This is a genomic window from Streptomyces sp. NPDC052910, from assembly GCF_055585605.1.
In genome coordinates, this window is the sequence record NZ_JBVJJR010000006.1 from 523,333 (window position 1) to 581,003 (window position 57,671).

Consider the following 57,671-nt stretch of genomic DNA (forward strand, 5'->3'; position numbering starts at 1 on the left):
GACGAACTGGCCACCCTGACCGACCGGACGAGCGCGTCTCCGTTCGGCGTGTTGGAACCGGTCCTGGAAGGGGACTTCGGGCCGCACTGGCGGACGCGGTTCAACTGGATCCGCACCGAGGAGCCGCTGGGCTCGGCCTCGCTCGCCCAGGTGTACCGGGCCGAGCTCGCGGACGGCAGACCGTGCGTCGTGAAGATCCAGCGTCCGGGCTCCACCCGGCTGGTGACCTCGGACATGGTGGTCCTCCGGCGGGTCGGCAAGGCCATCGCGCGCGTCGCCCCGCACTTCAACGAGGTCGTGGACGTCGGAGCGATGCTGGAGACCCTCTTCCGCTCGATGGAGGACGAACTCGACTTCACCAAGGAAGCCGACAACTGCCAACAGGGCCGCCGGCTCACCCGTGGTCTGAAGACGGTGCGCGTCCCCAAAGTCGTCGACGCCACGGAACGCGTGATGATCCAGGCCTTGGTCGAGGGGGAAGCGGCACACCGGATCAAACCGGACCAGTTCTCCAAGAAGAAGCGCAAGACCATGGCTCGTGAGCTCATGGCCTTCATGTTCCGCGGCTACTTCAGCGAACGCTTCTTCCACGCGGACCCCCACCCCGGCAACATCCTCCTCACCCCGGACGGCAAGGCCTACGTCATCGACTGGGGCATGGTGGGACGCGTCGACCGCAGTACCAGCACGGCCTTGCTCGCGGCCTTCGTCGCCATGGCCCACAACGACGGCCCCGGCCTGGCCCAGGCGTGGATCCGCCTCGGCACCACCACTCCATGGAGCGACGTGAGCGGCTTCACCGGCGACCTGGCCCGCTTCGTCCCCACCGTGGCCGACGCGGCGCTCGACCGCCTCGACTTCGGCGTCTCCCTCACCTCGGTCCTGCGCTATTCCACCAAGCGGGGAATCCAGACCACACCGATGGTCTCAGTGATCGGCAAATCGGTCGCCAACATCGAAGGGTCCGTACGCAACATCGATCCGAAGCTCAAACTGAGTGACGCGGTGCGGGACAGCCTCACCGATATGCTGGTCGATCTCTTCCGGGACCTGTTCTCCTCGGAGCAACTGGGGCAGTACGCACTCCACTTCCTGTCCGCCGTCGAGCAGAGCCCCGGGCAGGCGCAACGCGCCCTCGCCGACCTCACGGCACGGCAGATCACCGTCCAGACCCACACCAACCTCGGCCACCGGGTCAGACCCGAACCGGTCCAGGACGGCGGCCTCCCCCGGTTCATCGGCGCGATCACCCTCGCGGCCCTGATCCGTCGCCATGGGATGGGCCGTTGAACGCCTCGGGACGAGCCGCCTGGCGCCCGCGGCGGATGGTGGAACGGCGGCCGTCGCGCCGCCCTCTTCACACGGCGGCGCGGCGGTCGCCGCTCCAGAAGCGCACCAGCGCCCGGGCGACCTCCCGCGGCTGATGGAGTGGGACGAGGTGCCCGGCGTTCCGTACGGTCACGTGGGCGGCGTCCAGGCGGGCGGCGGTGCGGGCGAAGGCGTCGGCCGGGTAGCAGGCGTCCTTGGCTCCGTGCAGGACGAGTACGGGCGGGTGCGTCCCGGTCCGCCGTGTCCGCTGGAGGTGGCGCTCTCCGGCCCAGGACCGGGCCAGTCCCAGGAGGTGGGCGGACGCGGTGGTGTCGAGCCGCGTCCGGGCGGCGTGCGCCACCGCCGGGTGGACGGGCCGCTCGGGGTGGCGGCGCTCCCACAGCCGCAGTACGGTGCGCGCGATGGTGACGGGGTCGGCGATCCGTCCGGCCGCGGAGAACAGACGGAACTTGAGGCCCTCGGTCCGGCTGACCCACAGGGGGCTGCCGATCAGGCCGAGGCTCGCGGCACCGGGTGCGTCGGCCGTGGCGAGGTGGCCGATGATGCCTCCCATGCACAGCCCGACGACGTGCACGGCGGTGCCGGAACCCACGTGCGCCAGCACGCGACGGAGATCGTCGGCGAGCGACCCGAAGGTGTAGGCGTCGGGATCCGCCGGACCGTCCGACTCGTACTGGCCGCGGTGGTCGTAGGCGTAGGCGTGGTACCCGGCCTGCGCGAGGAGGGGCATCACGGGCAGGAAGTCCTCCTTGGAGCCCAGGTAACCGCTCACCATGACGACGCTTTCCGCGGTGTCCGCACCGGGAGCCGGCGGGCAGTGGAGGGCGGCCAGCGTACCCGCGCCGCCCGCGAAGTCGAGGCGTCCGACGGGCGGAAAGGAGGGCGCCGGGGTCGCTCGGGTGGGCTGGTTCACGGACCGTCCTGGTGCTCGCGGTGCGGGGAGGGAGAGAGGAGAGATGAGGCCGTCGGGTGACTTCAGGCGGTCGGGACGACCTTGTCGATCAGGTACTTCTCGATCGCGTCGGCCGCCGCGACCGCTCCCCCGGCGTCGCGCACGACGTCCCGCATCGCCCGCACCCGGTCCCGGACGGCGGCCGAGGTGCCGACGCGGAGTACGGCTTCGCGCAGGGCGTCGGCGTCGGCCCGTTCGCGGGGCAGGTGTTCGCCGAGGCCGAGGCGTGCGATCTGTTCGGCGTTGACCCGCTGCTCCGCCATCTGCGGGACGGCCACCATGGGAACGCCGTGGGCCAGCGCCTCCATGACGCCTCCCATGCCGCCGTGGGTGACGAAGGCCCGGGCGTGCGCGAGGATGTTCAACTGCGGTACGACGGCGTGCGTTTCGATGTTGTCAGGCAGCGGACCGAGCTCGTCGGGTGTGACGTCGCCGAGCGACATGACCACGTGCCAGGGCAGCTCGGAGAAGGCCGCCGCGCAGGCCCGGTAGAAATCGGGGCGGCGGTTGAACTGGGAGCCGAGCGAGACCAGGAGCACCGGCCGGCCGTCCGCCGGAGGCTGCCAGGTGCCCTGGAAGGAGCGGTCCGCCAGGGCGGGACCGACGAACGTGCGGTCCGGGGCGAGGACGGTCTCGGGCCGGCGCTGGAAGGCCTCGGGGAAGAACGCGACGGCCTTGGGCGGGGCCAGGAGGAGGGCCGCCGGATCCGTCACGCCGTGGGAGACCAGCGCGGCGGCGAGTTGCGGGAAGCCGGGGATCCGGGAGATGTCCTCCAGTCCGAAGAACTCCCGGGCCATGCCCCGGAACGGCAGGTGCGTGGGGCTGAGCAGGACGGACGGCACGCGCCAGGCGGCCGCCAGCATGACTCCCGCCCAGGCGTAGACGTCGTAGAGCACGGCGTCCGGCCGGTCCGCCGCGAAGGCCGCGGCCAGCTCGGCCACGGCGCCGACGGCCTGCTCGGCCGACTGCCTGGCGCCCTCGGCCATGTCCTCCGGCGCGTCGACGCCCTGGTGGATGTCACGGTGGAGGACGGGCGTCGCGCCCGCGGCGCGCACCTGGGGTGCGAACTCCTCGGTCGTGGCGTAACTGACCCGGTGGCCGCGGCGGACGAGATCGGAGACGACGGCGAGGGTGGGGTTGACGTGTCCGTGCTGAGGGACGTTGAACACCGCGATGTGGTGCCCGGGCTGTGCGGGGCGGGAAGTCATGGCGGCCATACAAGCGCCCCGGCGGCCGGCGACCGGCACAACCGCCCTCATCATCACGCATATGAGCACACCGGCGGCGCGTACTTGACGCCGGCGTCCAGTGGAACGCCTTCAAACGACCTGTACGCATGACGGAAAGGGCCGGTCTTCGGGATCGCCGCCGTCCGCCTGCTTCACTTCCGCCATGTCCGCACCCCCCTGCCCTCCCGAGCCCCCGCGCCGCCGCCCCGGCCGCGAGGCCCCGCTGACCGTACTGGGCCGCCTGGTCCTGTGGCATCCGGTCCGTACGCTCGCCGTGGCGGGCGGGGCCCTGCTCCTGGTGCTGACGCTGGGGGCCGGGCTGGGCGGGCGTTTCACGCACGGCGGCATGAGCCGGCCGGACTTCGAGTCCGCGCGGGCCGACGCCGTCCTGTCCGCGGTGTTCCACAGCGGCAGCCCGACGCTGACCCTGGTGACGGAGGCGGAGGACACGGTCGACGCTCCTTCGGCGGTCCACGACGGACGACTCCTGACCCGGCGGGCGGCGCGCTACCCGAAGGTGGTGGCCGTCCGCTCGTACTGGACCGGCCACGCCCGCTCCCTGCGGGGGCGCGACGGCCGGGCGGCCCTGGTCCAACTGCGCCTGCTCACCACGGAGTCCACGGCAAGGGCCGACGTCGGCCCGATCGTCCGTGAGCTGACGGGACGTCAGGGGACGTTGCGGGTCAGGGCGACCGGCCCGCTGGCGGTCGGGCTGGCCACCGAGGAACAGAGCCGGCGGGATCTGCGCATGACCGAGCTGGTGGCCGGTCCGTTGACGGCCGTCGTGCTCGTCCTCGTGCTCGGCGGCCTCGTGCCCGCCGCCCTCGCCGTGCTGCTCGGCGCCTTGGCCGTGGGCGGCAGCGTCGCCGTCCTGGCGGCCCTGTCCCACCTCACCCCGGTGTCCGTCTTCGCCCTGAACCTCACCTTCGCGCTCGGCTTCGCGGTCGCCGTCGACTTCAGCCTCTTCGTCCTCGCCCGCTACCGCGAGGAACTGGGGCGCGCCGCCGACCGTCGGCGCGCCCTGCTCCGGACGGTCACCACCGCCGGCCGCACCGTGGTGTGTTCGGCCGCCACGGTGATCGCCACGCTGGCGGCCCTTCTGCTGTTCCCCTTGGACATGCTCACCTCGATCGCCTACGGCGGCATGTTCGTCGTGGCGATCGGCGGGGCGCTCGCGGTGACCGCCCTGCCCGCCGGACTGCTCGTGCTCGGCGCCCGGTGGGACCGCCCGGCCCTGCCCCCGCGCAAGCGGGGCGGCCCGGCGGCCGGGGCGGGACGCTGGTACCGGGTCGCCCAGTGGGTGATGCGCCGCCCCGCCCTGGTGGCACTGGGGACGTCCGCCGTGCTCCTGGCCCTGGTGGCACCGTGCCTGCATGCCCGGATGGGCGTGCTGGACGACCGCGCGCTGCCCCGGAGCACCGCCGTCCGGCAGGCCATGGACACCGTGCGCCGCGACTTCGACCCCCAAAGTCTCAGCCCCGTGCAGGTGGCACTCCCCGGGCTCGACGCCCGGCGGCACGGGAGCGCCGTCGACAGGTACGCGCGCGGGCTGAGCCGGCTCGCGCACGTCGCGCGGGTCGAGACGGTGAGCGGTGTCTACCGGGACGGCCGCCGGATCTCCGGCGCCGAGGCACCGTCCGGCTACGCGCCGGCCGCCGGCGTGTGGGCCGCCGTGGTCACCGACGTGGAGGCGCAGAGCCCGGAGGGGGCCGCCGTCGCCCGCGCCGTCCGTGCCGTTCCGTCCCCGGTGCCCGCGCTGGTCGGCGGGACGCAGGCGTGGCTGGCCGACCTCGTGGACGCCATCCGGGCCCGGGTGGCGTGGGCGCTCGTCCTCATCACGGTGGCGATGCTGGTGCTGATCGCCTGGTGCACGCGCAGCGTGGTGCTCTCGCTCAAGGCCCTCGTGCTCAACGTCCTGAGCCTGTGCGCCTCCTTCGGCGTGATGGTGCTGATCTTCCAGATGGGGTTCGCGAGCCGGTGGCTGGGCGACGTCACCGTCACCGGTGTGACCGACACCCTCGTCCCGGTCCTCGTCCTGTGCTTCGCCTCCGGGCTGTCCATGGACTACGAGATCCTGCTGCTCACCCGGACCGTCGAGGAACACGACGCCGGGGCGCCGACCCGCCAGGCCGTCGCCCGGGCACTCCAGCGCTCGGCGGGCCTCTTCACCGCGTCGGCGCTCGTCATCGTCGTCGCCATGGCGGCCCTGTCCGCCTCCGGCCTGCTCGTCCTCAAGATCCTGGGCGTCAGCGTCGCCGTCGCCGTACTCGTCGACGCCACCCTGATCCGCCTGCTCCTGGCGCCGGCACTGATGGTGCTGATGGGCCGCGCCAACTGGTGGCGGCCCCGGCCGCTCCGCGGAAGCGCTCCGGACGCCGGGAAAAGGGCGGACGAAGTGCCCGTCGCGCACTGAGAGCTGAAAGCCCCTCCGCGGCGGCCGGCGGTGGGGCGCGGCCGGCGGCCGGGGAGACCGTGCGGGGAGCGGTACGGCATCAGCGGCGGAGGCACGATGCCGGTGCGGGTGCCGCGGCGCGAACGGGCGACGCGGCGACCGTCATCGGGGCTCCGCCTCCCGACACGGCGTGCCGGCCTCCCGGGCGTCGTCCTCCAGCGACCGCAGCAGCGACTGGAAGCGCCCATGGCGCATCAGGGTGCGGTCGACGAGGGGGTTGACGAGGCCGCGCAGCATCCCGACCGGTTGCCAGCGGCGGGGGACGGTGATGCCGGCGGCGCGCCGTTCGATCCCCTTCACGACGCGGCCCGCCACCTGTTCGGGGCCGATCGCGTCGGCGAACAGCCGGGGGAACGCGGCCTCGCGCATCCGGGTCACCAGCGGATCCCCGCCGAAGGCCACCCGGGACATCCCGGTCTCCACCCAGCCGGGGTACAGCACTCCGGCCGTGGCCCCGCGGGCGCCCAGTTCCACCCGCAGCGCGCGGACGAGTTGCTCCACCGCGGCCTTCGACGCGGCGTAGGGGGCGTTGGCGGCACCGTTGACGTAGGCGAAGACGGACGCGTTGACGAGGACGTGGCCACGGCGGGCGACGACGTGCGGCAGGGCCGCCCGCACCGTGCGCCAGGTGCCCAGCACGTTCACCTCGATGACGCGCTCGAACGTCACGGAGTCGGTTCTCGCCAGGGTGGTCGGACGCACGGGGGCGACGCCCGCGTTGGCGAAGACGACGTCGAGTCCCCCGAAACGCCGCACAGCGCGAACCACCGCCTCGTCCAGCGCCGCTTGGTCGGTCACGTCCGCTCGCAGTGGCAGGGCTCGTTCCGCTCCGAGCCGCCGTGCCAGGGCCGACAGGGCGGAGGTGTCGCGGCCCACCAGGACGACGTTGGCCCTCCGGGCGTGCAGCGCGTGGGCACAGGCGGTCCCGATGCCGCCGGTGGCGCCGGTGATGAGGACCGTCTTGCCGGTGAGGGGGTACCGTGCCATGTCCTGCCTTCCTGTGGTGAGCGGGAGCAGCGGTGGGTGGGGGCAGCGGTGGGTGGGGCACGGCATGACGACGCCGTGCGGGTGCGGCGGGCGGACGAGGACCGGCGCCGGTCCCTCCGCTCAGGTGCCGGCGGTGCCGTCGCCTCCGGTTCCGGTCACGGCGGGACGCCCGGCGGCCGCCGGGCGTCGACGCGGCGTCGGGGTCCACCAGTTCGCCCGGCCCGCCAGCCGCATCACCGCCGGGACGAGCACGCCTCGTACCACGGTGGCGTCGAGGAGGACGATCGCGGCGATCGTCGCGCCCAGGACGACCAGGAGGCTGATCCGGGCCAGCATCAGTCCCCCCATGCTCACGGCGACCACCAGGGCGGCGGCGGTGAACAGCCGTCCGGTGTGCTCGATGCCGAACACGATGGCGTCGGTGTTCCGCCGGGTACGCCGCCATTCCTCCGCCATGCGCGCGACGAGGAAGACCTCGTAGTCCACGCAGAGGCCGAAGGCCAGGGCGGCCGCCAGCAGCGGCATCGTGATCTCCAGCGTGCCCGGGGCCCCGCCGGCCGGGGGGCCGAGGACGTGGGCCCGCTGGAAGAGCAGCACCATCAGTCCGATGGCCGCCCCGATGCTGAGGCCGCCCAGGGCGGCGGCCTTCACGGCGACCAGCGGGCTCCGGGTGAGGAGCAGGAGCATGACGAACACGCCGCCGAGCATCAGCGCCGCCCACCGGCCGAGGGCTCCCGTCACGGCCTGCCGGGTGTCGGCGAGGTGCACGGCGGCGCCGGCGACCTGTGCCGGTCCGGGCGCGGCGGTGTCGCGTACCGCCCGGACCAGGGCGACGGTGCGCGGCGCCTGGGCGGCGTCGGCGGCGAACACCACGACCAGTGTTCCGCGCCGCCCGCCCGCGTCGATGTGCCGTGGGGCGGTGAGCCGCCCGCCGGCGTAGTCCCCGGCCTCGGTGCTCACCCGGGCCGCGCCGGGCAGCGCCGCCAGACGCCGGGCATAGGCGTCCAGCCGGGCGGCCCCGGCCACCGGGTCCGTCCGCGGCAGGACGACCGTCAACTGCCGGTCGGGAGAGTGTGCGAAGTCCGTCCGGATCGCTTCCGCGGCGGTCCGGGCCTCGGCGTGGCGCGGCAGGATGGACTCGTCCATCAACGCGGGGCGCAGTCCGCCGACGGGCGCCGCCAGCGCGAGGAGCACGGCGGATCCGGCCAGTGCCCACAGCAGGGGCCGTTTGGTCACCGTGACGGCGACCCGCCGCCAAGTGGGGCTACTGCCGCAAGGGTTGGCGGTGCGGGGGCGCCAGGGCAGGCGGAAGGAAAGTCTCGCGTCGTCGAGCCGGCTCCCCAGGGCCGCCACCAATGCGGGAATCAGGAACAGGGTGCCCGCCACGCAGAACCCCACGACGACGATCGAGGCGATCGCGAGCGAACGGATCAGCCCCAGGGGGAAGACGAGGAGCGACGCCATGCACCATGCCATCGTCAGGGCGCAGAAGGTCACGGCGCGGCCGGTGGTGGACATCGTCCGCCCGACGGCCGCCTCCGCGTCCAGGCCGCGGGCGCGTTCCTCCCGGTACCGCGAGAGCGTGAACAGGGCGTAGTCGACGGCCAGTCCGAAGCCGAGGGCGCAGCTCAGGTTGACGGCGAAGACGGAGACCGGCGTCAGCCGGGTCACCGCCGCCAGCAGGGCCAGGGCCCCCGACGCCGCGACCAGGCCGATCCCCAGGGGGACGAGCGTCGCGCTCAGGGACCCGAAGGCCAGCGCCAGGACGGCGAACGCCGCCGGCAGGGCGAACACCTCCGAACGCAGCAGGTCCCGCTCCGCCTGGTCGGTGGCGGACACGTCGATCCAGGTGGACCCGCTCACCGACAGGTCGAATCCGGACGCGGCGGCCCGCAGGGCCGGTACCAGGGTCCGCGCGGTACGGGCGGTCTCGGACTCGTTCCCCTTCAGGTCGATGCGCAGCAACGCGCCCCGGCCGTCGGCGGAACGCAGCGGGTCCAGCCCGGTGTTCCAGTACGACAGCGCGGTGGCGACGCCCGGGGACCGGGCGGCCAGTTCGGTCAGCCGCCGGCCCCGCTCCGCCACCTCGGGCGTGTCGACCGGGCGGCCGGAGCGGGCGTACAGGACCAGGTCCGGCGTGCCCGCCCCGAGCCGTTGGGCGGCTTCCTCGGCCCGGCGCGCGGCCGTGTTCTCGGCGATGACGCCGCCGTTGGACCACTGGCCGCCCGCGCTCAGTCCCACGGCGGCGCAGAGCAGGAACAGGCAGGCCGCCGAGCCGAGTACCAGCCGGCTGTGCCGGTACGCCCACCGCGCCACCGCGCCCAGCACGTCCCTTCCCTTGCCGTCGGCGTCCGGGGACGGCACCAGGCGGTGCCGGCCGGAGGGCACGGCGGGGCGGAGGAGGATGCGCCGGCGCCGCACCGGGCGCACGGTGGGGCGCCGCGCCGCGGACGTCTCGTCCGCCGTGAGCGTGGCGCTTTCGGTCGTCTTGTCGGGCATCGACTGCACCATTCCTTTGACGGGCCAGGGGTCTCGCGGCTTTCCGGGGTGACGGACAGGGGTGGGTGGGGGGGCGGTCGCCGGGGTTCATGACGGGGCCGGCTCGCTCGGCCGTGCGGAGCGGCGGCGGCTGCCCGGCATGGGGGGCGGCGGGGTGATGGTGACGACGTGGGTCGCGGTCGGCAGCGCGTGGGGGCGGTGGGTGGCCATGAGGACCGGTCGCGTGGCGGCCAGGCGGGTCAGGGTGCCGAAGATGTGCCGTTCGCCGGCGGTGTCCACCTGTGAGGTCGGCTCGTCCAGCACGAGGAGGTCGGCGTCGGTGAGCAGGGCGCGGGCCAGCGACAGCCGTTGGCACTGTCCGCCGGACAGCGCACGGTCGCCGCCCAGCGCAGTGCCGAGCCCCTGCGGGAGCCGTTCGACGGCTTCGGCCAGCCCGACCGCGTCCAGCGCGTTCCACAGCGCGTCGTCGCCCGTGTGCGGGCCGCATCCCATCCGGAGGTTCTCGCTGACGGTGCCTTCCCACACCGTGGCGTGCTGCTCGGCGTAGGCGACGCGGCGGCGCAGCAGCGAGAGCCGCCAGGAGCCGACCTCCTGTCCCAGGACGTCGATCCGCCCCTGCCCGGTGCGCAACAGGCCGGTGATCAGCGCGAGTGCCGTGGTCTTCCCCGCGCCCGACGGGCCGACGAGGAGGGTCAGGCCGGTGGCGGGGACGGTGAAGGAGAGGTTCCTGAGTGCCGGGGCGGAGCCGGGGTGGGCGAAGGTGACGTCGTGGAAGGCGACGGCGGCGGCGGCGCCGGCCGGGGCGGGAGCGCGGTGGGCGGGCCGGGGCGGTGCCGGTGTCTCCGCCTCGGCCGGGGAGGCGAGCAGGGCCGCGAGCCGGACGCGGGCGGCCTGTCCGGTCCGCACCTGTCCCGCGCCCGCCGCGATGACGGTCACGGGAGCGGAGAGGCAGAGCAGGAAGAAGAAGAACGTGCTGGAGGTCTCCAGGGACAGGGTGCCCGCACCGACGCGGTGCGCCGCGGTCACCGTGACCGCCGTCATCGCCAGTTGCTGGGCCAGCCCGACGAGCGGGCCCACGACCGCCTGTGACCGGGTGGCCGCGGCCGAGAGGGTGCCGTAGTCCGCCGCGGCGTCCCGCAGGGCGGCCGCGGCCGCCGTCTCGTAGCGGTAGGTCTTGACGACCGCCAGCGTCTGCCAGCAGTTGAGGAGGCGGTGGTTCAGCCGGCCGAGGGCCCGGAGCTGGGCGGCGGCCACGCGCCGGGTGCGGGCCAGCACCAGCGCCAGCGGTCCCCCGACCAGGGCGAACGAGCCGACGGTGACGAGCGTGAGCTGGGGGTCGAGGCGCGTCATGGCCGTGAGGATGGCGAGCACCCCGAACACCGCCGCGGGCAGGTGGACGAGCCCGGACTCCAACGCCACCCGAACCTGCGCCGTGTCGAAGATGACCTGTGCGCTGAGGTCGCCCGCTCCCCGCGCGCGGACGTCGGGGAGCGGCAGGCGCAGCAGGTGGTGGACGAGGCGCGCGCGCAGGTCCAGTACGACGCGTTCGCCGGCACGGGCCAGCAGCCGTCCGCAGTGGGCCTGGGAGGCGTACGCGGTCAGGGTCAGGGCGGTCAGCGCGGCGACCGGGCCGGCCACGGGTTCACCGCGGACGAGCGCGGCCCCCATGCCGCCGAGCGCCCGGGGCAGGGCCAGGAAGGCCCCGGCCGAGCACCAGGCGAGGGCGGCGGCGAGGGCCAGCGGGGCGCGGCTGCCCCGCAGGAGACCGGCCGGGCTCAGGATCCTCACGGCCGCGGGGGCGCCGGCCGGCCGGTGGCCGCCCGGCGCGCTGCGAGGGCTCACCGGCGGGGGCGGGCGGCGCTTCCCCGCCCCGGCCGGTGGTCGTCCCGGTGGCGTCCCCCGGCGCGCGGCGCCGCCGGCCGGGCGGGCCCGAGGCCGTACGTCCGGCGGCGGGCGGGCGCGGGGCGGGCCGGACGGGTACCGCCTCCGGGTCCGCTCCCCTCCGGGTCTACAGCGGCTGGTCGACGTGTTCCGGGGTGTACCCGACGGACTGGGCGTAGGCGTCCAGCAGTCCTTGGAGCGGTTCCTGGGGAAGGCCGGGTTTCCATAGTTCGACCGCCATTTCACCGTGGTAGAGCATCGGCCAGCGGACGTACCGCCGGGGGTCCTCGGGATCGTGGAGCGCGCGTGACCGGGCGACGGTGTCCGCGGCCACCTCGGCCATCAGGTCCGTTCCGCAGCCGAAGCCGTACGGGTAGAGCTCACGGTTGGGGGGCACCGACTCGATCACCGTGGCGTCGGCCCGGGCGACCCCCACGTGGGCGTGGACTCCGCCGCGGATGAGCGGGGCGATGCGTTCGCCGTGCGGATCGGGTACCCAGTGCCCGTCCGCCGTCCGGCTCAGCCGGACGGTGGGGGCGGCCGCGAGCAGGGCGCACACCTCCCACGCCTCCACCGACGGCCCCTTCGGGTCGACGCCTTCGGGAGCCAGCACGCGCAGCCGGTCGCCGTGGGGCCGCGGATGGAGGACGGTGACCTCGTCCTCCCGCAGGTCCCGCTTGTCGACGTCCCAGCTTCCGGACGCGGTGACCACGACGGCGTCCAGGCCCGGGTCGTAGAGGAAGAGCATGCCTTCGCTGAGGCGCTTCCAGCCGAGGTACTCGCGGTAGAGCGAGGCGAGGCCGTCGGAGACGTAGCGGTCGATCCTGACCGGTTCCGGCAGCAGTCCGAGTTCGCCCATCCGCCGCCCGGCGGCCGCCAGTTGGCCCGGCGCCGGGGAATCCGCCCAGGCGGTTGCGGACAGGGCGTCGGGGACGACGTCGTAGCGGTCGCCGACGTCCCGCGCGCAGGCGGCGGTCACCAGCCGGTCGCGGATCCGGTCGGCCGGTTCCTCCGTCTCGGTGGGGTGGCCGCCTTCGAGGGTGAACAGGGCGGCCTCCCGTCCGTCGTCGCCGAGCAGGACGACGCGCGGGGTCGCGGTCCGTCCCATGACGGTCCGTCCGATCTCGACCGAGTCGGTGTGCCGCAGGCCGGTCAGCCGCTCGGGGACCTGGGCGAGCACCACCGTCCGGCGCGAGCCCACGTGCAGCCCCAGTTCGCCACAGGTCCGGGCGCTCAGCGGAGGGCTCTCCTCGGGAACGCGGTCGCACAGCGGTTCGGGCCCGCGCGGGATGTGGGTCACGATCAGCAGCAGGTCGACGTCACCGTGCGAGGACTCCACGACGGTGTGTCCCTGCTCCTCGAACGCCGCCGTGAGATGCCGGACGAAGACCCTCAGCGCGCCGTCGTCCGGGTGCGCCCGCCCGGCGACCTGCACCACCAGCGGCCGCCACCAGGGCAGTTCGTCGAGTTTCACCGCCGGGCGGGCCGGCACGCCGGTCATCGGGTGCCTCCGGTCACCAGCGGCAGGACGCGGCGCGCGAGGTCGTCGAGGCAGCTCGCCGCGACGAGTTCCATGACGGGGACGGAGCACCCCAGCATGCGGTCCACGGCGACGGAGAGCTCGACGACCATCAGCGAGTCGAGCCCCAGCCGGTCCAGCTTGCAGGTGCGGTCGACGCGTTCGGGGGTGGTCTGCAGCACCTCGGCCACCAGGGCCGCCAGTTCACCGCAGACGATGTCCGCCGCCTCCTCGTCGGGAAGCCCGGCGAGCCTGGACCGCAGTGCCTCGGCGCGGCTCACCCCGGAGCTGTTCTTGCCGTCCAGGTAGGCGGCGAACGCGGGCCGGTTGAGGCCGGCGAAAAGCTGCCCCACCCGTTCCCAGTCCATCCGGCCGAAGACCCCGACGTCCGGTCCGTGGGCGAGCTGCCGCTCGAACGCCTGCCAGATCCCCGCCGGTGTGACCGAGCCCAGGCCCATGCGGCGCAGCGTCGGCGCCAGACCGCTGCGGACCACGAAGCCGGTCTCGGCGACGGCTCCGAGTACCTGGGCGGTCCCGGGCCGGCCCGCGGCGCGCCGCCGGCGGACCAGGGCCTCGAGGTAGGCGTTGGCGGCGACGTAGCCGCTCTGGAGCTTGTTGCCGCCCAGGGTGGTCACGGAGGAGCACACCTGGAAGAAGTCCAGGTCCCGGTCGGCGGTCAGCTCGTCCAGCACGACGGCTCCCCGCACCTTCGGGTGCAGGACGGCGTCGAGGCGCTCGGCCGTCAGCTCCGCGAGCGGTGCGTCGTCGAGGACCATGGCGGCGTGCAGGACGCCCCGCACCGGGTGTCCCGCGTCGTCCGCGTCGGCGAACACCCGCCGCATCGCCTCGCGGTCGCCCACGTCCGCGGCGACCACGGTCACCCGCGCCCCGGCGTCCGCCAGGCGCGTCAGCAGCGCCGGCGCCTCGGGCGCGTCCGCGCCGCGCCGGCCGACCAGGACGAGGTGCCGGGCCCCGCGCCGCGCCAGGTGCTCCGCCAGGGACGCGCCGAGTCCGCTCAGTCCCCCGGTGACCAGGTAGCTGCCGGTGGGACACGGTTCCAGTGGCGGCACCGGCTGTTCGACCGGCACCGGCTCGACCGGTTCGACGACGATCTTGCCCAGGTGCTTGGAGTGCCGCAGGGAGCGGAACGCGTCGGCGATCGCACCGGCGGGGTACACCTGGTGGGGCAGCGGCCGGTAGCGGCCGTCCGTGACGCGCCGGCACAGCTCGGCGAACTCCTCCGCCGCGACCTCCGGCAGGTGCTCGGGCAGGGTCGCCACGTCGACCCCGAAGTAGGCGATGTTGCGCCGGAACGGGCCGAGGAGCAGCGGCGTGTTGGCGTACAGATCGCGCTTGCCGAGCTCGATAAACCGGCCGCCGGGGCGCAGGCACTCCAGCCCGCGGGCGATGGCCTCGCCGGCGAGGGAGTTGAGCACCACGTCGACGCCCTGGCCGCCGGTCAGCTCGCGGACGTCCTCGGCGAAGCGGAGGTCCCGTGAGTTCAGGACGTGGGGGACGCCGAGCATCCGCAGCAGGTCCCGTTTGCCGGGCGTGCCTGCGGTGGCGACGACCTCGGCGCCGGCCGACCACGCGTACTGCAGGGCCGCCAGCCCCACGCCGCCGGCCGCTCCGTGGACCAGGACCCGTTCCCCCGCGCGCAGGCGGGCCAGGCGCTCCAGCCCGTACTGGACGGTGAGGAAGACCGCGGGCAGGGTGGCCGCCTCGGCGAAGGACATCCGCTCCGGGATCCGGCCCAGTTGGCCCGGCCGGAGGACGACGTGGGAGGCGAACCAGCCCACGCCGGTGCCGAAGACCCGGTCTCCGGGGGCGAAACCGGTCACCCCCGGTCCGACGGCGACCACCACGCCGGCGCCCTCCAGGCCCAGGGAGGGCCCTCGCAGGCCGGGCACCGGCCGGTCGTCCGGGATGAGCCCGGTGGCCAGCATCACGTCGCGGTAGTTCAGGGCGGCGGCGCGGACGGCGACCAGCACCTCACCGGCCGCGGGCTCGGGGGTCTCCCGCGGTTCCCAGACCAGTCGGTGGGACATGCCGGGGTCGCGCAGGCCCAGTTGGTACCCGTCGGTCCGCCGGCGCACCGGCGGGGCGGCCGTGGTGAACCGGGGGACGAACCGGCCGCCGCCGGTCAGCACGATCTCGCGCTCGGGCCCCGGGTCGCGCAGTTCGGCGAGCAGCCGGGCCGCGTCCCGGGCGGCGTCCCCGGACCGCTCCAGGGAGACCATCCGCACGGTGACCGCGGGGTACTCGCTGGCGACGGTACGGCCGAGCGCCCACACGGCGGCCGCCTCGGGTGTCCCCGGACGTTCGGGGGCCGGGAAGAGGCCGGTCGGCGGCAGCACCAGCCAGAGCGCGACGTCCTTGCGGGCGCCCAGGCCGGCCATCACGTCACGGAGCCGGCAGGCCGCCGCGGTGACGGCAGCGGCCGGGTCGGCCTCCCGCCCGGCCGGGCCGGTCACGTCCGGGAGCAGGACCAGACGCACGGCGGCGTCCGGGTCGGCGGGTACGGCCGTCGCCCAGTCGGTCGTCGGCGGCAGCGGCCGGGTGCCGAGCGCCGCGGCGAGGCGGTCGGACAGGTCGCCGGGTGCCGCCGCCACCAGCCACCGGCCGTCCGGGGCCGGTGGGGCGGCGGGCGGCTCGCCGGAGCGGGCGGCCCGCGGGGTGCGCCGGGCCAGGATCACCGAGTCGCTCGCGCGGGGGGCGTCCGGTGCCTCGCCGGTGCAGGCCACGGCGTCGAATCCCCGCGTGGCCAGCAGGTTCTTCCACTGCTCGCGTCGCAGGAGAGGAGAGTCCTCGCGGAGGTCGGTGTCCGTGTAGTCCCAGTAGTCGTCCAGCACGCCGAAGACCGTGGACACCCAGTCGCTGTCGTGGCTCTCCAGCGCGAGCAGCATGCCCCCGTCGGCGAGCAGCGTCCCGAGCCGGTCCACGGCCGCACCCACGTCCCGGGCGGTGTGCAGGGCGTTGGCGGCCACCACCAGGTCGAAGTGGCCGGGTGCGCAGTCCTGTTCACCGGGGTCCCCGTCGAGGTCGAGCGTGCCGTACTCGACGAAGTCGTAGCCGGCGAACCGGGCTTTCGCCTTGGCCAGGAAGCCCGCCGAACGGTCGGTGAACAGGTAGCGGGTCCGCTCGGGGGGCAGCACGGGCAGCAGCGCGGCGGTCGTGCCGCCGGTCCCGGCGCCCACTTCGAGGATGCGAAGTGGCCGGTCGGCGGGCCAGTGGTCGACCACCGCGCCGAGCAGTCGCGCGGCGTAGGCGTTGTGCAGCCGCAGGTTGGACGCGTTGCCGTAGAGCTGGGTGAGGAAGTGCTGGTCGGCCTCGCCGAAGAGGACCTCGCGCGTGTCCTCCTCCCCCCGCAGCAGTCGGGGCAGCCGCAGCCCGCAGCGCAGGCCCGGCAGGGTCAGGGTCAGCGCCTCGGGCAGGTCGGTGACCAGAGCGCGGATCGCCTGCCGGGGGTCCGCGCCGGCGGATGTCCCGGTGAGGCGCCAGCGGTCCTCGGACACGCGCTCGGCCACGCCGGCGTCGCTCATGAGGCGCGCCAGCCGGCGCAGGTAGGGACGGAACTTCGGCAGGGCGCCGGCCTCGCACAGGTCGTCCACGGAGAACTCGGCCCGCCCCGGCAGCAGTTCCTCCACCGCCTGCCGGGCGAAGACCGCCGCGATCTCCCCGGAGCGGGCCGTCACCTGCTCGTAGCGGTCCTCGGTACGGCCGCGCAGGCGCGCCCGGGCGGCGGCGGTCCGGGCCAGGAGTTCGGCCGGAGCGGGCAGCGGTACGGGCTCGGCGGCGTCCCGTGGGGCCGCCCGGAGCACCAGTTCCTGCAGCGCCGACGGATCGCCCGCCTGCTGGTCGAAGCGGCGCAGCCGGCAGCCCTCCAGCTCCACGCAGACCCGGCCGTCCTGGTCGGTCAGCGACACGTCCCACACGGCTTCCCGGCTCGTCGCCCCGACGAGCCGCAGGTGCAGGTGGCCCTCGGGGGGCGGCCGGTGCCACAGGCGTACGGCCGTCAGCCCGGCGGGCAGGAACAGCGCGGTCCCGGAGAGTCCGGCCAGCAGCGGGGCTCCGGCCTGGAGGGCGCCGTCGGTCACCACCGGGTGGGCGAGGTAGTCGTCCGTGTCCTGATCGGTGCGGTAGGCGGCGAGCAACTCCCCTTCGCCCAGGCGCACTTCGGTGAGGACCTGGAAGGCGGGGCCGTGGGTGATGCCGCCGGCGACCAGGCCCTCGTACAGCGCGGCGGCCGGCAGCGGTTCGGGGCGGAGCCGATCGCGCAGTCCGGGCAGGTCGAGCGGTGCGGGTTCCGGCCGGAGCAGACGCCGTACCCGGCCCTGCGCGTGGTGCTGCCAGGGCCCGTCCGCCCTGCTGCGGCTCGCGATGGTGACGGTGCCGGTCCGGGGTTCGACACCGGTCTGGAGCAGCAGGTCGTCGGTGCTGTCCGGGCCTGGCAGGACGCAGGCGCTGGTGACGGAGAGGTCGGTGACCTCCAGTTCGGTCGTGTCCAGGAGCCGGCGGCCGGCCGCGAGCGCGGTTTCCAGGTATCCGGTGGCGGGGAGCACGGTGCTCGGGCCGATCCGGTGGTCGGACAGCCAGGGGGTCCGTACCGTGTCGAGGACGCCGTGCCAGGCGGGTTCGGCCGTGACGGCGCGCTGGCCGAGGAGCGGGTGCAGGGTCACGCCGTCGCTGGAGATGCCGGACCACCAGCTCGGATCGGCGTTCCAGTGCCGTTCGCGCTGCCAGGGGTAGGCGGGCAGGTCCGCCGGCGCGGCCGGCTCGGGGAAGTGTCCGCGCAGGTCGACCGGGGCGCCGGCGGCCAGCAGGTGGGCGACGGTGCCCCTGAGGGCGGCGGGGCCGTCGGCGCGGCGGGAGCCCGTCTTCACGACCTCGCGGTGCGAGGTTCCGCTCCGGGTCAGCCGGCGCAGGTAGGGGCCGAGCACCGCGTGGGGGCCGATCTCCACGAAGACGTCGAAGTCCGCGGCCGTCAGGGCTTCCACGGCCGGCGCGAAGCGCACGGGTTCGCGGACGTTCCGCCACCAGTACGCGGCGTCCAAGGGCTGTGAGCCGTCCAGGACACCGCCGGTCACCGTGGAGGCGAAGGGCATCGACGGCTCCCCCGGCGTCAGACCGGCCAGGGCGTCGAGCAGGGGGTCCCTGATGGGGTCCATGGCGGAGCTGTGGAAGGCGTAGTCCAGGTCGAGTTCGCGTACGAACACGCCCCGCTCCTCGAGACGTCGCCCGAGGAGCGCGATGTCGGCGGCCCGTCCGGCGACCGTGGTGTCGGCCCGGCTGTTGACTCCGGCGAGTTCCAACCTGCCGTCATAAGCGGCCAGTTCGGCAGTGACTTCGCGCTCGGACAGCCCGACGGCCGCCATGCGTCCGGTGCCGGCCGTGGCCTCCTGCGCCCGGCTCCGCGCGGCGACCACGCGTGCGGCGGCCGGCAGGTCGAGCGCGCCGGCCACACACGCGGCGGCGATCTCCCCGACGCTGTGGCCGACGACCGCCTCCGGCCGTACGCCGTGGGCGCGCAGCACGGCCACGACACCGAGCTGGTAGGCGAACAGCAGCGGCTGCGCGACGTACGTCGACGTCAGACGTTCCGCGTCGCCCCGCGCCATCGCCTCGGCCACCGACCAGCCCAGCAGCGGGTCCAGTTCCTCCGCGACGCTCCACACGGCCTCGCGGAACACGGGCTCGGCACGGAGCAGTTCCGCTCCCATGCCGGGCCACTGCGATCCGTTGCCGGAGAAGGCGAACGCCACCCGGCCGTGCGGCACGGCCCCGGCCGTGGCCGAACCCGCCGCGGGGCGCTCCCCCTGGGCGGCTCTCAGCAGGGCCGACGCCGCCTCCGGGCCGGTCTCGGCCAGGACGACGGTGCGGTGCTCGTGCCGGGCCCGACGGTGGAGGGTGGTGTACGCGAGACCGTAGAAGGTGCTCGGATCGGCCTGCGCCAGCCTCTCGGCCAGCCGGTCGCACGCCTCGGCCAGGGCCTTCTCGCCCCGGGCGGTGACCATCACCGGGAGCGGTCCCCCGGCCGTCGGCCGCGGGCCGGAGCCGGAAGGGGCCGGGCCCACCAGCACGTGGGCGTTGGCGCCGCCGAAGCCGAAGGAGTTGACCCCGACCACGGACGCGGGGGTGACCTCGACGGGCCGCGGACGGACGGTGGGGCTGAGGCCGAGCCCCCGGAAGTCGATGTGCGGGTTCAGCGGTTCGGCGTGCAGCGTGGCCGGCACCATGCCGTGCCGGAGCACGAGGATCGCCTTCAGCAGCCCGGGGACCCCGGAAGCCGCCTCCAGGTGGCCGAGATTGGTCTTCACCGAGCCGACGGGCAGCGGGCCGGCCGTTCGCGGTGCTCCCAGCGCGCGCCCGATGGCCTCGCACTCGATCGGGTCGCCGATCGCGGTTCCCGTGCCGTGCGCCTCCATGTAGACGAGGCGGTCCGGATGCACGGCGGCCTTCGCGTACGTGGAGGTCAACAGCCGCCGCTGGGCCTGCCCGTTCGGGAGGGCGAGGCCGGCGGTGCGGCCGTCGTTGTTGGCTCCGCTGCCCAGGATGACGGCGTGCACGCGATCCCCGTCGGCCAGGGCGTCGGACAGCCGCTTCAGGAGCAGCAGGCCACCGCCTTCGGAGCGGACGTACCCGTCGGCGTCGGCCGAGAACGCCCGGCAGCGGCCGGTCGGTGACAGCATCGAGGCACCGGAGAAGCCGGTGAACACCCAGGGGACGAGGAGGACGTTGATGCCGCCGGCCAGGGCGAGGCCGGTCCGGCCGGAGGTCAGGTGCTCGCAGGCCCGGTGGATCGCGGTCAGCGCCGAGGAGCAGGCGGTGTCGAGCGCGAAGCTCTCCCCGTGCCAGTCCAGCAGGTGGGAGATGCGGTTGGCCGTGTTGGCGACGGCGACGCCGGACATCGAGTGGACGTCGCCGATGGCCGGTCTGAGCTGTCCGAGGCTGCCGAAGTCGTGGCTGGAGCAGCCGATGAAGACGGATCCGTCGGAACCGGCGCGGTCCGCCGGGTCGACGCCCGCGTCGTCCAGCGCCTCGATCGCCATCTCCAGCAGCAGTCTCTGCTGCGGGTCCATGTGCACGGCTTCCCGTGGGGAGATGCCGCGGAAGAATTCGCAGTCGAATCCCTGGACGTCCGGCAGGAATCCGCCGGCCAGGGTGTAGGAGCGGCTGGGGCGGCGCCGGCCGCCGTCCAGGAAGTCCGCCTTGTCGAACCGGTCCGGTGGCACCTCGCCGACCAGGTCCTCGCCCTTCACCAGGGCGCTCCCCAAGCCGTCCAGGTCGCTGACCCCACCCGGCAGCCGGCAGGCGGTCCCGATCACGGCAACGGATTCGGCCGGCTCAGCCATGGAACTCCTCAGGAAGTGTGCCCGGAGGCGGGAAGAAGAAGATCAGCGGGAAGTCTTCAGCAGTCGATGGGCGAATTTCGGCGCCGTTCACTCGGACGGATCCTGCCGCCACCTGTTCGTGTGAACGGCGAACCGTCATGCGGGTGCCTGGAGCGTGAAAAGAATTCCGCGGTGACGCGCAGCCCTTGTTCCAGCGGAACGGACGGTTTCCAGTCGAGCACTTCGGCCGCGAGACTGATGTCGGGACACCGGATTTCCGGGTCGTCGACCATTCTGGGCAGTGAGGCGATCGGGGAACAGGAACCCGTCATGTCCCGGATCGTCTCGGCGATGCGCCGCACGCTCAGCTCGCGCGGGTTTCCGATGTTCACCGGCCCGTGGTGGGCAGCCCGGAGCAGCCGCACCAGACCCTCCACCGTGTCATCGACATAGCACAGCGAACGCGTCTGGCTGCCGTCTCCATGGACGGTGATCGGCTCGCCTTCCATGGCCTGCCGGATGAACGTGGGGACGATCCTGCCGTCATCGGCCCGTATTCCGGGACCGTAGGTGTTGAAGATGCGGGCGATGACGGTGTCCACGCCATGGGCGGTGCGATAGGCGGTCGTGAGAGCCTCCGCGAAACGCTTGGCCTCGTCGTACACACTGCGCGGCCCGATCGGGTTGACATGACCCCAATAACCTTCGGGCTGCGGGTGAATTCGCGGATCACCGTAGACCTCGCTCGTCGAGGCCAGGAGATAACGGGCCTGCTTTCTGCGCGCGAGTTCAAGTGTATGCCGCGTTCCGGCCGAGCCCGCGAGAAGCGTTTCCACGGGTCGGGCCAGATAGGCGCGGGGGGAGGCGGGGGACGCCAGATGACACACCGCCGCCACTTCGCCGTGGAGGTCGAGGGGTTCGACCACATCGGCGTGAACGAAACGGAAATCGGGGCACGCGGTCAGGTCGTCGACGTTGGCGGACCTGCCGGTGCTCAGGTTGTCCACGCACACGACACGGTGGCCGTCGGCGAGGAGCCGGCGGCACAGGTGGGAGCCGAGGAAGCCCGCGCCACCGGCCACGACGACCGTCCGGGAAGCGTTCACTGGTCCGGCCCTCGTCAGCTCGTCAGGGAGACCCGGCTCCGCGCCGGATCGAGGGAGCGCTCCACGATGTCGCAGGCCACCTCGATACCGGACTCCGCCCGCAGGCGGTGGCCGAGCCGTTCGGCCCTGCGGCGCATGTCCCGGTCGTTCACCGCCTGCCCGATGGCTTCCGCCAGAACCCGGGCGGTCAGGGCGGAGGCCGGGATCGGGCGGGGCCCCACCCCCAGTCGGTGCACGAGCGCCCCCCAGAACGGCTGGTCGAAGAAGTGGGGACAGGTGACCGTGGGAACTCCCGCGGTCAGGCCCGCGCCCACGGTGCCGCATCCCCCGTGGTGGACGACCGCGGCCATCCGGGGGAAGAGCCAGGCGTGCGGAACGCCGGAGACGACATGGACCAGGTCGTCCGAAGGCGTCACTTCGGGATCTCCGAGCAGGACACCCCGCACACCGGCCGTGCGCAAGGCATCGCGCACCATTACGTGACGGCGCCGCTGATCGTCGGTGACCATGCTGCCGAAGCCGACGTAGACGACCGGCGGGCCCTGGATTCCGAGGAAGTCCACCAGCTCACGCTGCGGTTCCCAGTCGGACGGAGCGTCGGACAGCCAATACCCCGTGACGTGTTCACTCGCCGGCCAGTCGGGGGGTGCCGGCAGCACCGACGGGCTGTAGCAGTACAGCGTGGGCCGCAGTCGGCGGCGCCATGAACCGAACGGACCGGTCAAAGGCCAAGGGGGAAGATTCAGTGTGCCCGTCCGCCACGCGTTGACGCGTCGGCGGAACACTTGCCAGATCGCCTGCTCGGCGAGCCGGAGACTCCACACGTTCCCCATGGGCCCCAGGGAACGGCCCAGGCCGCTCGGGGAAAAGGAGCGGGTGGGTCGGAGCGGAACGAACGAAGCGGCGAACGAGGTGGCGCCCCAGCACTCCGCGAGGCTTTGCGCGGGAACGGCCAACGGCGAGTGGATGACGCAGTCACTCGGCCGCGCGACCGTCGAGATCTCCCGGAACAGCCGGTCCGCGGCGGGCCCGCCCACCTGCCGCATCCACCGCGCGAACACCACCGGATTGTCGCCGCATTCCAGCAGCCGCTGCCCGTCGGATGTCACGAGCAGTGTCTCGGGATCCGGTTCCACGGCGCTGTACGTCACCCCGGTGCCGCGCACCGTGTCCGCATAGCGGCCGGCTCCGATCACCTGCACGTCGAAACCCCGGCCCTTGAGGGCCGCGCCCAGCGTGGCGAGCGGTTGAATGTCTCCGCGCAGCCCCACGGAAATGATGGTAATTCTTTTCGTCATCGGTCTCTTTCTCAGCGCAGGTTCACACCCTGCCGCAGAACACGCCGCCCGAAGGATTCGACGGGAAACACCCGTTCCAAGAAAAGGAAGCGTAGCCGGAATCCGGACGGACAAGGCCGATGACGACGCCCCGCCGACCGTTTTCATCGATTCAAGGAGTGCCTCTCAAAAACACCGCGTTCTCGATGGCCCCGCCCGGCACGCGCGCTCAGCGCCGTACCGCCCCCGTCACCAGCCAGGCGTCGCCGCGGGCGCGCCAGGCGAGTACGGCGAGGCGGGCGAGCATCCAGACGCCGATCGCTAGCCACAGGGCGACGAGGCCGCCGCCGGTGAGGTGGACCGCGCCGGCGGCCGGGAGGAAGACGAGGGTGGTCAGGACACCCGCCACGGCGAGGAAGCGCATGTCGCCGGCGCCGATCAGGACCCCGTCGAGCACGAACACCGGCCCCGCCACGACCTGGAGGACGGCCACGACGACGAGCGCGCCCAGCAGCAGGGACCGCACGTGCGGGTCCACTCCGAACAGCGCGGGCAGCCAGGGACGGACGGCCAGCAGCAACAGGCCGAACCCCACGCCGGTGACGAGGCCCCACTGGGTCATCCGCCAGGTCGCCGCGCGGGCACCGGCGGCGTCCCCGGCGCCCAGGCAGCGGCCGGTGATCGCTTGTCCGGCGATGGCGATGGCGTCGAGGGCCAGCGCGAGGAACCACCAGATCTGGAAGGCCACTTGATAGGCGGCGATCTCGTCGTCGCCCATGGCCGTGGCGACGACGGTGCCGATGACCAGGACGACGCGCAGTGTGAGCGTCCGGACCACGAGGTTCACCCCGGCCGTCGCGGCGGCGCGCAGTCCCGCCAGGTCCGGACGGAGCGGGGCGCCGTGCCGGTGTGCGGCGCGCAGCACGGTGGCCACGTAGGCGGCGCCGCCCGCGGTCTGGGCGAGGACGGTGCCCCAGGCGGATCCGGCGATGCCCCAGTGGAAGCCCTGGACGAAGGTCAGGTTGAGGGCGGCGTTGCCGGCGAAGGTGGCCACGGAGACGACCAGGGGCGTGCGGGTGTTCTGGAGTCCGCGCAGGATGCCGGTGCTGGCCAGGGCGACGAGCATGCCGGGTACGCCGAAGAGGCTGATCCGCAGGTAGGTCTCGGCGTGGGGGGTGACGGCGGCGGAGGCGCCGAAGGCGTCGACGACGGCGGGGGTCAGCGGCCAGCCCGCGACGATGACGAGCAGGCCGATGCCGACGGCCAGCCAGATGCCGTCGAGCCCTTGGCGGATGGCCTGGTCGAGCCGGCCGGCGCCGACCAGCCGGGCCACGGAGGCGGTGGTGCCGTAGGCGAGGAAGACGCAGATGTTGACCAGCGTGCCGAGGGCCTGCCCGGCGACGCCCAGGCCGCCGAGGGGGGCGGTGCCCAGGTGCCCGACGATGGCGGAGTCGGTGAGGAGGAACAGGGGCTCGGCCACGAGCGCGCCGAACGCCGGCAGGGCCAGGCGCCAGATCTCCCGGTCGTGGGCGCGCGCCCGCGTTGTGGGGGCGGGGGCCCGGTCGGGCGATGCGGTCATCGGTGCTCCGGGGTGTCGGGCCGGCCGGAGGCCGCGCCGGGGCCGCGGTCCAGCTCGTCCGCGATGGTACGGAGCAGGCCGGCGCGGGCCGTTCGGTGAGAGAACGGGAAGAAGTGGCCGCCGGGGAGACGGTGGGCGGTGAAGCGGCCGCGGGTGCAGGCGCCCCACGCCCGGACCGATGACCGGCTCACCACGGTGTCGTCCGCGCCGGCGAAGGCGGTGACCGGGCAGTGGAGCTGGTTTCCGGGGCGGTGGCGGTAGGTGTCGGCGAGGGCGAAGTCGGCCCGTACGGCGGGGAGGAGGAGAGCCATGAGCTCGTCGTCGTCGAGAACGGGCGGCGGGGTCGCGCCGAGGGCGCGCAGCCGGGCCTTGAGCTCCTCGTCGGTCGGCTCGCGTGCCGGAGGGGAGCCGGTCCGTCCGGCCGCGGTGCGGGCGGCGACGGGGAAGAGGTGGCGGACGGGGACGCCCTCGCGCTCCAGGCGGAGGGCGAGCTCGTAGGCGAGGACGGCGCCGAAGCTGTGCCCGAGGAGGGCCAGGGGCCGCCCGGCGAGGGGCCGGGCGGCGTCCGTGAGGTCGGCGAGGAGGGCGTCGAGGTCGGTGAGGGGCTTCTCGTCCATGCGCAGCCCGTGGCCGGGCCGTTCGAGGACGAAGGCTTCGACGGTGGCGGGCAGGTCCTCGTCCCAGCTTGCGAACAGGCCGGCCGAGGCGCCGGCGCCCGCCAGGCAGACCAGTGCCGTGGTTCCGGGGCGTGGCGCGGCCGGCGGCACGGGGGCGGGCAGGACGGTCACCACGCGGCGGGCACCTCCCCGGTCCCGTCGGGGCCGGGCGCGGTACCGCCGTGCTGTGCGCGCAGTTCGGCGGCGAGGCCGGGTACCAGGGGCGCGGCCCAGGTGGCGAGGGCCCGCAGGCCGTGCAGGGCGAGGGCGGGGTCGGTGGCGGCCCGGTCGGCGAGCAGGGCGAGCAGGTGGGCGGTGGTCTCGGCGGCCTGGCGGAGGCTGAAGGTCTCCAGGGTGTAGGCGCGCAGCATGCGGTCGCGGTAGCGGCCGATGACGTCGGTGGCCGCCGGGTCGGGTGGGGCGGTCCGGTCGTGGGCGGCCAGGGCGGCGCGCACCGCCGCGAGCGGCCGGCGCAGCCGGGTGTCGACGGTGGTGAGGAAGTCCTTCTCCGAGAAGTCGGCGGGCTGGAGTTCGGGGTTGGCGAGGGCGAGGTGGAAGCGGACGGCGTCGGCGCCGTGTTCGGTGACGAGGTCGCGGGCCCAGATGAGATGACCCCGGCTGGTGGAGAACTTGGCGCCCTCCAGGTGCAGGAATTCGTTGGTGACGATGGCGGCGGGTTCGGTGAGGCCGCCGTGGGCCCAGCTCAGGCCGAGGTGGGCGAAGGCGAAGTAGAAGGTGTTGTCGTAGCCGAGGAACTGCACGAGTTCGTGGCCGGAGTCGCGGGCCCAGGGGCCGGCCGCGTCCCGGCCGAGACCGGCACGGGCGGCGGTGGACGCGGTAAGCCCGGCGGCCGTGGCCGTGGCGGTGCCGGCCGTGTAGGTGAGGCCGGGCAGCATCTCGGCCCAGACGTTGAGGACTTGTCCGGGGTACCCGTCGACGGGGACGGGGATGCCCCAGTCGGCGGGATAGCTCACGGGCAGGTCGGGCAGCGGCCGGCCCAGCATCTCGTCGGCGAAGCGCAGGACGTGCGGCCGCAGGGTCGCCCGGCGCCGGTCGAAGAAGGCCTCGAACCGGCTGCGGTAGTCCTCCAGCGGCAGGACGAGGACGTCGGCCTCACGGGTCTCCGTGGCGGTCCGCCCCGCGGGCGCGCCGGCGGGCGCCGGGTACAGCAGGGTCGCCGGGTCGTTGGGGTGTCCGCAGGTCTCGCAGATCGCGCCGCAGGTCTCGGCGAGGCATTCGGGGCAGTTCCCGGCGGCGAACCCTTCGAGGAGGTGGCGTCCGGTCGCCGGGTCGTACGGGAAGGTCCAGGTGCGCCGGGCGAGGCGGCCGGCGCGGTGCAGGCGGGTGAAGAAGTCGCGGACGTGGGCGCGGTAGGGCTCGTCGGGGGTGGTGAAGGCGTCGACGGCGATGTGGGCGAGGCGGAGGGTCTCGCGGATGTCGCGGTTGCAGCGGGCCGCGAGTTCGGCGGGTTCGGTGCCCAGCCGCCGCGCGGTGGTCACGACGTAGCTCTGGTGGTCGTCGCCGCCCGTGACGTAGCGGGCGCTGTGACCGAGCATGCGCTGGGCCCGGCAGAAGACATCGGCGGCGAGGTAGGGCCCCGAGAGATGACCGAGGTGCAGGTCGCCGTTGGTGGTCGGAGGGGTGGCGGTGACGAGGAAGGAACGGGGGCGCCCCGGGCGGCCGGCGGTCACCGGCCGGCTCCGAAGGGGCCCATGGACCACACGGACACCATCTCCAGTTCCTCGCCGGTGGAGGTGTTCTCGAAGTGGTGGCGCTTCTCGGAGTCGACGACGAAGGCGTCGCCGGGGCCGATGGGGGTGCTCGCGCCGTCGAGGTGGAGCAGGCCGGTGCCGCGGACGACGTAGAAGTGCTCGTGATCGGCGTGGGAGTGGGGTGTGGTGGTGGTGCCGGGGGCGACGGTGCACACGCCCATGCCGGTGTCGGACGGGCCGGTCGAGCCCCAGGGCAGGATGCGGCGGAAGGCGCAGCCGTACTCCTCGGTCGTCGGGGCGTCGGCTCGCCGCTGGACGGGGATGTCGTTCACGCGTCGGCTGCTGGTCACGCGTCGGCTCCTTCCAGGGCCTCGGGGAGGGGGGAGCGTCCGGGGCCGGCCGGTTCCGGGCGGGGTCCGAGGACGGTGTCGAGGATGCGGGCGGCCCGGTGGGCGAGGACGGAGAGCAGGGTGCTGCTCAGGCCGTGGGAGTGTTCGGCGGCACCGTGCAGGAAGACGCGGGGGCGGCACTCGGCGGTGGTCTCCACGGAGTAGTCGCGCCGGACGCGCAGGGTGCCGTCGGGGGCGCGGCGCAGCAGGGGTTCCAGGCCGGTCAGCAGGTCGCCGGCCTCGCGGAAGTCGTATCCGGTGGCGAGGACCACGGCGTCGAACCGGCTGGTGAGGGCCTGTCCGCCGAGGGGGTCGCGCAGGGTGACGAGGGCGGCCGGGCCGTCGGCGCGGCAGGCCGCCAGTTCGGTGAAGCGGCACAGGCGCAGCCGGTCCTCGCCGCGGACGCGCTGGTCGTAGAGGAGTTCGGCGATGGCCTGGATGTCCTCGTCGTCCACGGCCGAGTAGTTGGTGGTGCGCAGGTCGGCCAGGATGGCGCGGCGGCGGGTGGTGTCGGCGGAGTGGAAGAGGTCGACGGACGCCGGATCGAAGACCTCGTTGGCCAGGGGGCTGCTGTTGGCGGGCATGAGGGCGAACCCGCGGTGGGCGAGGGTGACGCCGGCGGACGGGAACTCGCGGGCCAGGTAGCGGAATACCTCGGCGGCGCTCTGGCCGGCTCCGACGACGAGGAAGCGGTGGGGCAGGTCGCGGCCGCGCCGGTGGAACCGGTCGATGCTGGGCAGGAAGGCGCTGCTGTGGAAGACCGCCCCGCTGTCGAGGGCTTCGTGCTCGACGCCGGCGGGGACGACGGGGCGGCCGCCGGGCGCGAGGGAGACGTGGTCGGCGGCCACGGTGTGCTTGTCCCCGGCGAGGTCGCGGTAGTCGACCTCCAGGTGGGTGATGCCCCCGTCGGTCCCGGTGACCGGCCGGACCCGTTCGACGAGGCAGCCGTAGGAGACGTGGTGGGAGAGCCGGTCGGCGGCCCAGGCGAAGTAGTCGGCGTATTCGCGCCGGGTGGGATGCAGGGTGCCGAGGTTGAGGAACTGTTCGAGTCTCCCCTTGCTGACCAGGTAGCTGGTGAAGGAGAAGGGGCTGGTGGGCTCCTGTGGGCTGACGAGGTCCTTGAGGAAGGCGACCTGCATCCGGGTGCCGTCCAGGAGCATGTCGGGGTGCCAACTGAAGCCGGGCCGGGCCTCCAGGCAGTGGAGACGGGTCCGTGCGGCGGGCGCGCGGGTGGAGTCGCACACGGCGGCGAGCGACAGGTGCGACGGGCCGAAGCCGACGCCGAGCAGTCCGTAGTGCGGGTACGGTCGGGGGGTCGCTCCGGTCACGCTGATCGTCCCTCCCGGCCGGTACGGGAGGGGGCGAGGGTGTGGATGGTGCCCGTGCGGGTGAACAGGTCGCGCAGGGCGAAGGAGAAGCCTTGCGCGCGGGCCAGCGCGGCCACCTTGAGTGCCGCCAGGGAGCTGCCGCCCAGTTCCAGGAACGGAGTGTGCGCGTCCACCGTTTCGGTGCCCAGCACGGTGGCCCAGATGCGGGCGAGGTCCGCCTCGTCGGGAGTGGCGGGCGGGGCGGCGGGCCCGCCGGGGGCGGCCGGCGGTGCCGTGGCCGCCTCGTCGTGCGCGGGGCGGGCGGGCAGGGAGTCGGCGACGCGGTCGAGGAGTTTGCCGAGGGGTTCGCCACCGCCGTCGGCGATGGCCTCCAGGACGTCGCGGAAGGCGCCCATCACCCGGTCGACGGTGTCGCGGTCGAAGTGGGCGAGGTCGTACTCGGCCTGGAAGGTGAGTTCGCCCTCGGCCATCACCCCGATGGTCAGGGGGTAGTTGGTCCAGCCGAGGTTGCGCTCGTGCCGTACGGTGACGCCGTCGCCACCGGCCCACCCGATGGCGTGCGGGATGTTCTCGAAGATCAACAGGGATTCGAAGAGCGGACGGCCGCTGGGGACGTCCGGGTGTTGCTGGATCAGGGGCAGCGGGTAGTGCTCGTGGGCCCGGGCGGTGAGCTGGGTGGCCTGGACGTCGTGGAGCCAGCCGCCCACGGGCCGCTCGCGGTCGAGAGTGAGCCGCATCGGGAGAATGTTGACGAAGATGCCGGCCATGTCCTCGATGTGGGACAGGGCGACCGGCCGGTGGGTGATGGTCATGCCGAAGCACACGTCGTGCCGTCCGCTGAGCGCGGAGATCACCGTCGCCCAGGAGCCCTGGATCAGGGAGTTGAGAGTGAGCCGGTGGGTCCGGCCATAGGCCGTCAGACGGCCGGTCAGATCGGCGCCGACGGGGTAGGCGGCACCCGCGTGCATCTCCTGGGGGCTCGCCGACAGTCCGGGCCGGGCCGTGCGACCGATCGTGGTGGGGCCCTCGAAGCCCGCGAGGTGCCCGGTCCAGTAGTCCCGTGAGGCACGGCCGTCCTGGGCGCGGACGAACGCGACGTAGTCACGGAAGGGCCGGGTGCCGGGCAGTCGGGGCACGGTGCCGCGGCGGCGCGCGTGATAGATCTCCAGCGAGTCGCGCAGGAGCAGGAAGAGTGACCACACGTCCAGGATGAGGTGGTGGTAGCTCATGACGAGCCGGTGCCGGGCGGGGCCGGTGCGGATGACGGCCAGCCGGAACAGCGGGGCCCGTTCGTAGGCGAAGCCGCGACGCCGGTCCTCGGCCAAGTGCGTGTCCAGCAGGGTGTTTTGCCGCTCCTCGGGCACGCCGGACCAGTCGAGGACGGACCACTCCGGCGCGGCCCGCCGCTGGACGACCTGCAGGGGCTCCGCCAGGCCCTGCACGGCCAGCCACGACCGGAGGATCTCGTGCCGGTCGACCACCTCCTGCCAGGCCCGGTGGTAGGCGTCGAGGTCGAGCTCGCCCTCCAGGGTGTAGAGGAACTGCTCGACGTAGACGCCGGATTCGGGGTCGAGCAGGGAGTGGAAGAGCATGCCCTTCTGCATCTCGGTGACGGGATGCACCGTGGCGATGCCCTCGGGGTCGGCGGCGATCCGCCGCACGGCCGCCAGGTCCTCCTCGGCGACGGCGAAGGGCGGGGCGACGAACGCGCCGCCGGCGCCGGAGTCACCGCGGCGCCGCTCCTCGACGGCCGCTGCCGTCTCCGCGATCGTGGGCGTGGCGAAGAACTGGGTCGAACTCAGCCCCAGCCCCTTGGTGTTGGCCTTGGCGCTGATGAGGAAGCCCTGGATGGAGTCGCCGCCGAGCGCCAGGAAATCGTCGTGGATGCCGACCCGCGGCAGGGACAGCACCTCCTCCCACAGCCCGCACAGGAACCGTTCGAGCTCGTCGCGCGGGGGGTGGTACTCCTCCGCCAGCTCCAGCCGGGTCCCGTCCCGGTCGGCCAGCGCCCGGCGGTCCACCTTGCCGTTGTGGGTGAGCGGGATGGTGTCGACCACCGTGAACGCGGCGGGGATCATGTAGTCGGGCAGCCGGCCGGCGAGGCGGGCGCGGATGCCGGCCGCGGTCGGCGGTGTGCCGTCACAGGTGAGGTAGGCGACGAGGCGCTGGTGGCCGCCCGCGCCGCGGCGGCCCGCGGCGACGGCCGCGGTGACACCCGGGACCTCCCGTAAGCGGGCCTCCACCTCACCGAGTTCCACCCGGTAGCCGGCGATCTTGACCTGGTCGTCCAGGCGCCCGAGGAGCTCCAGGCGGCCGTCGGCCGCCAGCCGGCCCAGGTCGCCGGTACGGAACAGCCGGCCGTACGGGCTGTCGGTGAACTTCGCCGCGGTGAGGTCGGGCAGTCGGTCGTAGCCCTCGGCCATGCCGGTGCCCGAGAGGCACAGCTCCCCGGTCTCGCCGTCGGGCACCGGGCGCAGGTCCTCGTCCAGGATCAGCGGCGTGAGCTCGGCCGGCCTGCCGACCGGCACGAACCCGTCGTAGGCGACACCGGGCAGGCATTCCCAGTAGCCGGCGTAAAGCGCCTCCGTGAGGCCGTAGACGTTGAACAGCCGGGCCGGGGGGCCGGCGGTGAAGAACGCCTCGGGGAGCGAGCCGGGCATCGCGTCACTGCTGCAGAAAACGTACTTCAGGGAGGTGACGGCGGCGAAGCGGGGGTTCTCCAGCATGCCGGACAGCAGGGCCGGCACGACCATCAGCGTCGTCACACGGCCGGTGTCGATCCACTCGACGAGGCGGTCCGGATCCTTGTGCTCGCCGGGCGGGACGACCACGGCGGTGCCGCCGGACAGCATCGGCCAGAAGACCTCGCGCACCAGGTTGGTGATGCTGAGCGTGGTCCGCAGGAGGTGCCGGTCACCGCGCTCCAGGGGGAACGTCCGCTGCAGCCACCGCTGTCCGCTGAGCAGGGCACGGTGGGTGAGCATCACGCCCTTGGGCACGCCGGTGGAACCGGAGGTGTAGAAGACGAACGCGAGGGCGTCATCGGCCGCGAGCACCGGCGCCGGGAGCGGCGCCACGGCCTCGTCGAGCAGGTCCTCGACGGCGACGGCCCGCACGCCCGGCGGGCAGGGCGCGCCGAGGAGTGCGCGCTCGCTGAGCAGGACGCGGGCGCCGGAGAACTCCAGGATCGTCCGCCGGCGTTCGGCGGGATCCTCCGGATCGACGGGCACGCAGACGGCACCGGCCCGCAGCAGCCCGAACAGGGCCGGCCACAGGCCGAGCGACCGGGAGAGACAGAGGCCCACGCGGTCACCGGGCCGCACCCCCAGGGACACCAGTCCGGCCGCGACCCGGTCGGCACCGGACTCGGCCTCCCCGAAGGTCAGGACGGCGTCGCCGTCCAGCGCGGCGGCGCCGTCCCGGTCCGTCCGGGCCTGGGCGGTGAGCAGATCGTGCAGGAAAAGCATGGAGAAACCACCGATCTCCGTCTGTCGCGGGAAGTCTGCGAGCCTGCGGGGGGACTGCGCTGCACAGGGGGGAGGAGTCCGGGAACGGGCGTCATCATCGGGGCGCCAGAGGCATATCTAGTTGAACCGTGCGGCCCTCGGCAAGGTCCGGAATCGGACGACTGCCCGGCACGACGCCGGCACCGCGGAACGGCGGCCCGCCCCCCGCGTGCGCACCACCGCTTCGGCGTTGTCCGGCGCGGGCGGGGGGTCGGGGGGCAGTTCGCCACGGGGCCAAGTCATCACACTCGCACCGGGCTTGGTGGCGTCCGGGCGCACGCAGGCAGGCGGGAGGCGGCAGGTGGGCGGGTGAGGGCAGGCGGGGGCAGGCCGCGATGATCCGCCGGAGGAGCGCCGTGGGCCGACCGGTGAGCGTGGCGGCCGAGGCGGGCTCGGGCAGAGGGTGTGTGTCGAGGTTGACGCAGATGCCGGCGGCGGTACCGCCTGACGTCGACGGCCAGCGGGTGGTGCCGGTCGTGCCGTCCCCGACCTCCACCCGGTGGACGGTGCCGCCCCCTCGGCGGCGGGAAGCCGGCGGCCACCTCTCGCGCCAGGCGACCCGGCCCCGCCCCCGTCCCAGCCGCTGCCCCTGCCGCCCCCGCCCTCGCCCTCGCCCCAGGCCCCAGCGCCTCCCTCAGGGCGGACAGGCCACCGACGCCCCCGGGCAGCCGGCACGAGACACCGACGACCGCGATCGGAGAACCGGCGGAACCCACAGCCCCGGACAGTCAGTCCGCACATGACCCCAGGCATGCCAGGAGCGAAACGCCCCGTGCCCGGCAACGTCCCCCACACAAGGCTGCCCACGGCGGCCGACCTGCTCACCCACCCCGCCGGACGCACGTACGTACGTTCGTTCGACGGGTGTGGTCCAGCGGGTGTGGTCCCTACGTCGCCGTGATCTCGATCAGTTCGGGACTCCGGAGGACGCTCAGGGCGAACCGCCACAACTGGCCCTCGTAGGTGCTGACATAGAGCACGTCATTGCCGCTGTCCAGCGCGATGCCGAACGGGGAGAACGTGCCCGCGACGGCCTTCACCGCTTCACGTCGGCTGCGGCTCTTCAGGTCGACCTTGTACAGGACGTCGGCGATGTGGTCGCCGACGTACGCGGTGCCCGTGCCGTCCACCGCCATGTCGGGACTGTTGTCGGCGGTGGTCACCCGCTGTGCGGTGCGACCTGCCAGGTCGATCTCGTACAGGTCCCCGGTCGTCCACCAGTGCCCGGTGTACGCCGTGCGCGCGTCGCCTTTCTCGTCCAGCACCAGGGCGACCCCGGAGGTCTGCCGACCCAGCCCACCGACGATCTCCTTCTTCTCCTTCCGCTCCTTCTTCAGGTCGACTTCGAACAGCTTCCCCTCGGCGGAATCGTCGGCGTAGGCGGTGATGTACACCTTGCCGTTCCTGTCCAGCGCGATGCCCTGCGCCTTCGCGTCGGTGACGATTTCGGTGGTCTCGCCGCTCGACAGGTCCACCCGAAGGAGGCGGCCGGCGCCGCCGTAGTCCGTGACGTAGGCCATGCCGTTCGCGTCCACGGCCACACCACGAGGCGAGCCCAGCGGTGCGCTCGTCATGACCTTGCGTTTGGTCCCGGTGGCCGGATCGACCCCGTAGAGAAGGCCGTCCACCGTGAGGACGTACGCCTTGCGGCCCGACGGGTCCAGCGCGACGTCGATGGCTGCCTTCCCGTCGAACCTGCAGACCAGGAAGGCACCCTCGGTCCGGTAACCGGCCCTTTTCAGCGACTCTTCGGTTTCCTTGTCGATCGTCGGACGGTCTTCTCGCTCGATTCTCACTCCGTCCGTCCGCACGTTCTCGTACGCCGCGCCTTTGGCCGCCGATGCCGTGTCGGAGGTCGTTTTCGGGTTCGTGTGCGCGGTGAGCTGCGCGGCGGCTGCCGACTGCATGTTCCGCAAGAAGGGCGTGAGAAAACCGTCCATCACGTTGATCGCGCCGTGCGGGGTCTGGCGCATGAGCCACGCCTCGCGCCCGCTCTCCATCTGGTGCACGTATCCCGAGAGGTCCCCCGTGACGGTCTCGTTCTCTTCGTCCCAGGCGCCTTTGCCGACCCCGGGCGTATTCCCGTTGATCTTCTTCGCGGCGCCCTCAGCGGAAGCGGCCTGCTCCTTGCCCCCGCCGAAGACGTTGCCGGCGGCGGCCTTCCGGGCGGACCCTGCTGCGTCTTTGTCGTTGTCGGCGGCGTTGTCGGCGGCGTTGTCGACAGGCATGGGCTTCTCTCCTGATCCCCTCGATGGACGTGGTGTCAGCTCTTGTAGAAAGGCGCTTCGCGGTCGTCGCCGTAACCGTCGCTCAACTTGAGCTTTTCAAGCTCGAACAGCTCGGTCTCACCGGCGAAGACGGACACGATCTCCGCTTGGCCTTTCTGCGGGAAGTACCGCCTTTTCTCGCCGATCAATTCGATGATGTCGATGTCCCGGACGACCACCTGGGTGTGATCCGGAAGCTGGGTACACCCGGTGGGATCCAGTGTCTGGGCCCGCTTCCGTTCGTCGTTGTCCTCGTGGTCGAGACACGTGACACTCGAAGGGTCCACTTCCTCGGGGTAGTACAGGGCGACGCAACCGGCGAAGACGATGGGGAGCTCGTAGTCGAACCTCTTCACCTGGCGTCGCTGCGTGGCCCGGATGACCGCCCGGGTCTCGATCTGCGTCTGGATCTGCGCCGTCGTCTTCACCGACGTGGTGAACTGACCGCCGACGGAGCCCGTGATCGCGAGCATCAGGTCCGCGTGCACCTCCCCGGTGCCCGTGGCGGAACTCGTGGCCGTCGACGTGCTCGCCGCTTCCGACTGGAACTCGACGTCGAAGCCCAGCCGGTCCTTGCTGCTCCGCTGGGTGCTTTTCTGATGCTGTTTCATCGCCATGCTCTTCTGCAACTGCTGTTGCAGGGACGCGCTCGACTTCGTCCCGAAGGTGAGCTGCACCTCCCCTTGGAGGTTCCACGTGATGGTGTTCGAGATCGAGAATTCGGTGCTGAAGGTGACCGTGGTGGGCTGGGGGTCGGTCCTGTTGGTGAAGACGTGCTGAGCGATCAGGTCGGGCGGGGGCTGCTGGATGTCGCTCCGCTCTTCGATGAGCGGCAGCCCCATGTTCATATAGGTGTTCCACCCACGCTGGTGCGCCGTCTCCTCGTTCTTGGGATATTCGCCGTACCGCACCTTGTTCACGGAGAACCCGGTCGGGGCGATCCACCGATCCTGACCGTCCTCCGAAGCCTTCTTCGCCTTCGCCCGCACCTTCGCCCAGCCCGACGGCTTCTGTGCCGGATCCGCTTCCTGCCACCGTTTCCACTTGTCCAGGAGGGGCTGGGCCCTCCCTTCGATGTCGAGCTCCTTCTGGTTGTGCGTCGTCAGGGGGTGCCGCATGAACCTCGTGGGTTTGTAGGTGTTCCCCGCCACGTTGACGCTGCCCGGACCCTTCGCTGGGGCGCTGCCGGCTGCGGTGGGTTTGATCATTGCCTCTCCCTCGGTAGCGGCGTGCGGGCCCATGGCATATGCATCCGGCACCCGCGTCGCCACCATGCTGGACCGGCCGCACGGCCCGAACCGAACAGGCTCCCTCAGGCGCGCGGACAATTGCCCTGTGTGGCCGCGCCCAACCGGCCTGGCCGCGCCCCCCGCCATCGGTACGTCACCCTCAGCCCAATGGTTTCGTCGGCGGCACAACGGTCGACGGTGCGGATCGGCGGCCGCCCCGTGCGTACCGCCGATGGCACAGGTGAGTGCTTCCCTGCCCCGACGGCGCCTGCGGGTCATGCGGCGGCGGCCCGGATGCGGTGGCTACGCGCCGTCGCCCGACGACCTCATCGCCCATGGGCGAGGGCCCGCACCTTCGGCAGGAGCCATGCCGTTTCGGGTTCGGGCAGTATCAAGGTGTGGACAGCGCGAAGAAGGACGTTCTGGATGCGGTCGGGCCCCGTCTGCGGGAGCTGCGTCGCCGGCGGGGGATCACGCTGGCCGAGCTCGGCCGGCGGACCGGAATCAGCGAGAGCACGCTGTCTCGTCTGGAGGGCGGCAGTCGCAAGCCGACTTTGGAGCTGCTGCTGCCACTCGCCGAGGTGTACGCGGTGCCCCTCGACCATCTCGTGGGCGCGCCCCGTACAGGAGACCCGCGCATTCACCTGCGCCCGGTGACCCGGGGAGGCATGACGTTGGTGCCGCTGAGCGATCCCGGCGGCGCCCGGGCCTACAAGCTTCTCCTTTCACCCGCGCCCCACATCGAGCCGGAGCTGCAGACCCACGACGGTTTTGAGTGGATCTATGTCCTCTCCGGCCGGCTCAGGCTGCTGCTGGGTGAGCAGAGCCTGAGCCTCAAGCCGGGCGAGGCCGCGGAGTTCGACACGCACGTGCCGCACTGGATCGGCGCCGACGGCGACCAGGCCGTCGAACTCCTCATCCTGCTCGGACGCCAGGGAGAACGGGCCCACCTCCGGGTCCGCGCCACCTGACCCGGTCGCGGCGCGGTGGTCAGTTCCCACCGAGGAAGGAGTCCGGTCCGTGCGCACGGCTGCCCGGCACCAGCCGCGACAGCTCGGCCTCCGTGGCCGCGTTGAACGCTCCCCCGCCCTTGGCCGCGCGGACGGCGGCTTCCGCGTCGGCCTTCAGCAGGTCCATGTGGATCGCGGCGGCCGCGGTGGTGCCGGCTGCCGCCGCGGCCGGCACCCCGGCCAGTACATCGCTGACGTTCCCCGCGGCCCACACGCCCTGCACGCCGGTGAACCCGGAGGCGTCCACCCGGAGCTGCTCCCCCAGGCCCATGGGGTGTTCCTGCGTCGTCACGCCCAACTCGCCCAGAAAACCGGCGCGCGCGAGGAACCGGGGGGCGACCACCAGTTCCTGGACGGGCACCACCTTCCCTGACGCCAGGCGCACGCCCGCCAGATGGTCGTGGCCGTCCACCTCGAGCCCGGTGGCCTCACCATCGACCACGCCGACACCGAGAGCGGCCAACTGCTCCCACTGCTCGTCGGCCGGCTCCGTTCCGGTGTGCAGGAACAGCGTGACGTTCTCGGACATCTGGCGGAACAGCAGTGCCTGGTGGAAGTTGCCGAGCACCCCGATGGCCTTGTCCCGGACTTCCCAGCCATGGCAGTACACGCAGTGCAGCACGTCCCGCCCCCACCGTTCGGCCAGCCCCGGCACGTCCGGCAGCGCATCGACCAAACCAGTGGTCACCAGCACTCTGCGCGTACGCACGCGCTGTCCGCCCTCGGTGACGACCCGGAAACCCACGCCGTCCCGGGAGATCCGCGCGACCTGCCCCGAAACGACACGACCTCCGTACGAAGCGACCTCCTCGCGCCCGAGCCGCAGCAGCTCCAAGGGAGAGATACCCTCGCGGCCGAGCACACCATGGGCGCCGGCGGCCGGAGCGTTGCGGGGCTCCCCCTTGTCGATCACCAGAACCGACCGGCGCACCCGGGCCAGAGTCAGCGCCCCGGACAGGCCGGCGGTCCCACCCCCGACCACCACGACGTCCCAGGTCCGCTCACCATCTCGCATCAACTCGAACTCGCTCATGCCCTCAGCGTGGGAAGGGCGCCACGGACGCGGCAAAGGTTCATGCCGTTCCGGCAAGAAGCCCCGGCATCCGCCGCCGACCATGGCCGCCGCCGATCGGCCGCCTTCCGGGACCACGCCGGCCATCTTGCCGATCCAGCACGAAGGTTCGCTGCCTGCGGGCACGTGTGGGCAGGCTGCGTCCAGACGGTTCCGGACCGCAGCCGAAACCCGGCGTCTCGGGACTCAGGACTCGGTCGTGTTCCCGCATTCTTTGGGAATTCGTCGCGCACCGAGCCGCATATCGACAGTCGAAACACTTGGGGAGACAACAGATGGAAAATCGTCACGTCGTGATCATTCCGATTGAGATCGACGAGGAGAAGGAGGCCTCTTATCTCGCCGCATGGCAGGATGCCGCGGAAGTGATGGCGGAGCAGCCCGGATTCATTCGGACGTACATGTTCCGCACGATCGCTCCGGGGAGCAGATTCCCTCTCGTCAACGTGGCGGAATGGGAGTCCACCCGTCACTGGGAAGAGGCGATGAACGTCTGCCCGATGACGGGACAGCAGATCGCCGTCGCCCATGCCTCGAACTACGAGGCGATCCGGACGGTCCTGCCCCCGCAGAGCCTGGCTTCCGACGACGGTCGCACGCCCGCTGACCCGTCTCCTGTCGAGGCGCGTCGCCGCGCGGTCGACGGCGAACTCACGCCGGTGAATGTCCGCGAAGACGGTGAAAGGCTCTGACCGAAGTAGCGCGGGGACGTCGCCGGAGCTTGTCCGGCGGCCGCGGCCGTTTCCACCGGAAACGCTGCCCGGCCCCACCGCTCGGACCAGCAGGTGCGGTGAGGCCGGGCAGGTGCCGTGTCGGGCAGCAGCATGCGCAGCGCCCGAACGACGGCCCGGCCGGCCGAGGCGTTGGCGGCCTTGACGATGCGGGCCTGCTCCAGGCGCGCCTTCGTGGCCCAGGCCCGAGAACGGGGCCTACCTGACGGCCTCCGGATCGGCGGACTGCGTGTCTCCCGTCTCCACGCGGAAGGGGTACGTCCCGGCCGCGGTGAACGCGTCGTGGATCGGCATGATGAGCGAGGTGAGGCGACGGACGTCGGCGTCACCGATCGGCGTCCACAGGGCGGCGCAGTGCTCGTCGGTCTCTCTTTCGATCCGCTCGCGCGCCGCTATGCCGGCATCGGTCGCGGTGCCGTCGGCGTCGAGCCAGCCGCGTGCGACGAGGCGCGCCGTTGCCGCAGCCACCTCCTCGTCGTCCCACAGCCGGGTGGCGCGCGCGATCGCTTCCGGGAAGTGACCTGTCGCGGTTTGCAGAACGTTGCAGTCACACGGCCCGAGGCGGTTGGCGGCGAGCACGGTGACATGCGCGTCACCGCGCCACTCACGCAGCACCGTGATCTGCTGCCACAGCGCGACGAGCGGATCGGCTGGGAGAGGGACCGAGGCGTTGGCGGCGGCCATCGTCTTTCCGGCGTAGTCGGCGCCGGCGACGACCGGGTCGATCAGCGATCGTGCCTCGGCGATCCGATCGGCGGTGAGGCTCACGTCGACACGTTGCAACGCACGATCGACGGCTGCGAAGCGGGCGGCCTGCCACTCCTCTGGCGTCGCTGTGTCCCACACGCCTGCCATGGCCCGCACCGACCGCGGGCTGAAGTTGTAGAAGGCCGCGAGTGTGACCTGCCACGGGACCGCGCCCATCGGGGCCGCCCGGAACGCGAAGTACGCCGGTCCGTACTCGGTCACGCCCAGCTTGGCGGCCTCTTCCGGTGCCTCGGGAATGAAGTAGACGAACAGGTGGGCGGCGTTGATGGTGAGGCTGACCTCGCGGACGGCATGCGGATCCATGTCAGCGTGAGGGAAGGTACCGGCGAGATGCATCGCGGTGGTCTCCTGGCAAGTGGCAGGGTCAAGGTCGTCTTTGGCGCGTCCGGTACGTCAGGACGGCTCTGGCGCGGTGATCCGTGTGGAGATCGCGCCGAGTTCCTGCACTTCGATCCGGACCGTGTCTCCCGGTGACAGGTAGGGGCGGTGGCCGCACAGTTCCTGGATGCAGCCGGTGCCCACGGGACCGCTGGCGAGGATGTCACCGGCTCGCAGGGTGGTGCCGCGCGACGCGTGCGCCGGCATCTCGCCGAACGACCAGTGGATCTCCTCCCATCCGCCGCCGCCGTAGTGCTCGTCGTTGACGTACCCGTCCATCCGCAGCGCATAGCCCTTGCCCGAGCGGTACGGTTCGAGCTCGTCGGGGGTGACGAGGAACGGGCCGAGGCTGGTCGAGGCGTCCTTGCTCTTGGACGGGCCGTACACGAACCCCATCTCGCTCGCGGAGATGTCGCGTGCGCTCCAGTCGCAGTAGACCAGGTAGCCGGCGATGTGCTTCTCCCCCGCGGCGGCGTCGAGGTTCGAGCAGTCCCCGGCGATCACCGCGGCGACCTCGACCTCGTAGTCCCACCACCGAGCGCCCGGGGCGATGGGGACCTCATCGTACGGTCCCTTGATCGCCGCCGGGCTGGAGAAGCAGCAGAGCGGATACTCGTACCAGACCGGGCTGACCCTGCCGTCACCAACGGCTGCCTTGCCCGCGTTGCTGATGTGACGTTCGAACGCGGCGAAGTCACGGACCGCCGGGGGCACCGGTATCGGCGCCAGCAGGTCGGCCGCGGCCGGCTCGACGGTCTCGGTCGGTTTCCTGGTTGCGGCGGCCTCCAGTCCGCCTTCGGGGCGCAGCAGCTCCAACAGGTCCGTGCCCACGGCGTGGATGGTGTTGTCGTGCACCACGCCGCAGTGCGCGGAGCCGTCGGAGGAGCGGTAGCTGACCCACTTCATCGAGCGAGCACCTCCCGGGTGCGGTCGTAGAACCGTCGTGCATCGACGACCGGTCCGGCGGCGCGGCCGAGCAGGCCGGCCGGACCGTGGCCGAGCAGGAAACGGCCGAGGCAGGTCAGCGCGATGTCGGACTCCAGGCCGTCGACGGTCTCCGTACGCCTGGAACGCTGGAGCCGGGCACCCAGGACGAGGCCGTCGATCGTGTCGAACTCGGCGGAGAGCCGGTCGATCAGCCGCCTGCCCTCGTCGATGAGCTCCACTTCGACCCGGAACCGGGCGCCGGGCTCGGCCTTGGCCTTGTCGGTTCCGACGGCCACGGCCCGGTCCCGACGCCAGAGGTGGATTCGGGCGAGGCCGCGCCCGATGCCGTCCACGTCTCCAGTGATCCTGATGGTCTTCACGCGGCCACCGTCCGCGCGAACTTGACGATCTCCCCGGCGAACAGCTCAGGTTGCTCCAGGGCGGCGAAGTGGCCGCCCGCGGGGATGTCGTCGTTGAGCCCGGCCACCCGTGCAGCAGCAACAGGGGGGTGGCGTCGGGGCGGGGCGAGCGCACGTGCATGAAGTGGAGGCCGAGACCGTCGATGGTCGTACGGAACTGGCCCAGCTCGTTGAGCCGCCGCTCCAGACCGCGCCAGTCGTATCCGGTGGCCCAGTACTTCAGCAGTTCCTCAAGGCGCTCCCGCTGCACCCCCTGGCGGCCGTCCGGCGCCGTCTCCCGGCCGGCAAGGCGTACCCGGTGCAGCCGGTCCTTCAGATCCTCCAGGGCGCTGTCCGGAATGTCGATACGAAACGGTGTCACGCTGTCCGACGTCATGGTCACCACGGTGCGTCCGCGACGAGCACGCAGTCCAATGATTGTTCCGAAACACGTCATACGGTCTGCGTATAAGGCCAGTTAGGGTGGGGTGGTGTCCGAGCGCTTCCCCGCACCCGTGGACCTCGACCTCCGGCTGGTGCAGTGCTTCGCGGTGGTCGCCGAGTACCGGCACTTCGGCCGTGCCGCCGAGGCGCTGCACACCACCCAGCCGTCGCTGAGCCGACAGATCCGCCGCCTCGAACGGCAAGTGGGCGTCCGCCTGCTCGATCGCACCACGAGCGGCACCCGGCTCAGCGAGGCCGGCGAGGTCTTCCTGCCCCAGGCCAAGGGGCTGCTGCGTGCTGCGGCCGAAGCGATGGCCCGGACCCGGGCCGCGGCCCGGCCCGGCAGTATCACCGTCGGCTACACCAGGGGGCTGGTCGTCACCGCGGCCGTACGGGCCCTGCGCGACCGCGATCCCGACGCCGAGGTCCACACCCGCCTGCTCGACTGGAACGACTCGCGCGGCGCGCTGCTGGAGCACCGCGTCGACGCGGTGGTGACGCGCCTGCCGTTCCCCACCGACCGGCTGCGTGTCACCGTCCTCTACGACGAACCGCGCGTGCTGGTCGTGCCCCGAGACCACCGTCTGGCCGGCCAGGAGTCCGTCACCCTCGACGACATCGCCGACGAGCCGATCCCCCATGTACGCCAGTCCGACTCGTTGCTGAACGCCTACTGGCGGCTCGATCCCCGGCCCGACGGGCGCCCCGCGCCCGACGGCCCCCTGGTCGAGGCCCTCGAGGACAAACACGAACTCATCGCCGCCGGGCAGGCCGTGGCCATCGGGCCGCCCCTCGACCACGCGACCGGACTGCATCCCAGCCTCACCACCGTCCCCTTGCGCGGGGTCGAACCGAGCCAGGTCGTACTCGCCACCCGCACCGGCGACCGCAGCCGTCTGGTCACCGCTTTCCGCAAGCACGCCGAAGCTCTGCTGACCGGAACCCACCGTGCGGGACCGACCCGCACGGCGTGATCAGCGGCGGCTCGCCCTCATACACAAGCGACCACGGCCCTGTCCGGCTCGATCTCCTCCACTCCACGGGATGGCCCCTTGGCCGCGGTCTGCTCATTCCCGATGGTGCTGTCCACTACGCTCCTTGCCCTTCCCTTGCACCACGGGTTTGTCCGTGATCGAGAACACCTCGCGCGGGCTCGGAGGATCCGCAGTCCCCGTCCTCACCGGGCGGGGCGGGGTGGTGGCCGGCGCCTATGCCCGGCTCCGGCTCGCCCGACCGCTGGCCCCCGACCTCCGCAGGCCCCGGGAGAAACCCACCGAGCCGAACAGACTGACACCCACCCGCGTCCGCGGAGGGTTCGAAAACTGCACGTGAAGGCCGGCTCACCAGCCATTGCACCCACACCATCCCGCCCCGGCCCCGGAAGGCCGCCGGGTTCGAGGAACCGCCGCCCGGCCCCACGCCACGGCGTGGGCAGAGTCGTTGCCACCGGCGAGGCGTTCAGCCGTCCAGCGCACCACAAGGCCCGAACCAAACCACGTCGTACTGGCTAAACGACGAACTCATGCTTGGCGGCGTCGCGCACGGACAGTTGCGGGTACAGGTGGGCCGGGTCCTCGCCGAGCCGGGACTTCCACTGGGCCGTCCGCCCGTCGGCCAGTACTTCGAGGGAACCGGCCTCAAGGCCGTCCAGCGCCGCCCTGGAGATCACATCGGGGGCCGATTTCTCGTCCTCGACGCCGGCCATCATGTCGGTGTCGACGCTTGCCATGGCCAGCGCCGTGACCTGGGTGCCCTGACCGGCGAGTTCGTACCGGATGCCGTTGGTCAGGGCCCAGGCCGCAGCCTTGGACGCCCCATAGCTGTTGGAGTGCTCATACGCCATCCACGCCATGACCGACAGCACATTCAGCACGGCACCACCGCCATTGGCGCCCAGAACCGGCGCGAAGGCACGCACCATACGCAGGGTGCCGAAGAAGTTGGTCTCCATCTCCAGCCGGATGTCCTCCTCCGCGCCGTCGGTGAGCCGGGCGAAGGTCGACACTCCGGCGTTGTTGACGAGCAGTGTCGTGTCGTCGGCCAAAGCCGCGGCCCGGATCACGGACGCGTCATCGGTGACGTCCAGCATCAACGGGATGACACCGGGCGCTGGGAGGACGGTCTCCGGCCGGCGAGCGGCCGCATAGACCTTTTTGACGCCTCTGCGCCGCAACTCGGTGACGAAGCTGTGCCCGATACCACGGTTCGCCCCTGTGACCAGTGCGATCTCGTTTCGAATGTCCATGCCCGCTACGCTAAAACCTCACGCTGACGTGAGAGTCAAGCGTCGGAAGGAAAGACTCGGAGGGAAAGACGGGGCGATGAAGATCGGAGAACTGGCGCAGCGGGCCGGTGTGAGCGTGCGCGCGTTGCGCTACTACGAGGAACAAGGTTTGCTCAGCCCGGAGCGCACACCGTCGGGACAGCGCCGCTACACCGAGGGCACCGTCGAAATGGTGCGCCTCTTCCAGCAGTTCTACGCGGCCGGCCTGAGCAGCCGTTCCATCGCGACATTGCTGCCCTGCGTGAACAACGGGCGCGTCACCGCCACCCAGCGCCGCACGCTGCGCGCCGAACGCGACCGCCTCGCGGCCAGGGTCGAGGAAATGACCCGCACACTGCGCCGACTCGACCAGCTCATCACTGCCGCCGACCACCCCGGCGGGGCTGCTCACAGCCACCCGCCGAGGACTGCGACCAGCACGGTCGCTTCGTAACGGACGGCGGGGGTTGTCGTATCGCGCGGCTACAGCCCCGTGGCGCTTGAGGCGATTGATCCCGTATCCGACCGCGTGACGTTCGCGGTATACGGTCGTGTCGAACTTCGGCGGCCGACCGCTCCGGGAGCCGAGTGTCCGGTGGTTGGTGACACGGTCCGCGGAGACTGGGATCGTTGCCTTGTTCCCGCGTCTACGCAGGTCGGCCGGTTGCAGCGGGAGTCGTACGCCTCTCGGCCCGGACTTGGTCCGGTCGTTTGCGCGGTCTGTCGCATCCGAGCCGGGGCACTCGAATCGCCTCCAGGACCGGCTCGAACCACGGGGAAGCTGCTGCCCGGCCGTGACCAGGGGCTCGAGCACCGGTCCGGGCCCGCCACCGTATGCCGTCCATCAACTGCCGCCGCGTCCGCACCGGCGGACGGCCCGGCTTGATGTCCTGCGGCAGCAACGGCTTCAGGCGAGCCCACCAGCCCGTTCGTCACATCTCCACGCCCAGAGAGCATGACCATCCACGACCGAGATCCACTTGTATGACAGGCCGTAGCCAGCAGCAAGATCGTGGACCGCTTTCCGAGGTTTGCGAACCGGCGCTCCGACATCAGGTTCCTCATTGAGGTCCGTACGCCACGCCCAGTGGAGCGCCCGCACCGCCGGTCCGCTGCCGGGACCGGCGGGTTGTCGCCCTGGAAGGGCAAGTGCCCCGGAGGGCGGAACGCTCGGTCAGCAGCAATTGGGGTAGTCCCAAGGCGTCCAGTCCGCCCCGGGGACGGAGCGCGTCCTGCCCACCAGGGCGCCGTTGCTGTTGTGGAGGGTGATGGCCGTTCGCGATGTGCCCGGCTGGTCGGTCACGGTGACACGGCTGGTGGCACGGGCGGAACCGAGAGGATCCGGCATGCCCAAGGACACCCATCCCGTCCACCGCTCGTCCTTGGTCCAGCGTGTCCACACCGCGTAGTCGGCGCCGATCACGAACTGTTCCTTCTCACCGTTCGGGAGCGCATGTTTCGTCACGCCGTAATCGCATATGTACCTGCCTCCGCCCCCTGTGGAACAGACGTCGGCCGCCTGCGCCGGTGTGACGGCCACGGCCATTCCTGCCGCGGCGGCGACGGCGACGACGACGGCTTTGAATCTCTTCACCCTGAGCACCCTGTTTTCTCGATCTGGATCCGTCGGAGGGCCGACTGCTCCGGCCCGAATATGACGTTCCGTCAGCTTACCGCCGTCGCACAGCCGTTGATGACCTGCGTTTTAGGGCATCTTCGACATCGTCATACAGTGCCGCACCCCACCACCGATCCTGCACGCCGTGCGCCTGCTCGCCGAGCATTCCGTGAGTGCCGCGCCCGCCGCGGTGTGGGTACGGAAGGAGAGGCCGATTCCGGCCTCGGACACCGTGTGCGCACGAGGGCCGGTGCGCGGAGTGCGTACGGGGCCGGGTGCGCGGTGTGCCGCGCGGGCAGCGTGCCCCCCGCGAGAGGACAGTCAAGTGGCCTGGGGACTGTCCGGCGGGTCACCCGCGCAGCCGGCACCGGATCGCGGCGAGGGCGACCGTGCCGTGGAATACGTACGCTCTCCTGTCGTACCGGGTCGTCACGGCGCGGAACCCGAATCGTGTGGGCAGGTCCCGCCACGTCGGGGAACGGCATGCCGACGATGTGGCCGAATACCGCGCCGCCGTCCTCCAGGCACCGGATCGTCTCGCCCGTGGGCCGCCACATCGTCGGATCGCCGAGCATCAGCGCCGCGGACCGCGCGGGTACCGGCGCGTCCGTCCGCAGTGGTTTCCCCGCCGCCGGAACGCGCGACGCCCGCCGACGGGCCCGATACGACAGCGGCGGGCCGGCGGTTCGCGTGCCCTGGTCGTCCCGTCATGGTGACGCGGACGGCCTCCCGGCCGCAGACGCCGACGACGCCCTCTGGTCACCTGTCGGACGACATGGCTTGCTCGTGCCCGAGAGGACGGCGACCCGATGAGTGACCACGAGTGACCCCGGCGCACTCACCGACGAGGAACTGACCGCGATCGAGGAACGCGTCGCGGCCGCGACCCCCGGGCCCTGGCACGCACGTACGTACGACAGCTCGACGACGACGCCGCCATGTGTCTCGTCGCCGTCGGCACGGCCCCCGACACCGAGCGCGGGGAACGCCGGCCCGACTTCGATCACGGCACGATTGCGGCGGCCACGCTGGTCCAGCGGCCTCGGTACGTGGACGTGGACGTGGACTTGGACGTGGCGGACGAACGGTGGGGCGAGAACGCCGACTTCATCTCCCACGCCCGCCGGGACGTCCCCCGGCTCGTCGAGGAGATCCGCCGCCTCCGCCGCCCCCGCCGCCTGCTCGCGGCCGGAGACCTCGCGTCCGGCGGTGTGTGGGCGCGGGGTACGACGCGGGCGAAGCCCCGGCCCGCGGCGAACGGCCGAAGGGTGCTCGCACGCCACGGCGCCGGTGGCCGCGCGGCCACCGGCGGACAGGTGCCGCCGAGGCCCTCGCCCCGGCGGCACCTTGCGCGGAGCTCGCGCCAGGCGCGCCGCGTCAGCAGCGCAGGCAGCCGCGCGCGACTACCCCCTTTGCGGCCGCGACGGTCGTCAGGGCCTCAGCAGGCCGTCGAACTGCTCCCAGCCCGACCACGGGCCGCCGATGGCCGTCTGCCAGCGGTGGTACGGGTTGCCGCCGCGGTTGACGCCGAAGAGTTCGACGCGGCCATCGGCGTTGGTCTCTGCGGCGACCTGGGTCAGCAGGCCGTCCATCTGCTGCCAGCCCGACCACGGGCCACCGATCGCGGTCTGCGCCCGGTGGAAGATCTGGTCGGCACCGTTGGTGCCGAAGATCTCCAGCCGGCCGTTGGCGTTGCGGGCGGCGGCGATGGAGGTGAGGGTGCCGTCCATCTGCTCCCAGGGGGACCACAGTCCGCCCAGCACCGTCTGCCACTTGTGGAAGACCGCGCCGTTGCTGTTGACGCCGAACAGCTCGATGCGCCCGTCGGCGTTGGTTTCGGCGGCGATCTGCGTCACCAGGCCGTCCAGTTGCTCCCAGGCCGACCAGGGGCCGCCGATGGCGGTCTGCCAGCGGTGGAAGACGTTGCCTGCGGCGTTGCTGCCGAAGATCTCCAGTCGGCCGTCCGCGTTGCGGGCGGCGGCGATCGACGTGAGGTTGCCGTCGAACAGTTCCCAGTTCGACCACGGTGTGCCGGTGGCCGGGGTCTGCCAACGGTGGTAGATGTTTCCGGCGCCGTTGACGCCGAACAGCTCCATGCGCCCGTCGGCGTTGGTCTCGGCGGCCACGGCGCGCAGTCCGCCGTCGAACTGGTACCACGGCGTCCACGCGGTCCCGGGGCGGCCCTGGTAGCGGTGGAAGACCGCGTCCCCGCTGTTGGTGCCGAAGAGTTCCAGGCGCCCGTCGTAGTTGCGGGCGGCGGCGACGGAGGAGCCGAAGACGGTGGCGCGGACCTGCCGGTCCGCGGCCGCGGGGCCCGGCGCGGCGCCCACGGCGGCCAGGGCCGCGACGGCCGCCACCATGACGCCGAGCAGCCGGCCGAGGCGCCCGTGCCGTCTTCGCGGCCGCTCCGGCCTTCTCAGTGGTCTCATCACTCGATCGTCCTTTCCTGTCGGGAAACGGATCCGATCAACAGCACTGCGCACTAACGGAGTTGTGGGGCGCGGCTGTTCGGTGCGAAACGCTGCGCACGCTACAGCCGGTCCCCACGCCCCGCCCAGCGCCCCGCCCCCCGCCGGAGCTCTTTCCGGCCGGATACGGGACGACGGGCCACCGCGGCGAGCGGCCCGCGTAATCGCCCGCGAACACCTCCCCGACGAGACCGACGGCCGCACGCCGGAAGTACGGCGATCCCGCCGCCCCTCGACGACCTGACCTGGAGGCGGTCTCGCCGGGGGGCCGGTGCCGGAGGCGAACGGGGAGGGGGGCGGTCGGAGTGTCGGCGGGTTCGTCCGGTGTCGGCTTGTTCGACGGCTTGCCCGGCGTGGTGGTGGGCGGGGTGGTGGGCGGATCGGTCGGCTGGTTGCTCGCGGGACGGCCGGGGAGTGTCGGCCAGGGTGACGGTGACCGGTGCGCCGGGCTTCGCGGTGATCCTCACCGGCTTGGCGTCCATCCGGTAGCCGGCGGGGGCCGTGGTCTCCGTGGCCGCGTACGCGGTGCCGGTGCGGAAGGAACCGGAAGATCGGACAGGAGCCGGGCCAGGCGCGTCACGTGGTAGCCGGCTTCCGTCGCCACCAGCACGTCCCGGTCCGGATTGAAGGGCGCTTTGAGGCTTTCGGCCCCTTCCGCACGAGTCGCCCACGCCGGGCGTACGGTCACGGACCTCGCGACGGGGGCAGTCGCCCGAAAGGACCGGCGATCACGAAGCCGGGCGCGGACGGGCCCGTCGGGGAAGAGCCGCGGATGCTCGGCACCCCGGATCGGGTAGTGCGCGAAGTCCGGTGCATCCCGGTGAAGTTGTCCGTCGCGGACCACGGCCGCCTGGCCCTTCTCGTTGTGGCCGGTGATCACACGGCGGGTCGCCCTGGCTTGTCTCCTGGTGGCGTTCGGAGTACGGCCCACGGCCTGTGACCGCACGCGGGGCGGCGGGGGTCAGGTGTGATCGGCGTTGGTTCGGCTGCGCCGGTGCCGGGCGTGGGCCTCGGGTGGTGCGGCGCGACGCGGACGGTGGGTGATCAGGACGGTGGAGGTCAGGGCGGCGAGGGCGAGGATGCCGACGGCCCACCACATGGCGGTGGTGTAACCGTGGACGAGGGCCTCGGCGTGCAGGGGGCCGCCCGGCCGCGTGCCGGGGTGCCGTCGGGTATAGGTGGCGGTGGAGCTGGTGGCGAGGGTGTTGAGCAGGGCGGTGCCGATCGCGCCGCCGATCTGCTGGGAGGTGTTGACCATGGCCGAGGCGACGCCTGCGTCCTGGGGTGCCACGCCCTGGGCGGCCAGGCTGAAAGCGGGCATGAACGCGGTGCCCAGGCCCAGGCCGATGACCAGCAGGCCGGGCAGCACCACGGTGGTGTAGGAGCTGGTGGGGGTGATCCGGGTGAGCCAGGCCAAGCCGACGGCGGCCAGCAGGAAGCCGGGGCCCATCAGGGCGCGTACCGCGACGCGGGGGGCCAGGCGGGGACCGATCCGGGTGGAGCCGGCCACCATGCCCAAGGTCATGGGCAAGAAGGCGGCACCGCACCGCAGGGGGCTGAAGCCGAGTACGTTCTGCAGGTAGAAGGTGAGGAACAGCAACAGGCCGAACATGCCGATCACGGCCAGGCCCACCGCGAGGTAGACGCCGCCGCGGTCGCGGTCCCACACCACCCGCAGCGGCAGCAGCGGGGCTTTGAGCCGGCTCTCCAGCACCGCGAACGCGGTCAGCAGCACCACACCCGCGCCGATCAGGCCCAGGGTGGGCACCGAGGACCAGCCGTGCGTTTCGGCCGTGGACAGCCCGTACACCAAGGCGACCAGCCCGAGCGAGGCCAGCAGCACCCCGGGAACATCCAGGCGGGCACCGCGCGGGCGGTCGGCGCCGCGGCCGGGCAGGAGGGCCGACGCGCCTGCGGCGGCGACAACGGCGAAGGCGATGTTGACCAGCAGGGTCCAGCGCCAGTTCAGGTACTGGGTGAGCACCCCGCCCAGCAGCAGGCCGATCGCGGCGCCACTGCCAGCCAGCGCACCGTAGATGCCGAACGCCTTGGCGCGTTCCCTGGTCTGGGGGAACATCACCGAGATCAGCGACAGCGCGGCCGGTGCCAGCAGCGCGCCGAAGACGCCCTGCAGGGCCCGCGCACCGATCAGCATCGCGGTATTGACCGCTACCCCGCCCAGCGCGGAGGCGGCGGCGAACCCGATCACACCGGCGACGAAGGCCCGCTTGCGGCCCCACACGTCGGCCAGGCGCCCGCCGGCCAAAAGCAGCCCGCCGAAGGCAAGGGCGTAGGCGGTGACCACCCACTGCCGGGCGCCGTCGGAGAACCCCAGGGCGTGCTGGGCCGAGGGCAGGGCGATGTTCATGATCGTGCCGTCGAGGACGACCATGAGCTGGGCCAGACAGACAAAGACCAGCGCCGTCCAGCGCCGGGGGTCCGCCTGCGCGGGGGTGGACACGGACATGGCGACTTCCTTGGTGAAGAGAGGTGGAGCGGGACGGCCCCGGGCCAAAGGGGCACCACGGCAGACCGGGGCCGTCCCGCGGCTCGGGTCAGGCGTAGGGGTGGGTCTCGCGGGCGGTGCGCAGCGCGCGGGCCCACCAGGTCAACTGCTCCAGCAGGCCCTTGGCCGCGATGTCGCAGCCCTCGTCGGTGGGGCGGCCTTCGGCGTCGAACCGCTCGTAGCAGTTGGCGAAGGTGACGACCTCGCGGATCGGGGCGGCGTGCAGCTCGCCGAGAACCAGCCGCAACTGCTCCACGGCCCGCCGCTCGCTCGCGTGGGTCGACGGCACAGGCAACGCGCCGAGTACCGACGCCGGGAGGGACCGCACGGCATGCATCACCAACACGGTCGCATCGGTAGTCGCGTTGCAGGAGTGGTGCAGCGGTCAGCCTGCACTCCAGGGCACGCGATGGCTGCTATGCCCGTTCCAGCTTGGGTGACATGCACCTCTCCCCCTCGCTGACGGGGTGTTTTCGGGACGTTGTACGTTGACATGGTCCCGGAAGGCATTCCAGCACCTTGGGCCGATTTCTCGTCTGCCATGAGCTGATTCGCGTGCCGGCGCTTCGGTAATTACTGGGAAGCGATGCTTCGCCAACCCCACCGTGACGATCGGCCGGGCCTCTCCTCCGTGCCGTCCCCCAGCGTGCACAACGCCGGCTGCTCCCCGAGGGGCCGTCTTCCTCACCCATCTCGGTAAAGCCGCGTCGACACCCGCTCAGCCGGTTCCGCACCTACCGCCGCCGACCGCCTGCCGTCGTCGCGGCCATGGCCGAGTTCGGCACCGACCCCGGCGACGACTGCAGCACGAGCTGTTTGAAGATGGAACGCGCGCCCGAGCGCCCCGTCACACCGCAGGTGCAGGCCCGAGCATCACGCTCGGCTACTTGTCACCTGGTCGGCTGCTCGTTAACGGCACCTCGAGTACCAGCTTCAGAGCGTGCTGCTGGACCGCGAGTTCGAGCGGATTGTCGAGACCCGCCACCAGGAGTACGCGTACCTGAAGGCCGCTGCCGCCAAGGCCTCCGCGGAAGCCGCGGGCGGTGGGGCCCTGGGGGGTCCTCGGGCACGTCCTCGGGATCGTCTCCGCCGCCACCGGAGTCCTGGCGATGGTACCGGTCCTGACCCTGCTGGCCGGTCCCATCGCCCTCGTGACGGCGACCGGTGCCCTGTCCGTCAACACCGCCAACACGGCCATCGAGGGTGACTGGGGCGCCGCCGCGATCGTCGGACCGGGTGCCGACGTCCTCGTCGCCCTGCCCGTCGTCGGCGCGCTCGGCAAGGCCGCGCGGGCCGGCAACCCCGCCATGCGCTCGGCCGGCCGGGCGAGTGTGGCCGTCCGCAGCGGCGGGCGCGCCTTCCTCGCCGCGACCGGGGGCGCCACCGCCGCCGAGGCCGGGCTCATCGCCGACTACCTCGGCACCGCGGGCGCCGAACTCATCGGCGCGAGCGCCCGGCAGGGCAAGGTCGCCGGGAAGGTGATCGAGGGCACGGTCACCCTGGCCACCGCGATCCCCACCAGCGTCGGCCTTCTCGCCGTCCGAGCGGGACACTCTGACAGCGGCGTCAAGCACGTCCTTCTCCCGGCTCGGGCCACCCGGCCGCGACACCCAGGACATCCGCGCCCCGGCAGGTCCCTGGGTGGCCGGCATCGAAGAAGCAGGGAGGTCGGCGACGGTGACCTGCTGCCCAGTGCGCGCCGCACCAGCAGCACAGGTGGCCCGAGAGCCCGCGCACGTTCGGCACCTGCGGATCGTCCGCCGAGGGGCAAAAAAGAAGCCTCTGACCTGTGGCTTCCCGCTGATCAGAGGCTCCCTTCGCCGTGTCGAAACGGCGGGATTTGAACCCCCGCCCCCTTGCCCCCCAGTCAAGCAGGCACCCGTCGCTGTGATGCCAACGGCGAGGATGTCGGATGTAACGGCCCTCGCCCGCGCCCTCGCTGAGGAGACGGGCGCCCCCGAGGACGGCCCCGCCTGCGCCGCCCTGGCCCGGTTCGCCCTGGACGCCCCCCCTCGTCGCCCACCGTCACTCCGACCCGCCGCGCGCCGCGGACGAGATCTTCCCCTGCTGGAGCGGGGCTGGAGCGGGGACAGGGCGAGCTGCCGCTGAGGAGACGCAAGGACAGGTTCGCTCTCGTTGCTGGGCCACCGCCGAAGGTCTTTTCTGCGCCTTGAGTAGAGGTGACGCGGCCAACGCGTCGTCGTTGTTCCGGGCATGGCGAGGTGCACTCCGTGGAGCGTCCGGCCGGGCAACCGCGTCCAGCACTGGGCCTGGTGGACCCTGTCAGTGGCCTGTGTCGTCGTCGGGTTCGCGGCCTGGGCGGTGGCGGGGGCCGGTGGGCGGCTCGCGGCGGAGAGCTCCGTACCGGACGGGGCGCCCTCGGTGCGGGCCGAGGCGCTGCTGGCCTCGCGGTTCGGGGTCGGTGACCCTCAGTTGGTGCTGCTTGCCACTGCTCCCGGTTCCGTGGACAAGCCCGCGGCCGCCCGGGCGGGGCAGGCCCTGGTGGCCGGGCTGACCACGGATTCCCGTACCGAGTGGGTGCGCGGGTACTGGCCGTCCCGGGTGCCCGGACTGCGTACGCCCGACGGGCACCGTGCTCTGGTCCTGGTCCGTTTCCGCGGTGACGAGCGCGTGGCGCGGGAGGCGGCGGACGAGGTGGCCGCCACGTACACGGGGCGGAAGGCGTCGACAGGGCCCTTGCGAGTGGTGGCCGGTGGGGAAGCCATTGAGCTGTCCGAGAGCGAACGGCTCAGCGAACACGGGCTCCACGTGGCCGAGATGGTGGCGGCGCCGCTGGTCCTGGTGGTGTTGCTCTGGGTCTTCGGGAGCGTGCCGGCCGCCGTGCTGCCGGTGTTCGTCGGTGCGTTTGCCGTGCTCACGGCCACGGCTCTGATCCGGTTGCTGGACTTCGTGGCACCGGTGTCGTCCTTCGCACTGAGCGTTGCCACGGCCCTGGGGTTCGGACTGGCGGTGGACTACAGCCTGCTCCTGGTCTCCCGCTACCGCGAGGAAGCGGCAAAAGCGGAGGCAGCGGCGGAAGCGACGGCAGCAGCGAAGGCGGAGAAAGCGACCCGAGCAACGCAAGCGACGGTCCGGATGCCGGCTCGGGTGGTGCCGGTGGCCCTGCGGACAGCCGGGCGAGCCGTGGCCGTCTCGGCCGGCACCGTGGCGGCCGCCCTGTGCAGCTTGCTGGTCATTCCGCTGCCGTTGCTGCGGTCGCTCGCCCTCGCGGGCGGCGTGGTCGTCGTCACGGCTGCCGCCGGGGCGCTGGTGGTGGTGCCCGCACTGCTCGTCCTGCTGGAAGAACGCATCGACCGGTGGGACGTGTTCGCCCGGCTGCGCCGGGCCGGGTGGCGGGACGGGGACTCGGGGCAGGGACAGTGGGCGCGGCTGGCGCACTGGGTCGCGGAGCACCCCGTCAGGATCGCCGTGGCCGGGTGCGCGCTGCTCGTCCTGCTTGCCGCGCCGTCCCTGCAGGTGCGGTTCGGAATGTACGCGTACAGGACGCTGCCGGCGTCGTCGCCTGTCGCCGTCACGGCCCATGCCTGGCGTGAGGACTTCGGTGCCACCGCTGTGGCGGGCGGCCCGCATGTCGTCCTCCCCGGGCTGCACGCGGGCAGGGTGCTCGACGGTTATGCCCGCACGCTGTCCCAGGTCCCCGGTGTGGCCCGGGTGGACACGGCCACCGGCACCTACCGTTCGGGGGCGCGGCCTGCTGCACCGGCGCAGCAGGCCGCGCTCTTCGACAACGCCTACGGCAGCCGGCTGGAGGTGCTTCCCCAGTCGTACGCCCGTGATCCGTTGACGCCCGAGGGAAGTGGACTCGCCCGGCGGATCCGCGCGGTGAGCGCGCCCGTGCCGGCCGCAGTGGCCGGGGCGGGGGCCCAGCTGGCGGATGCGGAGGAGGCGTTGACACGACGCCTGCCGCTCGCCGCGGGGCTCGCCTGTGGTGCCGCCTTTCTCCTGCTGCTGCTCTACACCCGCAGTCTGCTGGTACCGGCCAAGGCTCTACTGCTCAACGGGCTGAGTCTCGCGGCCACCTTCGGCATCCTCGTCGCCGTGTTCCAGCAGGGCCTGCTGCCCGGGGTGTCCGGAGCCGGGATCACCGATGTGCTCGTCCCACTGATGTTCGCGGTAGCCTTCGGCCTCTCCATGGACTACGAGGTGTTCCTCCTCTCGCGGATCCTGGAGGAACACCGCCGCGGCGTGCCGACCCCGCTGGCCGTGGCGGCCGGGCTCCAGCGCACGGGGCGGCTGTTCACCTCGGCCGCACTCGTCTTTGCCGTTTCCATGTCCTCGCTTGCGCTGGCCGGGCTGTTGCACCTGCGGGTGGTGGGCGTGGGCCTGGCGGTGGCCGTGCTGCTGGACTGCACGCTGGTGCGTGCTCTGCTCGTACCTGCTGTCATGCAGCTAGCAGGCCCGCTGAACTGGTGGTTGCCCGGGACGGGCAAGGGCCCGGTGTCCGGCTAGGGGGCCGTCGCCGTCCCTCGCCTTCGTCAGTCACGTGTCACAGCGGCTGTCGGTACAGCCGGTACGTCCTGGACCGCCGGGCGCCTATCCGGGCGATGGCGGCGTTCATGGCCGTGTTGTCCTCCAGTACCCAGGAGAACTCCCAGGTGCTGTAGCCGAGCTCGCGTGCGGTCTGCATGCTGCGCGTGTACAGCAGGGCGTCGAGCCCCTGGTTCCGGTAGGCGGTCTTCACGCCCAGAGCGAGCGTCCGGCCGCGGTCGATGTGCCGGGCGGCACGGGCGGCACGGAGCAGCCCGAGGGGCAGGCCGAACCGGGTGAGCCGTCCGCCTGCCGCCTTCAGGGCCTGGTTGGCGTCGGGCACCGACAGGGCGAAGGCCGCCGGGTCGCCGCGTACCTCGGCGATGAGGGCGAGTTCCGGCCGGACGATGCGCCGGAGCTGGGCGGCCAGGTAGCGGAACTCCCCTTCCGTGGGAGGTGTGAACCCCCAGTTCCGCTCCCAGGAGGCGCTGTAGATCTCCCACACCCGGCCGGTTTCGGCATCGAAGTCGGCCAGGTTCAGCGGCCGTACACGCACCTCGCCGCGGTCCTGTGCCCATCGCGCGATCCGCTCGACCAGGGGGTCGAGGTTCGTCCCCCTGGTCCATTCCCAGGCCCACAGGTCCTTGGCCTTGGTGAACCCGCAGGAGTGCAACAGCCGGTCGTGGTACGGCGGGTTGTACGGCGTGAGGACCACCGGAGGCGAGCCGAAGCCGTCCACCAGGGTGCCGCACTCGTCGTGGGTGGTGAAGCCGACCGGGCCGGTCATGGAGGTGAGTCCGCGCTCGCGCAGCCACTGCCCGGCGGCGGTGAATAGCGCGTCGGCCGCGAGGAGGTCGTCGGTGCATTCGAAGAGGCCGAAGAAGCCGTCGGTCACGCCGTGGTGTGTGTTATGGCGGGGGTTGTGGACGGCCGCGACGCGGCCGACCGGCTTCCTTGCCCGGTATGCCACGAAAAGCTCGACGGCACCGGTCTCGAAGAACGGGTTCCTGCGAGGGTCCAGGAACGCCCGCCGTTCCCTCTCCAGAGGCGGGACCCAGCAGGCGTCACCGTCGTAGAGCCGGTACGGCAGCCGAATGAACGTCTTCCGCTCGGCGGCGCCGCGGACGACACGGACACGGAGGCGTGCTGGTGGCGTCGGCGCGCCCGGGGACGGAGGCGGCACGGGGGCCGGGGTGGCGGCCGCCGGTTCACCGGCCGGTGTCACTGCGCTGCCTCGGTGAGGACCTCGGAGATCAGGCGCACGGCGTGGGCGATGTCGTCCTCGGTGTGTGCCGCCGTGACGCCGAGCCGCAGGCGGGCACCGCCGATGGGAACCGCCGGGGGAAGCAAGGGGCAGACGAGCAGGCCGCGGTCGGCAAGCCGCCGGGCCACACGGCCGGTGAGGTCCATCGGGCCCACGGGCACCACCACGACGTGGGCCGTCGAGCCGGCCGTGTCCACGCCCGCCGCCGCCAGGGAGCGGCGCAGCGCTGCTGCGTTGTCGTGCAGTCGGCGCCGCCGTTCGTCGCCTTCCCGGAGGAGGACGGCCAGTGCCGCGAGAGACGCGCCGACGGTACCGGCCGGCAAGCCGGCGGAGAGCAGGTACGACCTCGCGGAGTGACGGAACAGCCGGACCAGCCGGGTGCCGGTGCAGACGAAACCGCCCGAGGAGGCGAATGCCTTGGTGAAGGTGCCGGTGAGCACGTCGACCCGGTCCCGTACCCCGAGGAGTTCGGCGGCGCCGCGTCCCCGGTTGCCCAGGGTGCCCGCGCTGTGCGCCTCGTCGACCACCAGCAGGGCGTCGTACCGTTCTGCGAGTCCGGCGATCTCGGGCAGAGGTGCGAGGTCGCCGTCGGCGCTGAAGAGCCCGTCGACGACGATCAGCCGCCGTCCTGGCCGTCCCGGCGGCGGGCCGGCTGTGCGCAGCAGGGCCGCCAGGTGCTCGGGGTCGTTGTGCCGGAAGGAGTGCACGGTCGCCCCGGACAACTGGAGGCCCATGGTGATCGACTGGTGGTTGAAGCGGTCGGCGAAAACGAGATCGCCCGGTCCGGCCAGGGTGCCCAGGACACCCATGTTGGCCTGCATCCCTGTCGGGAAGAGCAGCGCTCCCGGGTGACCGGACCAGGCAGCCAGGGCCTCTTCCAACTGCTCGTGCAGCGTGGTGTAGCCGCCGACCGCCTGGATCCCGTACATGCCGGTGCCGAACCGGCGGGTGGCGTCGAGAGCTCCCTGGACGACCTCCGGGTGCCGGGCGAGCCCGAGGTAGTCAGCGGACGCGAACACCGTGACCGGCCGGTCGGCGAGCATGTCGTGCGGCCGGATCCGGGCCCGGGTGACAGCCCCCTCGGTGATCACCGGGAACAGCGGGTATTCGCCGTCCTTCTGCCAGCAGTCCACTGCGCCGAGCGTGCTGTGGTGCCCCGGACCGAGTTCCGGGGGCGGCTTCATGCCTCTCCTCCGGGGCGGGCGACCACGGCCGCCTCGTGACTGCCGCGGCCCCGGCCCCCGGCCACACGGCGCCGGCGGGCCGCGTTCGCCTCGTCGGTCAGCAGGTCGAGCAGCGTGCCGACCGCGAGGCCGGGGACGAGGTGTTCGGCGAACACCGTCGTATCGAGGACCACGTCGTACTGTTCCTCCACATCGGCCACGGTCTCCGCCAACAGGAGGGAGTCCAGCCCGAGGTGTTCCAACGTCGCGTCCTCGTCCAGTGCGGTGGCCTCCAGACGCAGGCGGCCGGCCAGACGCCGCTTGACGTCCTCCCGGTCCATGAGTCCGCCGCAGTCCGCGGGCGCGGGAACCTCCTGAGCCGAAGCCAGTTCTGTCTCCACGCCGTCCTCCTCAGCCCGATCCGCCTGATCCACCCGAGCCACTCGATCCGCCTGATCCACCCGAGCCACCATGACGTGCCGCCCGGCCGGCCACCGGATCGGCCACCGGGCCGGCCCCCACCAGCCGAATACCGGCGGGCAAGTCACCCGCCAGAACGGCGGCACCCAGACCGAGCCGCCGCACCTTGCCGCTGGTGGTCCGGGGCAGGGCACCTCGCCGGGCGAGGTAGATCTCGCTCACCGGCACGCGGAACTCCCGGAGCACCGCCATGCGGGCGGCGTTCGCCAGCGCGCTCTCGCGCTGGGCGTCCACACCAGCTCTGCGTACGGCCGACAGTTCCAGAAACAGGACCAGGTCCTCGGCCACCGCGTCCTGCCGGGCCACAGCCACCGCGGCGACCGCACCCAGGTCGTCGCGGGCGACGTCGAGGACGGACTGCTCGACGTCGGCCGGGGCCAGCAACCGCCCCCCGTGTTTCAGGGCTTCCTTCGCCCGGCCGATCACATAGAGCTCCCCGTCCCGTACCGCCCCCAGATCCCCGGT

The 57,671-nt window shown here is 72.5% G+C and carries 38 protein-coding genes and 3 pseudogenes (2 of these 41 only partly in view); 9 read left to right on the forward strand and 32 right to left on the reverse strand.

Annotated elements, in window-relative coordinates; translation table 11 throughout:
• Window positions 1–1,290, forward strand: the 3' portion of a protein-coding gene (locus ACZ6X9_RS23820; RefSeq protein ID WP_469780020.1) for an ABC1 kinase family protein. 237 nt of this gene lie to the left of the window's left edge; only the last 1,290 of its 1,527 coding nucleotides appear in the window; its start codon lies beyond the left edge, outside the window; the stop codon is at window positions 1,288–1,290.
• A 67-nt stretch (window positions 1,291–1,357) separates the two neighbouring features.
• Here the strand turns inward: ACZ6X9_RS23820 and ACZ6X9_RS23825 are convergent, their stop codons facing one another.
• Both ACZ6X9_RS23825 and ACZ6X9_RS23830 read right to left on the reverse strand, forming a co-directional pair.
• Window positions 1,358–2,242, reverse strand: a complete 885-nt coding sequence (locus ACZ6X9_RS23825; RefSeq protein ID WP_469780021.1) for an alpha/beta fold hydrolase — start codon at window positions 2,240–2,242, stop codon at window positions 1,358–1,360.
• A gap of 62 nt (window positions 2,243–2,304) precedes the next feature.
• Window positions 2,305–3,489, reverse strand: coding sequence for a macrolide family glycosyltransferase (locus tag ACZ6X9_RS23830; RefSeq protein ID WP_469780022.1), 1,185 nt, complete (start codon window positions 3,487–3,489; stop codon window positions 2,305–2,307).
• Between the two features lie 184 nt (window positions 3,490–3,673).
• On the opposite strand from ACZ6X9_RS23830, the gene ACZ6X9_RS23835 reads away from it, so the two are divergent.
• Window positions 3,674–5,923, forward strand: a complete 2,250-nt coding sequence (locus ACZ6X9_RS23835) for an MMPL family transporter (protein WP_469780023.1) — start codon at window positions 3,674–3,676, stop codon at window positions 5,921–5,923.
• Between the two features lie 141 nt (window positions 5,924–6,064).
• On the opposite strand, the gene ACZ6X9_RS23840 is transcribed toward ACZ6X9_RS23835, so the two are convergent.
• The 15 genes from ACZ6X9_RS23840 to ACZ6X9_RS23910 form a co-directional block, all read right to left on the reverse strand.
• Window positions 6,065–6,949 (reverse strand): short-chain dehydrogenase/reductase, encoded by an 885-nt coding sequence (locus tag ACZ6X9_RS23840; protein ID WP_469780024.1) that lies wholly within the window; start codon window positions 6,947–6,949, stop codon window positions 6,065–6,067.
• A gap of 120 nt (window positions 6,950–7,069) precedes the next feature.
• Window positions 7,070–9,448, reverse strand: a complete 2,379-nt coding sequence (locus ACZ6X9_RS23845; protein WP_469780025.1) for an MMPL family transporter — start codon at window positions 9,446–9,448, stop codon at window positions 7,070–7,072.
• Window positions 9,449–9,535: 87 nt separating this feature from the next.
• Window positions 9,536–11,236, reverse strand: a complete 1,701-nt coding sequence (locus tag ACZ6X9_RS23850) for an ABC transporter ATP-binding protein (protein WP_469780026.1) — start codon at window positions 11,234–11,236, stop codon at window positions 9,536–9,538.
• A gap of 220 nt (window positions 11,237–11,456) precedes the next feature.
• A complete protein-coding gene (locus ACZ6X9_RS23855; protein ID WP_469780027.1) occupies window positions 11,457–12,830 on the reverse strand; it encodes a hypothetical protein in 1,374 nt (457 codons plus the stop codon).
• Complete coding sequence (locus ACZ6X9_RS23860; protein WP_469780028.1) at window positions 12,827–20,200, reverse strand: SDR family NAD(P)-dependent oxidoreductase; 7,374 nt, start codon at window positions 20,198–20,200, stop codon at window positions 12,827–12,829. Before ACZ6X9_RS23860 ends, ACZ6X9_RS23855 begins: the two co-directional genes overlap by 4 nt.
• A 56-nt stretch (window positions 20,201–20,256) precedes the next feature.
• Complete coding sequence (locus ACZ6X9_RS23865) at window positions 20,257–21,285, reverse strand: UDP-glucuronic acid decarboxylase family protein (RefSeq protein ID WP_469780029.1); 1,029 nt, start codon at window positions 21,283–21,285, stop codon at window positions 20,257–20,259.
• A 14-nt stretch (window positions 21,286–21,299) separates the two neighbouring features.
• A complete protein-coding gene (locus tag ACZ6X9_RS23870) occupies window positions 21,300–22,556 on the reverse strand; it encodes a glycosyltransferase (RefSeq protein WP_469780030.1) in 1,257 nt (418 codons plus the stop codon).
• A 235-nt stretch (window positions 22,557–22,791) separates the two neighbouring features.
• Window positions 22,792–24,141 (reverse strand): MATE family efflux transporter, encoded by a 1,350-nt coding sequence (locus ACZ6X9_RS23875; RefSeq protein ID WP_469780031.1) that lies wholly within the window; start codon window positions 24,139–24,141, stop codon window positions 22,792–22,794.
• Window positions 24,138–24,932, reverse strand: a complete 795-nt coding sequence (locus tag ACZ6X9_RS23880; RefSeq protein WP_469780032.1) for a thioesterase II family protein — start codon at window positions 24,930–24,932, stop codon at window positions 24,138–24,140. The genes ACZ6X9_RS23875 and ACZ6X9_RS23880 overlap by 4 nt, the downstream gene beginning before the upstream one ends.
• On the reverse strand, window positions 24,926–26,488 hold the full coding sequence (locus tag ACZ6X9_RS23885) for a class I tRNA ligase family protein (protein ID WP_469780033.1): 1,563 nt from the start codon (window positions 26,486–26,488) through the stop codon (window positions 24,926–24,928). The genes ACZ6X9_RS23880 and ACZ6X9_RS23885 overlap by 7 nt, the downstream gene beginning before the upstream one ends.
• Window positions 26,485–26,859, reverse strand: coding sequence for a cupin domain-containing protein (locus tag ACZ6X9_RS23890; protein WP_469780034.1), 375 nt, complete (start codon window positions 26,857–26,859; stop codon window positions 26,485–26,487). The genes ACZ6X9_RS23885 and ACZ6X9_RS23890 overlap by 4 nt, the downstream gene beginning before the upstream one ends.
• Window positions 26,856–28,226 carry a lysine N(6)-hydroxylase/L-ornithine N(5)-oxygenase family protein gene (locus tag ACZ6X9_RS23895; protein ID WP_469780035.1) on the reverse strand — a complete coding sequence of 457 codons (1,371 nt, stop codon included), beginning with the start codon at window positions 28,224–28,226 and terminating at the stop codon, window positions 26,856–26,858. Before ACZ6X9_RS23895 ends, ACZ6X9_RS23890 begins: the two co-directional genes overlap by 4 nt.
• Window positions 28,223–31,693, reverse strand: coding sequence for an amino acid adenylation domain-containing protein (locus ACZ6X9_RS23900; RefSeq protein WP_469780036.1), 3,471 nt, complete (start codon window positions 31,691–31,693; stop codon window positions 28,223–28,225). The genes ACZ6X9_RS23895 and ACZ6X9_RS23900 overlap by 4 nt, the downstream gene beginning before the upstream one ends.
• A 926-nt stretch (window positions 31,694–32,619) precedes the next feature.
• On the reverse strand, window positions 32,620–33,960 hold the full coding sequence (locus tag ACZ6X9_RS23905; RefSeq protein ID WP_469780037.1) for a Vgb family protein: 1,341 nt from the start codon (window positions 33,958–33,960) through the stop codon (window positions 32,620–32,622).
• 35 nt (window positions 33,961–33,995) lie between these two features.
• Window positions 33,996–35,207, reverse strand: coding sequence for a gluconolaconase (locus ACZ6X9_RS23910; protein ID WP_469780038.1), 1,212 nt, complete (start codon window positions 35,205–35,207; stop codon window positions 33,996–33,998).
• A gap of 419 nt (window positions 35,208–35,626) precedes the next feature.
• Between ACZ6X9_RS23910 and ACZ6X9_RS23915 the strand changes: the two genes are divergently transcribed.
• Complete coding sequence (locus tag ACZ6X9_RS23915) at window positions 35,627–36,199, forward strand: helix-turn-helix domain-containing protein (protein ID WP_469780039.1); 573 nt, start codon at window positions 35,627–35,629, stop codon at window positions 36,197–36,199.
• Between the two features lie 19 nt (window positions 36,200–36,218).
• Here the strand turns inward: ACZ6X9_RS23915 and ACZ6X9_RS23920 are convergent, their stop codons facing one another.
• A complete protein-coding gene (locus ACZ6X9_RS23920; protein WP_469780040.1) occupies window positions 36,219–37,271 on the reverse strand; it encodes an NAD(P)/FAD-dependent oxidoreductase in 1,053 nt (350 codons plus the stop codon).
• A 314-nt stretch (window positions 37,272–37,585) separates the two neighbouring features.
• Between ACZ6X9_RS23920 and ACZ6X9_RS23925 the strand changes: the two genes are divergently transcribed.
• Window positions 37,586–38,002, forward strand: a complete 417-nt coding sequence (locus ACZ6X9_RS23925) for an antibiotic biosynthesis monooxygenase family protein (protein ID WP_469780041.1) — start codon at window positions 37,586–37,588, stop codon at window positions 38,000–38,002.
• Window positions 38,003–38,239: 237 nt separating this feature from the next.
• On the opposite strand, the gene ACZ6X9_RS23930 is transcribed toward ACZ6X9_RS23925, so the two are convergent.
• The 4 genes and pseudogenes from ACZ6X9_RS23930 to ACZ6X9_RS23945 form a co-directional block, all read right to left on the reverse strand.
• On the reverse strand, window positions 38,240–39,145 hold the full coding sequence (locus ACZ6X9_RS23930; protein WP_469780042.1) for an SCO6745 family protein: 906 nt from the start codon (window positions 39,143–39,145) through the stop codon (window positions 38,240–38,242).
• A gap of 57 nt (window positions 39,146–39,202) precedes the next feature.
• Entirely contained in the window at window positions 39,203–40,093 is an 891-nt protein-coding gene (locus ACZ6X9_RS23935) for a fumarylacetoacetate hydrolase family protein (protein ID WP_469780068.1), read from the reverse strand.
• Entirely contained in the window at window positions 40,090–40,494 is a 405-nt protein-coding gene (locus ACZ6X9_RS23940) for a Rossmann-fold NAD(P)-binding domain-containing protein (RefSeq protein ID WP_469780069.1), read from the reverse strand. The genes ACZ6X9_RS23935 and ACZ6X9_RS23940 overlap by 4 nt, the downstream gene beginning before the upstream one ends.
• 151 nt (window positions 40,495–40,645) lie before the next feature.
• Window positions 40,646–40,969 (reverse strand): annotated as a pseudogene (locus ACZ6X9_RS23945) (epoxide hydrolase N-terminal domain-containing protein); the annotation flags it as partial.
• Window positions 40,970–41,003: 34 nt separating this feature from the next.
• On the opposite strand from ACZ6X9_RS23945, the gene ACZ6X9_RS23950 reads away from it, so the two are divergent.
• Window positions 41,004–41,930, forward strand: a complete 927-nt coding sequence (locus ACZ6X9_RS23950; protein ID WP_469780043.1) for a LysR family transcriptional regulator — start codon at window positions 41,004–41,006, stop codon at window positions 41,928–41,930.
• A gap of 238 nt (window positions 41,931–42,168) precedes the next feature.
• A pseudogene (locus tag ACZ6X9_RS23955) lies at window positions 42,169–42,467 on the forward strand (NF041680 family putative transposase); the annotation flags it as partial.
• On the opposite strand, the gene ACZ6X9_RS23960 reads toward ACZ6X9_RS23955, so the two are convergent.
• Complete coding sequence (locus ACZ6X9_RS23960; RefSeq protein ID WP_469780044.1) at window positions 42,464–43,201, reverse strand: SDR family oxidoreductase; 738 nt, start codon at window positions 43,199–43,201, stop codon at window positions 42,464–42,466. The pseudogene ACZ6X9_RS23955 and the gene ACZ6X9_RS23960 sit on opposite strands and share 4 nt — an antisense overlap.
• A 76-nt stretch (window positions 43,202–43,277) precedes the next feature.
• Here ACZ6X9_RS23960 and ACZ6X9_RS23965 point away from each other — a divergent pair, with 76 nt between their 5' ends.
• Window positions 43,278–43,673, forward strand: coding sequence for a MerR family transcriptional regulator (locus ACZ6X9_RS23965; protein WP_469780045.1), 396 nt, complete (start codon window positions 43,278–43,280; stop codon window positions 43,671–43,673).
• A 720-nt stretch (window positions 43,674–44,393) separates the two neighbouring features.
• Here ACZ6X9_RS23965 and ACZ6X9_RS23970 read toward each other — a convergent pair.
• The 5 genes and pseudogenes from ACZ6X9_RS23970 to ACZ6X9_RS23990 all read right to left on the reverse strand — a co-directional run bounded on the left by ACZ6X9_RS23970 (window position 44,394) and on the right by ACZ6X9_RS23990 (window position 50,148).
• Window positions 44,394–44,813 (reverse strand): hypothetical protein, encoded by a 420-nt coding sequence (locus ACZ6X9_RS23970; protein ID WP_469780046.1) that lies wholly within the window; start codon window positions 44,811–44,813, stop codon window positions 44,394–44,396.
• 373 nt (window positions 44,814–45,186) lie between these two features.
• A pseudogene (locus ACZ6X9_RS23975) lies at window positions 45,187–45,282 on the reverse strand (IS5/IS1182 family transposase); the annotation flags it as partial.
• A 985-nt stretch (window positions 45,283–46,267) separates the two neighbouring features.
• The gene (locus ACZ6X9_RS23980; RefSeq protein WP_469780047.1) at window positions 46,268–47,266 is read right to left on the reverse strand and encodes a PLL family lectin; all 999 of its coding nucleotides are present in this window, start codon (window positions 47,264–47,266) and stop codon (window positions 46,268–46,270) included.
• Window positions 47,267–48,266: 1,000 nt separating this feature from the next.
• Window positions 48,267–49,772: an MFS transporter gene (locus tag ACZ6X9_RS23985; protein ID WP_469780048.1), complete on the reverse strand. Its 1,506-nt coding sequence runs from the start codon at window positions 49,770–49,772 to the stop codon at window positions 48,267–48,269.
• Between the two features lie 88 nt (window positions 49,773–49,860).
• Entirely contained in the window at window positions 49,861–50,148 is a 288-nt protein-coding gene (locus tag ACZ6X9_RS23990; protein WP_469780049.1) for an NADPH-dependent FMN reductase, read from the reverse strand.
• Window positions 50,149–50,854: 706 nt separating this feature from the next.
• On the opposite strand from ACZ6X9_RS23990, the gene ACZ6X9_RS23995 reads away from it, so the two are divergent.
• A complete protein-coding gene (locus ACZ6X9_RS23995; RefSeq protein ID WP_469780050.1) occupies window positions 50,855–51,655 on the forward strand; it encodes a hypothetical protein in 801 nt (266 codons plus the stop codon).
• A gap of 370 nt (window positions 51,656–52,025) precedes the next feature.
• Complete coding sequence (locus tag ACZ6X9_RS24000) at window positions 52,026–54,281, forward strand: MMPL family transporter (protein WP_469780051.1); 2,256 nt, start codon at window positions 52,026–52,028, stop codon at window positions 54,279–54,281.
• Window positions 54,282–54,318: 37 nt separating this feature from the next.
• Here ACZ6X9_RS24000 and ACZ6X9_RS24005 read toward each other — a convergent pair whose 3' ends face one another.
• The 4 genes in view from ACZ6X9_RS24005 to ACZ6X9_RS24020 are tightly spaced (at most 38 nt apart) and all read right to left on the reverse strand, a layout consistent with a single transcriptional unit that may run on beyond the window.
• Window positions 54,319–55,482: a GNAT family N-acetyltransferase gene (locus ACZ6X9_RS24005; RefSeq protein ID WP_469780052.1), complete on the reverse strand. Its 1,164-nt coding sequence runs from the start codon at window positions 55,480–55,482 to the stop codon at window positions 54,319–54,321.
• A gap of 38 nt (window positions 55,483–55,520) precedes the next feature.
• Complete coding sequence (locus ACZ6X9_RS24010) at window positions 55,521–56,747, reverse strand: aminotransferase class I/II-fold pyridoxal phosphate-dependent enzyme (protein WP_469780053.1); 1,227 nt, start codon at window positions 56,745–56,747, stop codon at window positions 55,521–55,523.
• Window positions 56,744–57,127 carry an acyl carrier protein gene (locus tag ACZ6X9_RS24015; protein WP_469780054.1) on the reverse strand — a complete coding sequence of 128 codons (384 nt, stop codon included), beginning with the start codon at window positions 57,125–57,127 and terminating at the stop codon, window positions 56,744–56,746. The genes ACZ6X9_RS24010 and ACZ6X9_RS24015 overlap by 4 nt, the downstream gene beginning before the upstream one ends.
• 10 nt (window positions 57,128–57,137) lie before the next feature.
• On the reverse strand, window positions 57,138–57,671 hold the final stretch of the coding sequence (locus tag ACZ6X9_RS24020; RefSeq protein WP_469780055.1) for an AMP-binding protein. 921 nt of this gene lie beyond the right edge of the window; only the last 534 of its 1,455 coding nucleotides appear in the window; its start codon lies beyond the right edge, outside the window — the gene reads right to left on this strand; the stop codon is at window positions 57,138–57,140.

Excerpts from the sequence above, each read along its gene's own strand:
- ACZ6X9_RS23860 (WP_469780028.1), bottom strand. The coding sequence starts at position 20,200 with ATGGCTGAGCCGGCCGAATCCGTTGCCGTGATCGGGACCGCCTGCCGG.
- ACZ6X9_RS23985 (WP_469780048.1), bottom strand. The coding sequence starts at position 49,772 with ATGTCCGTGTCCACCCCCGCGCAGGCGGACCCCCGGCGCTGGACGGCG.
- ACZ6X9_RS23855 (WP_469780027.1), bottom strand. The coding sequence starts at position 12,830 with ATGACCGGCGTGCCGGCCCGCCCGGCGGTGAAACTCGACGAACTGCCC.
- ACZ6X9_RS23910 (WP_469780038.1), bottom strand. The coding sequence starts at position 35,207 with ATGATCAAACCCACCGCAGCCGGCAGCGCCCCAGCGAAGGGTCCGGGC.
- ACZ6X9_RS23905 (WP_469780037.1), bottom strand. The coding sequence starts at position 33,960 with ATGCCTGTCGACAACGCCGCCGACAACGCCGCCGACAACGACAAAGAC.
- ACZ6X9_RS23900 (WP_469780036.1), bottom strand. The coding sequence starts at position 31,693 with ATGCTTTTCCTGCACGATCTGCTCACCGCCCAGGCCCGGACGGACCGG.
- ACZ6X9_RS23840 (WP_469780024.1), bottom strand. The coding sequence starts at position 6,949 with ATGGCACGGTACCCCCTCACCGGCAAGACGGTCCTCATCACCGGCGCC.
- ACZ6X9_RS23835 (WP_469780023.1), top strand. The coding sequence starts at position 3,674 with ATGTCCGCACCCCCCTGCCCTCCCGAGCCCCCGCGCCGCCGCCCCGGC.
- ACZ6X9_RS23980 (WP_469780047.1), bottom strand. The coding sequence starts at position 47,266 with ATGAGACCACTGAGAAGGCCGGAGCGGCCGCGAAGACGGCACGGGCGC.
- ACZ6X9_RS23935 (WP_469780068.1), bottom strand. The coding sequence starts at position 40,093 with ATGAAGTGGGTCAGCTACCGCTCCTCCGACGGCTCCGCGCACTGCGGC.
- ACZ6X9_RS23990 (WP_469780049.1), bottom strand. The coding sequence starts at position 50,148 with ATGCATGCCGTGCGGTCCCTCCCGGCGTCGGTACTCGGCGCGTTGCCT.
- ACZ6X9_RS24000 (WP_469780051.1), top strand. The coding sequence starts at position 52,026 with ATGGCGAGGTGCACTCCGTGGAGCGTCCGGCCGGGCAACCGCGTCCAG.
- ACZ6X9_RS23930 (WP_469780042.1), bottom strand. The coding sequence starts at position 39,145 with ATGCATCTCGCCGGTACCTTCCCTCACGCTGACATGGATCCGCATGCC.
- ACZ6X9_RS23960 (WP_469780044.1), bottom strand. The coding sequence starts at position 43,201 with ATGGACATTCGAAACGAGATCGCACTGGTCACAGGGGCGAACCGTGGT.
- ACZ6X9_RS23965 (WP_469780045.1), top strand. The coding sequence starts at position 43,278 with ATGAAGATCGGAGAACTGGCGCAGCGGGCCGGTGTGAGCGTGCGCGCG.
- ACZ6X9_RS24010 (WP_469780053.1), bottom strand. The coding sequence starts at position 56,747 with ATGAAGCCGCCCCCGGAACTCGGTCCGGGGCACCACAGCACGCTCGGC.
- ACZ6X9_RS23875 (WP_469780031.1), bottom strand. The coding sequence starts at position 24,141 with ATGACCGCATCGCCCGACCGGGCCCCCGCCCCCACAACGCGGGCGCGC.
- ACZ6X9_RS23845 (WP_469780025.1), bottom strand. The coding sequence starts at position 9,448 with ATGCCCGACAAGACGACCGAAAGCGCCACGCTCACGGCGGACGAGACG.
- ACZ6X9_RS23920 (WP_469780040.1), bottom strand. The coding sequence starts at position 37,271 with ATGAGCGAGTTCGAGTTGATGCGAGATGGTGAGCGGACCTGGGACGTC.
- ACZ6X9_RS23925 (WP_469780041.1), top strand. The coding sequence starts at position 37,586 with ATGGAAAATCGTCACGTCGTGATCATTCCGATTGAGATCGACGAGGAG.
- ACZ6X9_RS23830 (WP_469780022.1), bottom strand. The coding sequence starts at position 3,489 with ATGACTTCCCGCCCCGCACAGCCCGGGCACCACATCGCGGTGTTCAAC.